A 57671-nucleotide genomic window follows, 5' to 3' on the forward strand; every position below is an offset into this window, starting at 1 on the left:
TGAGGAGGCTCAGCGCCAGCCCCGCGGAAAGCGAAGCGCCTGGAACGGAAATCAACGGACTATTTTCCAAGCAGTCTCAAAAATAAAGAGGGTGCCCAAAAGTTTATACTTTTGGGACACCCTCTTTCTTCTACCCTCTATTTAGTCGCCTTGCTGACTCTGAGCTTCTTTCCTTTGATCGTTGCATTCTCCATTGCCTGAATGACAAGTGAGCCTTTTCCATTCAGGATATCGACATAGGACATGGTATCGTGGATGGTGATGATGCCGATATCGTCTGCCTTTACTCCAGGGATTTTCGCGATTGTACCGACGAAGTCGACGGCACGAAGCTTCTTCTTTTTGCCGCCGCTAAAATGAAGCTTCATGATATCCTGGTTGATGCGGGCTGTTTTGTTGTTTTTCACGACACGGCGCCCGCTGATTTTTTCATTGAAAGCAGACTGGTTTCTTGCAACGTCCTGCTTGCTCGGAGCTTCTGTGACAGGAATCTCAAAGCCAATGTATCGTTCGATTGCCCTGATGAATTTTCCTTCATAAGGGGTAGCAAGCGTAATCGCTTTTCCTTTGTTTCCCGCGCGCCCTGTTCGGCCTGTCCGGTGCACATAGCCCTCTTTTTCCATAGGAACGTCATAGTTTATGACAAGCGAAACATTATCGACGTCAATGCCGCGCGAAGCAACATCGGTAGCCACTAGATAACGGAAATTTCCCATCTTGAAGCCATCCATTACCGCGAAGCGATCTTCCTGCTCTAATCCGCCATGAAGTCTTTCACAGGAATAATTGGCATCCTCAAGCTCGGCAAACACGGTATCGACATTTTCCTTCGTCCTGCAAAAAATGATGCAGCTGTCAGGGTTTTCAACAACGGAAATGTCCTTCAGAAGCGAAATTTTATCTTCTTCCTTTACATCAATCAATGAATGTTTAATGGTACTCGTTGTCACACCGGTAGAAGCAATTTCAATATTAACTGGTTCCTTCATATACTTATGGCAGAGATTTTCAACATCCTTAGGTAAAGTCGCAGAAAAAACCATCGTTACCCTGTCTTGTGGAAGTTCTTCGATGATCCATTCAACAGCTTCAATGAACCCCATGTTCAGCATTTCATCTGCTTCATCGATGATCAGATATTTTACTTTGTCTAAAACGAGTGTTTCTCTTTCAATATGGTCGATCACACGGCCAGGGGTTCCGACGACGACATGAGTTTTTTGCTTCAATTCCTCTTTCTGTTTCGAGAAAGGCTCCTTGCCATAAACGGCCATAGCCTTGATCCTTTTGAACCGCCCGATATTCGTGATATCTTCACGAACCTGAACAGCCAGCTCCCTGGTTGGAGTGAGAATCAACGCTTGTGGATTTTTTTCCTCCCACTCAACCATATCGCAAATGGGAATTCCGAATGAAGCCGTCTTTCCGCTTCCTGTCTGGGATTTAACAACAAGATCTTGCTTTTCCATTGCTAACGGAATGACTTCTTCCTGGACCTCTGTTGGCGATTCATATTTCAACACTGTCAGGGCGCGTTTAATTTCGTCGCTTAAGTTGTAATCGTCAAAACTTCTTCTACTCATATAAAAACCTCTTTTTATTTTATTATCCCACTTATTTATATATAGGATTCTCGCAACGAATCGTCATATACATAAACTGAATAGTATTCATTATACTTCAAACGCCTGACTAATCGACTTTTATTTAATAAAGGAAAGCCTGGGAACAAACAGCGTTCTCAGGCTGCTGATGAAATATGCTGAAGAAAATAAATTTGAGGCTGCGTGTAAAAGGCTGAGTCCTAATAAAAGTTTCACAAATTATCAATAAATCCATTGATACCCAAAGGGGTTATCGATATATAATAATGATAAGAAAGAAAGCGATTTCATTTCAAGGAAGGGTGTTGGACATGAACTATCAAGAAGTCAAATCTCAATTAGAAGCATTGCAAATGCAGCTGGCGAATAAGATGCAGCATCCAGACCTGTCTATTGAAGAAAAAAACGAACTTCAGAGAGCGATTGCCAACTATGATTACATTATAGAATTGACCTGCATGAATCATTTTGAGCGCGGCACAGCCATTCATTAACAGCCAGAGCCTGGAGATTCTCCAGGCTCTTTTTATGTGTTTGCCGATAATGACACACTCTTCTTATAAGACTCCGCCCAAAGGCTTCTGGCTGAAATAATCCAATGCGTAATTGACCTGGTGGATGTCATAAATATTTCTTTCAATGCAAAATTGAATGACAAGGTCGGAGGTTTCGCTGTCCGATAAAGAGTAGCCGGCAGAGCTTAACAGCTTGTCGGTTTCTTTTTTGTCCAATTCCAGTCCCAGCGCAAGGGCGATCACTGTATTCTTGCCCGGTCTGTAGTCACGGTTCGAACGGATTTTTGAAAAAAGTCTTCTGTCAATGCCCGCCTTTTTATAAACCTCAGCGTCGGTGACCCCTTTTTTATCAATCAAGCCAAACAGTACCTTGTGCAATGTCGGCTTCCGTTTTTGCTCGATGAAACTTTCAATTTCCATCGGGGAAATGCTTTCGAGCACGTAATCCTCGATTGGGGCCATTGACTTTTCACATACAACATAAATCATATTGCGCTCAATATACTGCTGCAGTTCTTCCATTATCCTGTGATCCAGCATGTGGCCAGCCTCCTTAAAATGTCGCTTAACAGGCGACCAATATATGGATGAATCTAGATATGATTATATCAGATTCAGCTTAGGAGGATGATAGACATGAACAAGAATTTAACAGAAATCATTTTTTTGCTCGATCGCAGCGGTTCGATGGCAGGGCTTGAGAGCGACACGGTAGGCGGCTTCAATGCTTTTGTGAAAAAACAGTCGGAGCTTGCAGGCGAAACGGTCCTGACAACCGTACTCTTTGATGATGAATATGAGGTCCTTTGGAATGGAATCGATGCCAGGCATGCAAAGCTGACAGAAGACGAGTATTTTGTCCGCGGTACCACTGCACTGCTGGATGCCGTCGGGAAAACCATCCTGGATGTCGGCTGCCGGCTGGCAAAGACCTCGGAAGACCGCAAGCCTGGCAAAATCATCTTCGTCATCACCACGGATGGAATGGAGAATGCGAGCCGGGAGTTCACATATGGAAAAGTGAAGGAACTGATCCAGCACCAGCAGGAAAAGTACAGCTGGGAGTTCATCTTCATGGGCGCCAATATCGATGTTGCCAATGAAGCTGAAAATCTCGGAATCAACCTTGATAACTCTTTTAACTTCGAAGCCTCTGAAAAAGGCATCGAAATGATGTATGAGATGGTTTCAGAATCAATCATTGAAAAAAGAATGAAATAAAATCAGGAGGCAGACCATGATGGACAATAAATTGGGGAACTGCAAGACGTGCGGAAAGGAAATCGCCAAAGGTGTGAAAAAATGCCCTCATTGCGGCAAAGACCAGCGCAGTTTTTTTGGAAGGCATAAAATTTTGAGTTTCATAGGCATATTGATTTTGTTTGGAATCGTCGGTTCAGCACTTGGTGGCGGGGAGGAGGAAGTGGGTAAGGCAGACGGTACTTCAGCAACAACAGCGGCAGCCCCGGCAAAAGAAGAAAAAGTATATAAGTTGGGAGAAGCTGTTCAGACCGACAAAGTGGAAATCACCGTCACTGAATTTGAAGAAAAAGACCAGGTAGGCAATGAGTTCGTCAACAAGGCAGTATCCGAAGGGGGCACCTTCGTAGCGATCCAATATAAAATCAAGAACACTTCAAAAAAACCGGTTGGAATGTTCGACTACCCTGCTGTCAGCCTTGTCGATGAAGAAGGAACAGAGTATGACGCTGACATTGATGCATCTTCCAATTACGCGATTGAAACCAATGTTGATAACGCCAAGATTGCGAGCGACCTGAACCCTGGAATCACTGTCACTGACACGAAAGTATTTGAAGTATCAAAGGAAAGCTTTGCTGCAGGTAAATGGTTCATCGAGGTAGGAGACGAGAAAGTGCAGCTGAAGTAAAGTCAAAACCCGGGGGGTGCCGGTTTTTTTGTCTCTGATATCTTCCGGACATGAAAGAAACTCTAAATAGCAAAACAGGCAGGCTGAAACTCGCTATTCCAGATCACTGTCAACTTGCCTGAAATTTTTAATTCTTTTTTTCTCCTGACATTTTCCTGACATATTCACTCTGTAAATTATAAGTATAAGGTCCATGTCCATCCCGGATCTGAAAAAAAGATTGTTTATAGGAGGATGTCAGAAATGAAAAAGAAATCAGTCATAGGATTCACCATCGCGGGTGCATTATTGCTGGGAGGCTATGCTACCACATCATTAGCGAATGATGATAGCTCCACCAGCACAGCCGCAAGCACAGTTAAAAGCTTGTTTGGAAAAGGGTTTGGCCATAAAGGATATATGGGAGGCAATTCCGAAACATTGATTGAAAAGGCTAAAGAGCTTGGAATCAGCACTTCAGGCAAAACAGCCGAAACATTGATGAGTGAGATCCGGGAAGCAACCATTAAAAATGAAGCCAAAGATCTGGGAATCAAGACAGACGGCAAGGATATAACAGCACTTGCCGAGGAAGTACAGTTGGCCAATCTGAAGGCAAAAGCGAAGGACCTGGGCATTTCTGCAGATGGGAAGGATGCAGACGCGCTTCGCGATGCCATCCGCTTAGAAAACATGAAGGATAAAGCAAAGGAACTTGGGGTGTCTACCGACAACAAGGATGTTCAGACTTTAATGGAAGATATCCGTACAGCGAACTTGAATAAAAAAGCGAAAGAGCTGGGCGTTTCTGCGGAAGGCAAAGACCTGCAGACGCTTCAGCAGGAAGTCCATACTGCCTATATCAATCAACAGGCGAAAAATTATGGAATTACAGTAGACGACAAGGATATCCGCGAAATTACGCAAGAAGTCCAGACTGCAAAAGTAAAAGCAGATGCAAAGGAACTGAACATTACTATCGATGGCAAGACGATTGGGGAAATTGCCCAGGAAGTACAGGAAAAGAAAGTCGTGAACCTTGCGAAGGAACTGGGTATTTCCACTGCGGATAAGGATTCACAGGAACTGATCCAGGAGATTAGGGACAAGGATGCTGACAAGATTGATGAGCTGTTTGAAGATGGAATGGGCCGCTTTGGTATGAAAGGCATGGGCGGCGGCTTTGGACACGGCGAGGGATTCGGCGGCGGCCATGGTGGAATGGGACAAAACGGCAGATTCGGCGGCGGCCAAGGCGAAATCGGACAAAACGGCGGGTTCGGCGGTAAAGGCGGCCGTGGCGGCATGCACAATAAAGGTGCCGGTCAGGGCTTTTAATAACCTGCTGCCTTTAAAAGCCCCTTTTTAAAAAATATTGTCAAAGTCCCCCGGTAAAAACGGGGGATTTTCTTGTAAGATGATAATATAGATATTCAGTTCGAGTAGTTCCAGCTTCAGCGATTGCCGGGACGTTTAGGCAGTGTGGCTTTTAAGAATAACAGGAGGAGCGGCAATGAAGACGATCTTGATAGTAGAAGACGAAGAAACGATTTCGAGAGTGCTGGCGGTTTACTTGAAGCATGAAGGCTATGAGGTGGTACAGGCCTATGCTGGCGGCGAAGGACTGGCATTGTTTGCCCAGCGTAAGCCGGATCTTGTGCTGCTGGATGTCATGCTGCCGGGAATGGACGGCTGGGCTATTTTAAAGGAAATCCGTAAAACCAGTGCCTGTCCGGTCATCATGCTGACAGCCCTCGGAGATATTGATTATCGTCTAAAAGGTTTGAATCAGGGCGCGGACGACTATATATCCAAGCCATTCGTCGGCGAAGAAGTGGTTGCCAGAGTCAACGCGGTGTTGCGCCGTTCCTCCAATGTCCTCGATACTGAAAATGAGAAACAATTTGGCAGCCTGAAAATCAATATGGATTCACATGTTGTCACTGTCAATGGTGAAAAAGTGGTGCTGACGCCAAAGGACCTCAGTCTGCTGACATTCCTGGCTGAGAGGCCAAACCGGACCTTTACGAGGGAAGATTTAATTGAAAGTGTCTGGGGAATGGATTATGACGGGAGCGACCGGGCGGTGGACCTGTCCGTCAAACGCATACGCCAATCATTGGCGGCTTGGCCTGCAGCACAGGGTGAAATCAGGACATTAAGAGGATTGGGGTATCAATTCAGTGTTTACGACAAATAACAAACCAACAACTCTTCTGAGATATTGGACAACCAGGTATCTTTTTACCCTTGTTGTCGGACTGCTGTTGCTAGGGGCCGGGTCAATGTGGTGGATCAGGCAAACCACGCTGGAGAACCGGTTGAATTTAATGGAGTATCTGGCGGTCGAAACAGCGGATCGATTCGGGCAATCCACGGCAAATAATGATTATGGACGCCTTGACCGCAGGCTGCAGGACAGAGCCAGAATCCTTCAAATGGAAAATCAGCCTCAGCTTTTCATTACTGATTTGGAAGGCAATATCCTTAATTCGGGGCCGATGAAGGGCGGAGGAGGTCCTCATCACACATCGGGAGAAGTTCCTGCCTCCGTGTTTAAAAATGAAGATACAATTAACAAGCAGAGTATAAATGGTCAGCAAATCTATGCCGTTAAATCTCCTATCTTAATGAATGAACTTCAAACCGGCTGGGTAGTTGTGATGCAGAGTGCGGACGAATTGGCCGATGTCAATCAGGAATACCGTTTGTTGATCGTTTTATTGCTTGGATTGGGTTTGCTTGGCTGGGTCGTCATTTATCTTCTTACAAAAAGAATCCTCAAGCCCATCCAGGATGTCGCACAGGCTGCGGCACAGGTACGGGAAGGAGATTATGACATCAAACTGGATTCTAATCCAAAAGAACTTGAGATACATCAACTTGTAACTTCCTTTAAAGAAATGACCAATCGTCTTACACAGCTGGAGCAAATGCGTGCCGAGCTGCTGGCTGGTGTGACGCATGATCTGAAAACGCCTGTTACTTCGATCAGCGGCCTTGTCCAGGCAGTTCGGGATGGAATCGTCACAGGGGAGGAGCGCCAGGAATTCCTGGATATCACGCTGAAAGAAATCCAAAGATTGCAGAGCATGATTTCCGATTTGCTCGACTACAATTCCCTGGCTGCCGGCGCCATTACCATTCGGCCGGAAAATTGCGATCTGAACAAGCTGGTTGATGACATTGGCCGACAATGGCAGCTGACACAAACTGAACCAGTTGACCTCAGGGTGATCACACCGGAATCATCGGTATACAGAATGACTGATCCGCTCCGGCTGCAGCAAATCCTCATCAACCTGTTGAATAACTCCCATCAGGCTATAGGCGATTCAGGCTCAATCTCCATCATCCTGTCTGAGGAAAGAATAGATGTAAAAGATACGGGTTCAGGCATACCAGAGGAAGAGCAGACGCTAGTATTTGAACGGTTCTTCCGTGGTGAGACGAAAAAACTAAAGGTCAGGGGACTTGGACTGGGGCTTCCTTTCAGTAAAATGCTTGCCCGGTCGCTCGGGGCAGACTTGATTTTAAAGGAGAGCAATTCAAGCGGCACGACCTTTTCATTACTGTGGCCAAAAGAAACATAAGAAAAGGGCTGCATCTATCTTTGCAGCCCACTTAAGCGTTTAGTAATTGATTAATAGATACATCCAGTTTTTCAGATTCACTGCCATCCAGCCATTCTTCTGGAATGGTAATGAATCTGGCGTTGCCCCCATTTAAATAACTATAGATGATTTGAGCTTCATCAAGTTCCTCCTTGCCGATGATGACAGATTTCCTTTTCTTACTCTGCTGGAAGAAATAAAAGATGTTGTCCCTGATCTCCACTGCTAGCTGCCTGAACTTCTCTGAATGGTATTCCTTGCTAAAAATGACTTTATGCCCTTTGATCAGGAAAACCTTCAGTGTGCGGTCATTGATCCTTTCAACCACAACAATGTTTTTATTTCCTCCAGTGAATTGGATCATATTTTCTTTATACAAAAGGATGGAGAGTGATTTCATGTAATTCCTGTATTTTGCTGCTTCTTCAAATTGGTATTCTTCGGAGGCCTGATTCATTTTCTGCTCTAATTCGTCCAAGATCTCTTCATTAGATCCCTGAAGGAAAGTAATGAACCTTTCCACGATCCTATTGTATTGCTCAACCTCTGTTCCTCCTAAACACAGACCATTACACTTCCCCAGGGTATAGTTCAGGCAAGGGGAACCCTTGAGTGGCTGAAGACAATTTATTTTAAAATACTCCTTCAAGTTCTCAATTGCTTTTTTCACATAAATCATGCTGGTATAGGGTCCAAAATAAATCGTGCCGCCACCATCGGATTTTTCAGAAGTAATTGAAATTTTCCGGAAAGGCCCGTCCATTTTAATTGCAATATAAGAGTAAGGAAGGTGGCTCTTCATTTTCTTGTTAAAAAGAGGCTGTAATTCTTTGATGAGCTTGCACTCAAGCAAGAATGCCTCGAATTCCGTATCAGTATGCAGAACATGAAAATCATTTATGTTAGCAACCATCTTTTTAATTTTTTGCGGATGGGCTGCAGAGTTTTGAAAATAAGTTTGGACCCGTTTCTTGAGGCTTTTCGCTTTCCCGACATAAATCACTGTGCCCTTTTGATCTTTCATAAGGTAAACCCCAGGAGTCAAAGGAAGGTTTTTGACCTTTTCTTTTAAATTCATGTCCGCCCCCTCAATTATCTCTAATTTTTTGAATCCTTATATATCTTCATATTTTAGCATAATAGGTGATTAAGACTCTTTATAAGCAAATAAAGGTGTAATTCTTTAGAATGTTCCCGCTTTCATTCACTATCTCGGCCATATGCTCGCGAATCACCTCGTATCCCTTGAAACTTATCCTCAGGATGTTACCATAAGTAACGTTGATAAAGGCTGTTTTCGTAAAGATTGTTGTTAAAATCCTAAAGCCGATTTTAACGTGATAAGAAGCCATTTTGAAGTTCGGAATGAAGTGAGCAGGCTCTTTTCTCATAATTAGCATAAATCTTGTGAAGAAACATAGGTCATTCAATCCAATTTTGTAGCCAAAAGCAACAAAGTTTGAGAAAAAAGCCTTGATAAAAAGCGAACGGAAATAAAAGTGATGAGGTGAATGCGGTTGTTAAAACATAAAAAAGTAGCGTTTTTAGGTGCAGGATCAATGGCGGAAGCGATGATTTCTGGTGTGGTCAAGTCAGGGAAAATGCGTGCAGAACAAGTTTATGTTACGAACAAAAGCAATGCAGCCAGACTGGAACGACTGGAATCCAGATATGGAATCATTGCGATGCCTCAGGCTGAATTGCCATATGAAGAAATAGATCTATTTATTTTAGCGATGAAGCCAAAAGGAGCAGCGGATGCGCTTGCGGATTTGAAAGGCAAAGTAGTGCCTGGCCAGGTGGTTGTTTCGGTTCTGGCGGGTATATCAACTGGGTTTATGGAAGAAAATCTAAACCGTGGCCAGCAGGTGATCCGCGTCATGCCGAACACATCAAGCATGATCCAGGAATCTGCCACTGCGATGTCTCCAGGCAGACATACAACGAACGAAAATATAGAGGATGCAAAAGAACTGTTAAGCAGCATGGGCAAGGTGTTCCTGATTGAAGAGGAACAGATGGATATCTTCACTGGATTGGCCGGCAGCGGCCCTGCTTATTTTTATTATTTGATGGAGCACATGGAGCGAGTCGGCAAAGAAAACGGCCTGGACGAAAAAATGGCCCGTGAAATCATTGCCCAGACCATCCTCGGTGCAGCGAAAATGATCATCGAAAAGGATGAAACACCAGAGGTCCTAAGGAAAAATGTCACCTCTCCGAATGGAACGACAGCCTCCGGACTGAACGCCTTGAGAAAATATAACGGCGGTACGGCAATTTCCCAGGCAGTCAGCCATGCGGCAAACCGGTCGAAAGAAATCAATAAAGAACTCGAAGGCGTCCTCGTTCCATCTTAATATAGAGAAAGCTCCCGGAAGTTTACTCCGGGAGCTTTCTTTCTACATATACACGCGATAACCGCGCCACTTTTCAAAAAGATACTGGAACCCATACAGTAAGTATGCTTTGTAATGCAAATAGAAAAAGAACTGTATATGGCTCAATTTGTTCAGCCTGATGATTTTAAGCCTCTTTAGCACATCAATCAAGAAGAACGCAAATGCGCCGTCGGCAATCGCATTGAGTGTGATGAATTTTTTGAAGTTCCCCTCTGAAATCTTCAGAAGCCACATCGACAGCGGCATATAAGGTCCAATGCTGAAAGGGAGTTCATCCCGCATAAATGACTTTCGTTTATTGTAAAACTTCCACCAGTCCGCTTGTGGCCATACATATGGTTAAAAATTTCAAAAACAATGATAAAAATGCCTGCAAAAGAGTAGCGTTTGAAGCTTCTTTTGCCGATGAACAGTAACGACAACCATGGAACAATAATCAATACAAGATTAAAAACGAAATGCCTCTTCGTAATCTTCAGATGTCTTCACCTCAAATCCATTTAATCCTTCTATAAACTAGCCATAAATTAGAAACTTTAATCAGGTATAAAAATAAGAAATTCATTCGGTTTATTTTTCATAATTATTGAAAAAGTGGCACTGCTTGACATATAATCACTTGAAGATATTAAAGGAGAACAAGTTATGATACGACGATTTTTTACCTATTACCGGCCGCATCGCAGGCTTTTCGTTATTGATTTCAGTAGTGCCGTCATCGTTGCCCTGCTGGAGCTGGCATTCCCTCTCGCGGTCCAATGGTTCATTGATACCTTGCTCCCAGGCGGCAACTGGAACATGATCGTCAGTGTGAGCATCGGATTGCTGCTGTTATACATCATCAGCACCTTGCTCCAGTTCATCGTCAATTATTGGGGCCACAAGCTTGGCATTAATATTGAGACGGACATGAGGCAGCAGCTGTTCCAGCACGTACAAAAGCAGTCCTTCCGCTTTTTCGATAATACGAAAACCGGGCACATCATGAGCCGGATCACCAATGACCTGTTTGATCTGGGGGAACTCGCACACCACGGCCCTGAGGATTTATTCATTGCCGTGATGACATTTGTTGGCGCGTTTTGGATCATGCTGACGATCAATGTGAAGCTGGCACTGATCACGATGATCATCGTACCATTCCTAATTTGGCTGATTACGTATTCAAATTTGAAAATGAACGCTGCCTGGAAAAACATGTACACAGATATTGCCGACGTCAATGCCAGGGTCGAAGATAGCGTTTCAGGAATTCGGGTGGTTCAGTCTTTTACAAATGAAGATTATGAGATTGAGAGATTCACAAAGAACAACCGAAAGTTCCGCCGTGCCAAGTTGACGGCCTATAAGGTGATGTCGTTCAGTTCGTCCGGTATTTATATGCTGACAAGGCTGATTGTCCTTGTTGTCCTGGTTTATGGTGCATGGCTGAGTTTTCAAGGCAGCCTGAGCTTTGGAGAACTTGTCGGGTTTGTCCTGTATGTGAATGTCCTGTTTAAACCAATTGATAAAATCAGTGCGATTCTTGAATTGTATCCGAAAGGAATGGCAGGCTTTAAGCGGTTTACCGAGCTGATGGACCAGAATCCGGACGTCGTCGATCGTGAGGACGCGATTGTGGTCCCGCATTTGAAAGGGGATATCGAATTCAGGAATGTCACCTTCAGCTATGAGCAGAACAAACCCGTTTTGGAAGGAATTGATTTGGAAATCAACCATGGCGAGACAGTTGCGTTCGTTGGTCCGTCGGGGGCAGGGAAGACGACGATTTGCTCGTTGATCCCCCGTTTTTACGATGTGAACAGTGGCACCATCACAATCGATGGCATCGACCTTCGCGACATGACAAAAAAATCATTGCGCTCGCAAATCGGGATCGTCCAGCAGGATGTGTTCCTTTTTACCGGGACGCTGCGAGAGAATATTGCATATGGTTCATTGGGGGCCACACATGAGGATATTGTCAGATCCGCAAAACAGGCACATCTTGAGGACTTTATCGCTGCATTGCCAGATGGCTATGAAACACAAATTGGGGAACGGGGCTTAAAATTGTCAGGCGGGCAAAAGCAAAGAATTGCCATCGCTAGGATGTTCTTGAAAAATCCGCCAATCCTGATTCTCGATGAAGCGACATCAGCGCTTGATACCGAGACGGAAAGGATCATTCAAAAAGCACTCGCAGAACTATCAAAGAACCGGACAACGCTGGTCATTGCGCACAGACTGGCAACGATCAGAAGTGCCGATCGAATCGTCGTTGTCACCGAGGATGGAATCGCCGAACAGGGTACTCATGATGAACTGATCGAGCAAGGCGGCATTTTTGCCAAGCTTCACAAGGTCCAATTCGAAACTTCTATTTAGGGTTGGTTTATTTTACCTATTTTGCTATGATGAAAATAAAATCATGATAGTTTGGAGTGACGTTCCATGACCGGAACCATAACGATTATAATGGTGTTTTCGATTCCGCTCGTCGCAATCTTAACAAGCCATTATCAAAGAGTTGCCAAAATCAAACACAACATGATTAAAGACGAAATTGAACTTGAACGGCTCAAGCATGAAAACTACCTGCTGGAAACAGAAAAAATGAAGCTGGAACTATCAAAGCTGGAAAGCCCGCTGGATAAGACGCATGTATTATAGCAGCTGCCCTCTCGTGTAATGCGAGGGGGTTTTTTTATGGAGAGAAATCCCCTTAATTTAAAAATTTTTATAAAATTGGTTAAATATCCCTTGAGTAATTGCATAATATATTATATAGTACATTACAACAGTAATGCACTATGTGACCTGTTAGAGGAGGTGCGGGGTTGATACTTAATTCAGATAGCATGAAACCGATTTATGTCCAGATTGCTGAGTGGCTGGAAACGGAAATTCTCAGCGAAAGCATCAAGAAGGATGAGAAGGTTCATTCACAATATCAGCTTGCGGAAATGCTGAATATCAATCCGGCGACAGCGGCAAAAGGGTTGAATATTTTAGCGGATGAAAACATTCTTTATAAAAAACGCGGTCTCGGCATGTTTGTATCGGAGGATGCGAAAAAGATTATCACAGCGAAACGGAGGAACCAGACATTGAAGTCATTGGTGCTAGAGTTGGTGCGGGAGGCGGAGCATCTCCACGTGACTGAGGAGGAATTGATCGCGATGATCCAGGAAGCCAAGCGGGACTTGAAGGGGGATACATGATGAGTGTGCTGGAATTCGAAAATGTAACAAAGACCTATGGAAGGAAAAAAGCACTGGATGAGCTGACGTTTTCAATCGGGGAGAATAAAATCACAGGCTTGATTGGCAGGAACGGAGCCGGCAAGACGACGATGCTGAAAATCGCCGCTGGTTTCATGCGTGAGAGTTCAGGTGTAGTAAGGGTATTTGGGGAAAACCCGTTCAATAACCTGTCTGTGTCAGCGAACATGATCATGGTCGATAACGATATGAATCTGCCAGCCGCGCTGAATCTTGATGAACTTTTGGAAACGGCAGCGAGTTTTTATGATAACTGGGACATGAAATTTGCCAGGAACCTAGTTGAATATTTCCATCTTGACCTGAAACAGCACCATACCGGGCTGTCGAAGGGAATGAAGAATACCTTCAATGCGATTTTGGGGCTGGCTTCCCGCTGTCCGCTGACAATCTTTGATGAGCCGACAAACGGGATGGATGCTGGCGTCAGAAAAGACTTTTACCGGGCGCTGCTAAAAGACTATATTGCCAACCCACGGACAATCATCATTTCAAGCCATCATCTCAATGAGGTCGAGGACATCCTTGAAGACATCCTGCTCCTAAAGGATGGAAAGCAATTTTTGCATATGACGGTTGAGGACCTGCGGGAGTATGCGGTCGTTGTCAGCGGGAAAGAAGAAATGCTGAACGACTGGCTTAGCGGACATGAGATATTCCATCGTAGCAGTGCCGGTTTTGGCAGGAGCTATGCGGTCATCCGCAACGACTTGTCTGATGATCAGGTTACAGCAGCAATGAAAAACGACCTGGAGTTCTCGACGATTTCAAACGAAGATCTCTGTCTATACTTGACGAGCCAGGAGAAAGGCGGGATTGATGATGTCTTTAACAAAGATTAACCTCTGGGATATTGTAAAAAAGCAATTCCGATTCAAACTGAAATCCTACCGGGGGATGTTCACTTCACTGATGATCCTGCAAATCATCGGAATTCTGTTTTCGCTTGCCGGAGAAGGAGGCGGCGGTGGTAGTACTGAAAATTTCAGTTATGATATGAAAAATTATTCCGGGAATATCGTCATTGCCTTCATGATGATCTGGGCTTTCATTTCGGCGATTGTCGTTACGACCCAGGCGTATCGGTTTGATGATTATGCGTTTGTGGCCAACAGAATGAGCAGCCATATTGCGAATATCCTGTTCCTCGCCTGGGCAAGTGTCATTGGCGGAGTGACCTTCCTGCTGGCGAGCCAGTCGCTGAAGCTATCTGTCTTGTTCCTGCAGGAGCGGGAGTTCATCGAAAGCCAGCGATTATCAACGCTGCAGATGGCAGAAGGCCTTGCCGGAACCATCCTGTATCTGTTCCTTTTCACGGCACTTGGCTACCTGGTCGGGATGCTCGTCCAAAGAAACAGAATTTTCATTATCATTCTTCCTGCATTGTTTTTCGGAAGCATATTTATCAATGTGTTTGTGGGCAGCGAATCGACCCTGGTGATTGATATTGGACAAATTTTTGTGAAGGAAACCTCCCTTCTGCTGTTCCTGTTAAAGGTTCTATTTACATCGGCCATTGCATTTGGATCGGCTATATTGATTTCGGACAGTCTGGAGGTGAGGAAATGAGTTTTATTTTATTGATCTTTATTATCATATTGGCCATGATTAGTTACGGAAGTTTCTCCAATAAGTTCATAAGTCCGAGGTTCATGAACGGGAGCCGCACCACAAAGGTATTTACAGGCTACCTGGTTGTCTTGCTTTGCACTGGAATCATTTCCTTCATTCTTCCAAAGGGTGAATCCTATCAGGGAGATTATCTGACCGACGAAGAAATTCAGCAAAATGAACGAATAAACGGTGATGTTTATTCGATTGTCGAGTCTGGAAAAATTGAGGAAGCAGAAGGGCTTACAAAAATGAAATCATGGGAATTCCCGCTGGAAGGAAAATCTTTGAATATTAATGCGTTGAGCATCAATGCCACGGTATTCATCGAGAAGGTAAAATCTCTCGAGAATCAGGTCGAAGTGACTCATTACTCCACTTTTTCATATATAGATAATATCGATATCACGGATCGTTTCACTTCACCGGAAATCCAACTTAGCGAGACAACTCTGAAAGTATTCCCTCAAGAGCCTGTGAACGTCAAACTTGTAAAATACACGAATGCCTTTCCTTTTAACCAGTTCGCTGAAAATGGAGAGCAGTTCAACGGCGGTTACGGAATGATGCAGGGACTGAATTTCATCTATATCAAGGTTCCAATGAATACTGAAGTCTCCGGGAATGGATATGTGATCAACGAATAGGAGACTCCTCCTTGAGGGGTTTTCTTTTTTTTTGGTGTTTTCGTATATCAGGATCCATACGTTATAATAGTGCGGTATACGTTTTTAAAAAATGAGGAATGAGAAAATGGCTTTATTGAAAAAATTCAACTTTGTTGGGGGCAGGGTCCTTAAAACGGGAATTGCTGTCTTCATTACTGCACTGATTTGTGACCTGCTTGGCTGGCCGCCAATGTTCGCAGTCATCACGGCAATTGTGACAATCGAACCAACAGCGGCTGATTCAATAAGAAAAGCATATGTCCGATTCCCGGCATCAGCGATCGGCGCAGGGTTTTCCGTCGTGTTCAATTTTGCATTTGGGCACAGTCCACTTACCTATATGCTCGTTGCTGTCGCGACAATCATTGCTTGTCACCGGCTGAAGCTGCACGACGGGGCATTGGTGGCGGTGCTGACAGGAGTGGCGATGGTTTCAACCGTCAATGACCACTATCTGTCGAGCTTTTTCATCCGCCTTGGGACGACGTTGACAGGGCTGACGGTCTCGACGCTTGTGAACCTTCTGGTGATCCGGCCGGATTACTCAAGGTCCATCAAGAGTAAAATTCAGCAACTGATCCACGAGACAGGGAACCTGATTGCCAGCAGAGGAACAGAAATCACGAGGCATCAGCCTCTGCACCGGGAAACGAGATCAGACTTCCAAAGGATCCTCAAAGACATGGAAAGTATTGAAACATTATGCAAATACCAAAAGAAAGAATGGAAGCTGCATCAATTTGACCGGAAGAACATGCGGAATATCCATTATGAATTAAAGAAGCTGACGATTTTGAGACAAATCCATTACCATGTCGGAAATCTTTTTTCGCTGCCTTCGATTCATTTATCGGAGACTAAGGCAGGTGTAGTAGAAGCGATGGTGAAATCGATCAAAACCGCACTCCATCATCCCGACTTCTTGCTGGACGAGGATCATGATGCCGTTGTCAATGAATTGCTCGGCTTATTAAGACATGAGGTAGATGAGCGTGAAGCAGACGCCAATCGGTTCTCCGAAGAAACGATTATCTATTATGAACTGGTATCGATCCATGACCTGCTCGAAGAATTGAACCACATCCACCAATTCGAACTCAGGCATCAAAAATTGCTTGAGAAATCATTGGATATTAGCTCCTGATTAGGGGCTTTTTTTCGTTTCAAGCCACGGGTTATGATCAACTGGCAAAATGAACAGGACTGGAAAAATTTGGATAAGCACCCTGACCACATCGCCGGACACAAAAAACAATATCAGCCAGCCAAAGCCAGACTATATCCTCGAATCCTCGCAGGGGGTTTATGAAATGATTTAAGTGACTCAATTTAGAGTCTCTTTTTCAATTGGAAAAAATCTGCGTTTTTTTCCAAATCGCTATAAAAATGAAAAACTAGCTATAAAAATGGAAAAGTCGCTATATAAATAGAAAACTCGCTATATAAAAAGAAAAGTCGCTATAAAAAACAAAAAGTCGCTATATAAATTAAAATTTCGCTATAAAGCGTTCGTTAGCACCGATTTTATGAAAAATCGGCTTGTCAAAGAGAGACCTTTTACATGGAACTCTGTAATTTTTAACAAAAGCCGCAATAATTTTAGTTTACAGATTCCTCCTTTAAGGAAAACGCATAGAAAAGCGTTTTCACCAGGGGGATGTTGTTTTTGTAATAAATTCGTCAATGTCTTGGTTAGGAAATGATCATTTGTCGTGCTATTCTATGTTGTGTAGATTTTCACAAACGGATTTAATTTGGAGGAATCAACTGTGGACGGCATGAAGGGTTTGCTTGAGGAACCGTTAATTTTATTATTTGTCATACTATTTCTTGGCTCGGCGCTGGGTGAAATCAAAATACGAGGATTAAGCCTGGGGACGTCGGGAGTATTATTGGCGGCAATGGTGTTCGGCCATTTCGGCTACCAGGTGTCACCGGTCATCCAGCAGCTGGGACTTGGTTTATTTATTGTTGCAGTAGGTCTATCAGCCGGTCCGCGCTTTTTCCGGATGATGAAAACGAGCGGAATCGTGTTTGGCGTCATCAGCTTACTGATTGTCCTGGTTGCTTCCATTACGACGATTATCGTGTCCAAACTGTTCCATCTGTCCCCGGCATTGAGCATCGGCATCATGACGGGCGCACTGACGAGTACGCCCGGTCTTGCTGCCGCCCTCCAGGCCACTGGAGATCCGCTTGCCTCTGTCGGATACGGGATTGCCTATCCTTTCGGCGTCCTAGCAGTTGTGCTGTTCGTGCAGCTGTTGCCGCGCGTGCTGAAGGTAGATCTGGCGGAGGATCTGAAAAAGAAATCAGGGCCTGTCCGCAATGATGAGTCGCCTGAAGTAATAACCATAGAGGTCACTAGCCCTTCCATTAATAAACGGACACTAAAAGAGCTCAAATTCAACCGAAACAATTCTGTCGTCATCAGCCGGGTTATCCGCGGCGACCGAAATATCATCGCTCTCAATGATACAGTTATTCTGTTGGGGGACAGGCTTGTCGCTGTCGGATTGCCAAACGATTTGAAAAAGCTTTGCGGGGATATCGGCCGTGAAGTGGAGACGAACACCGTAAACCATGACAATGTGGAGCTTCGCAAAGTCACGGTCGATGCGCTTGAATTGATTGGAAAAACGATCAAGGAACTTGAACTGAGGCGAACATACGGTGTCACCGTTACAAGAATTGAGCGCGGCGGTTTCGAATTCAACCAGAATCCAAAGTGGCGCCTTGAACGCGGCGATGTCCTGACGCTAGTCAGCAGCAAGGACCGATTGGATGACGTCGAAAAGTTATTCAGCAGAAAAAAACTGACCGTAACCAATATTCACATCCTGTCGCTCAGTCTCGTGCTGCTGCTCGGCGTCCTTGCCGGGATGGTGCCGATTCACTTCCCGAAACTCGGGACGATTACATTCGGCGTCGCCGGCGGGCCTTTGTTCATTGCCCTGATCATCGGCCACTTCGGAAGACTTGGACCGATCCACGCGCGCTATTACCAGCCGTCGAACCAGGTCATCCGTGATATCGGTCTAGTCCTTTTCCTTGCCGGTGCCGGTACGACCGCCGGAAAAGGCATCGTCCAGGTCATCCAGCAGGAAGGTTTCAATCTTGTCATCGGCGGAGCAATCATAACCATTTTGCCTGTAGTCGCCGGCTTTTTCATCGCAAGAAAGCTTTTTAGGCTCAGCATCATCCACTCATTAGGTGCATTATGCGGCGGAATGACAAGCACCCCCGGACTTGGTGCAGCCAACCAGCTGATGGACTCCGAAGATCCATCCATCGCTTATGCCGCGGCCTATCCATTTGCGCTTATCTCAGTCGCGATTGCATCACAGGTTTTGGTTTTCTTTTTATAAAATATAAAAAACGACACAGACGAAATTTGCCTGTGTCGTTTTTCAATTTCTGCCTTAACTTTCGCAGCCCCCATCTACAATTTCATACCGGTACGGCTTTTGAATCTCCGAAGCAAAATATGGCTTTCGACTCTTGTGATCCCTTCCAGGCTATACAGTTCTTCGTTAATAAAATTCTCCAGCCTGATAAAGTCCTCTACTAAAACATGCATGTGCAGGGTGCTTGGCCCTGTCATCTGATAACAGCTTGCGACACTTGGATTGTTGGCGAGCGCTTCTGCTACTTTTACGAGAGAAGAGGGTTCACAATCAACCTCAAAAAAGGCAGATACAGCTTTTCCTACTTTTTCCGAATTGATTACGACGGAAAACTTTTCTATGACACCATCCTCTATTAATTGATTGACTCTCTCCCGGATTGATACCCTGGATAGATTCAACTCCTTACCGATATCTACATAGGACATTCGTCCATTTTCAGATAAAAGTTGCAAGATCATACGGTCCGTTTCATCAATATTCATCCAAACACCACTTTTCCATTAGCATTAGTAGATTTATCTTAGCTTACAAATGAGAGGATTATCAATAAAAATTGGAAAAAGATTCAAATAATTATAGTAGAAAAAAATCTTAATATTTTCTGAATATTATATAGATTTTTTAAATTCCCTGTATTATAATAATACGAAATTCGAAATGAAATTAAAAGTAGTAAAACGCTTTCATAAAGTAGGTGATTGTAACTTTTTGCCTGCTTATGTTAAGGAAGTTGTTTTGCGAAAAAAGGGGGATAAGCAAAAGTGAGTAAAAAGGTAAAAGTATTTGCAGCAGTATTTATGAGTTTTTTATTGTTTCTGACTGGATGCAGCAATAGTAATTCTTCCAGTACAGGAACAGAAAAATCAACAACTGCCAGCGCTCCGGCGAAAACGGACAAATCAGAATTGGTGGTTGGATTGGATGATGATCCGCCGCAATTGGATCCTCACTTTTCTACAGCTGCTGTTGACCGACAAGTCTTCCACAGTATCTATGACAAGCTAGTTGATGTTGATGAAGAGCTTAATTTTGTGCCAATGCTTGCTGAAAAATGGGACATCTCCGAAGACGGTAAGACATACACCTTTACCTTGCAAAAGGACGTAAAGTTCCATGATGGAACTCCGTTTAATGCAGAAGCGGTTAAATTCAACTTTGAACGCATGATGGATCCTAATACTGGTTCACCGCGTGCATCTGAATTATCTTCTATTGAAAAGATTGAAGTAGTCGACGACACAACATTGAAGGTTGTGCTTTCCGAGCCTTACAGCCCATTCCTTGCGGCGTTATCTGACCGTGCAGGGATGATGGTTTCACCAACAGCAGTAAAGGAAAAGGGCAAAGACTTCGCTAATTCACCTGTAGGTACTGGCCCATTCAAGTTTGTGTCTCGTGTTAAGCAAGACAAAATCGTAGTAGAAAAGAATGCAGACTATTGGGGTGGAGCACCAAAGTTTGAAAAGATTGTTTATCGTCCCTATGCTGATGAAAACGTCAGACTGACAAACCTTACATCAGGTGATGTTGACATCATCAGCAAGGTTCCGCCAAAGGATGTCGAGAAGCTTAAGAAAGATTCCAACCTTACGTTATCTGAGACGGGAGCTCTTGGATTCCAGGGTCTGTATTTGAACCATAAGAGTGAACCATTCAATAACAAAGCACTTCGCCAGGCACTTGACTTAGTCATCGACCGTGAAGCGATTATCAAGGTTGCCCTTCGCGATACAGCAGTAGCTTCAGCGGGAGCAATCCCTCCTGGAACATGGGCATATGATGAAAGTATCAAGCCGAAGAAGAAGGATATTGAAAAAGCGAAGAAAATTATGGCTGACGCAGGTTATCCGGATGGATTCGAGTTCACGCTGCAGTTGTCTCCAAAGCCGGTCGAGGAACAAATCTCGCAAATGATCCAATCCATGGCTAAAGAAGCAGGGATAAAGGTGAATCTTGAAATGGTTGAGTTTGGAACCATGCTTGATAATATGGATAACTTCAAATTTGATGCTGTCCGTTTGGGCTGGAGCGGAAGAACCGATCCAGATGGAAATATCTACGCGCTATTCAATACTGAAGGTTCAATCAACTATGGTTATTCCAATCCAAAAATGGACGAGCTATTAGAACAGGCCCGTGTGGAGACGGATCAAAAGGAAAGAAAGAAGATTTACTCAGAAGCTACAAAGCTTGGCCAGGAAGAAGTTCCGTTCATCTTCATTTATCATGAGAAGGATTACAAAGCATATAAGAACAACCTGCAAGGCTATAAACACATAGCGGATCAAATGATGCGCTTCCATGACGTTTCATTTAAATAAGCAATTTACTTGATTCGGCTTGGAGACCCGTCTCCAGGCCGAAATACTTTTGAACCTTAAAAAAAAGGAGGGAGCAGCGTGGTAAAGTTTTTGCTTCGTCGATTAGGACTTATGGTCGTTATCTTATTTTTAGTAAGCATAATCGTTTTTTCACTCGTTCATCTCACACCAGGCGACCCTGCAAGGATGATTCTCGGGCAGGAGGCCACTGAAGAAGCGCTGCAGGCATTGAGGGAGCAGATGGGCCTGAATGATCCTCTTTATGTCCAGTATTTTAACTGGGTAACAAATGTCCTTCAGGGAGATCTAGGGAATTCATTGAAAGATAATACTCCGGTTCTTACCGTGCTGCTTCAGAAGCTGCCGGTAACAATCCAGCTATCCATCATGTCATTTATCATTGCTATGCTGATTGCCATTCCAGCCGGTATTATTTCAGCTACAAGAAAAGGGACTTTCTGGGATTACTTTGGAACAACATTTGCATTGTCAGGGGTTTCAGTTCCACCGTTTTTCCTGGGAATTTTACTGATTTTCATCTTTTCGATTTCATTGGGATGGCTGGCACCTTCAGGGTATGTGGAGCCATGGACGAATTTTAAACAAAGCATGCTTTTAATGATTATGCCAGCCCTAGCAGTAGGGGTCAGATTGAGTGCAGAAATCACAAGAATGCTGCGTTCAAGCATGCTTGAAGTACTGGAGGCTGATTACATTAGGACCGCCTATGCGAAAGGTGTTCTCGAAAGAGGAGTCGTAATTGGCCATGCTTTGAAGAATGCACTTATTCCTGTCGTGACAGTTAGCGGATTGCAATTAGCCACCTTCCTTGGAGGTGCGGTGATCACCGAAACGATTTTTGCAATTCCGGGACTCGGAAGGCTTGTCATCGATGCCATCATGACAAGGGATTTTCCGGTTGTGCAGGGTGCCGTGCTGTTCATGGCTATCGCTGTTGTAGTGGTTAACTTCTTTATTGATGTTCTTTATTCGATTCTAGATCCGAGAATTAAGCTAACAGGGGGCCAGTGACCATGGAAGCACAGTTGAATCAAAAAATGCCAGTTGCTGAGAGCCCGAAAAAGCGCAGAATGAAAGAGATGAGTTCCCGCTTTTTTCAAAATAAATTGGCTGTAGCTGGTGGTATTTTTACTTTGCTGCTGATCCTTATGGCAGTTTTTGCTCCGGTGGCCGCCCCTTATAATCCTGGTGAGCAAGATTATGCAAAATTCCTCCAAAGCCCGAATTCAGAGAATCTTCTTGGGACAGATGAGCTTGGCCGTGATATTTTCAGCAGGATCATTTATGGGGCGAGAGTGTCAATCCAGGCCGGGATAATTTCGGTAGGCATCGCATTATTGATTGGAATCCCGATCGGTCTTTTTTCAGGATATTATCGCGGCGTTTTAGATGAATTTGTTGTCATGCGTTTTACGGATGCCCTGCTTTCATTCCCGCCGCTGGTACTGGCGCTTTCTCTTGCAGCTGTATTGGGAGCTGGATTGCAAAATGCCATGATTGCGATTGGAATCATTTTTACCCCTAACTTTATCCGTCTGGTCAGGGGAGAGGTATTGAGCCAGAGAGAGCGGGAATATGTTACGGCTGCTAAAGCATCCGGGATCAGTGATTTTAAAATCATTTTCAAGCATATCCTGCCGAACTGCATGCCGCCCATTCTGGTCCAGGCTACTCTATCGATTGCCGCGGCAATCATTTCTGAAGCTTCATTAAGCTATTTGGGGCTTGGTACTCAGCCTCCAACACCAAGCTGGGGTGCCATGCTTTCAATGGGACAAGGGTATCTTGGTGACGCGCCATGGATTTCTTTGTTTCCTGGACTGTTTATCTTTTTAACGGTTTTATCAATCAACTTATTTGGTGATGGACTGCGTGATGCATTAGATCCGAAGCTGAAGTGAGGTTATTAGAATGACATTTTCGATAACTGCTAGATGTGAGAAAACAGGAATGCTGGGCGTCGCGGTATCAACTGCAAGACCAGCAGTCGGCTCACTAGTCCCTTATGTGAAAACCGGTATAGGAGCAATAGCAACCCAAGCAACTGTTAATCCGTTTTATGGCCTTGACGGAATCAAGCTTTTAGCTGAAGGAAAATTACCAGCTGAAGTGCTGGAGCAATTACTGGCTTCAGACCCGGATCCGGAGAGAAGGCAATGTGCCATCGTTGATAAGTATGGGAATGCTACTGGTTTTACAGGTAAAGACACTGTTCCATGGCAAGGACATAAAATCGGATTTCAGTTCGTTGTCGCTGGCAATATGCTGACAGGACCCGAAACGATCGATGCCATGTTTGAAACGTATCAGGCACTGAAAAACGAAAGTTTGCCAGAAAGACTATTAGCGGCTCTTGCCAGCGGACAGGAAGCAGGAGGAGACAAACGTGGAAGGCAGTCAGCTGCTCTTTATGTTGTTGACCAAGAAGAGTATCCTCTGGTTGATGTCAGAGCGGATGAACATCATGAGCCTGTCCAAGAACTAATTAGAATCTATAAACAATGCCAAGAAGATCTATTTCCATACACTGCTAATCTAGTAAAACGAAGGGAGGAGGCAATCGAATGACACAGCCTTTATTGGAAGTAAAGAATCTTAAGGTCAGCTTTGCTGGGAAAAAGAAGACGACAAATATTGTAGCCGGATTATCCTTTAATGTGGAAAAAGGGAAAACCCTTTGTATTGTTGGGGAATCAGGCTGTGGAAAAAGTATGACCTCCCTTTCGGTCATGGGCCTGCTTCCTAAGACAGGGGAAATTGAAGGAGAAATTCTTTTAAAGGGTGACAACCTTACGGAGAAGTCAATGAAGCAGATGAGTAAAATCAGGGGCAATCAGATTTCGATGATATTCCAGGAACCTATGACTTCTCTCAATCCTGTACAGACAGTGGGAAAGCAGATTGCTGAGACCATTATTCTCCACCAGAAGGTAAGCAAAAAAGAAGCGCGCCAGAAGGCGGTTGAAATGCTTCAGCTAGTAGGAATCCCTTCACCGGACAAACGAATCGATGCCTATCCTCATGAACTGAGCGGTGGAATGAGGCAAAGGGTCATGATCGCGATTGCGCTTAGCTGCAACCCGGAACTGCTAATTGCAGATGAGCCGACCACAGCGCTTGATGTGACGATTCAGGCTCAGATTCTTGATCTCATGAAGAATCTGCAAAAAGATTTGGATATGGGAATTATTATGATTACCCACGACTTGGCGGTTGTATCTGAAATGGCAGATACAGTACTGGTTATGTATGCCGGTAAAGCGGTGGAATATGGTTCGAGAACATCCATTTTCAACAATCCGCTGCATCCATATACACAAGGTCTGATGAAGTGCATCCCTGATGTAGACGCTGAGGAAGATGTGGAAGAACTTTTTGTGATAAAAGGATCTGTGCCATCTCCGGATGCAATGCCAGCAGGCTGCAGATTTGCGGACCGATGCCCGTATGTACAGGATATCTGCAGGGCACAATCCCCAGATCTTGAGCAAGTCGATTCACACCACACAGTCAGTTGCTGGAAATACACAAATTTATGGGAGGAAGGTGAGAAAAATGGGCCAGCCATTAGCGAAGTTGCCGTCGGAAAATCTTCTTGATGTACAGGACTTGAAGAAACACTTTCCTGTCGGTGATCAAGGGTTCTTTGGAGAAAAACAGGTGGTAAAGGCATTGGATGGTATCACCTTTGCTCTTAAAAGAGGGGAAACGCTGGGAATTGTAGGCGAATCTGGGTGCGGTAAATCTACGATGGGCCGAGCCATCCTCAGACTTCATGAACCAAGCTCTGGAACAATCGTTTATGACGGAGTGGATATTACCAGGGTTTCCAAGCGTCAGATGCGCGATAATCGGAAAGATATGCAGATTATTTTCCAGGATCCTTACGGTTCACTCAATCCGCGAATGACTGTTGGATCCATGTTGTCAGAAATCGTGGAAACTCACAAAATTGTACCGAAGAAAGAGCTATATGATTATGTCTGCAATCTGCTTGTCGAAGTTGGCCTTTCAGAACAGCATTATTATCGATTCCCGCACGAATTTTCAGGAGGACAGCGGCAGCGTGTGAGCATTGCTCGTGCACTTTGCACAAACCCGAAATTAATTGTGTGCGATGAGGCGGTCTCTGCATTGGATGTATCCGTCCAGTCCCAAATCCTTAATCTGCTGCAGCGTTTGAAAAAGGAACATCAGCTGACATATTTATTTATTTCCCACGATCTTAGTGTTGTGAAGCATGTGAGCGACCGAGTCGCGGTTATGTATTTAGGGAAAATGGTCGAGCTGGCTGATAAGAGAGAACTTTACGATAATCCGCTCCACCCTTATACAAAGGCATTGCTTTCTGCCATTCCTTCAACCAAAGAAGATAAGAAGAGAGAAAGGGTTATCTTAAAAGGTGATGTCCCGAGTCCGATCAATGTTCCGAGCGGCTGTCGTTTCCATACAAGGTGCCCGCTGGCTACGGATCGATGCAGGGCAGAGGAGCCGGCTTTTCGAGAGGTAAGCGAGAATCATTTTGCTGCTTGCCATTATGCATAATGTGCAAGGTCCTTACCAGGGAGGTAAGGACGTTTCTTTCGATATGAAAATGAAATGCTGTTTTATAAAAAGAGAATAATTCATTTGTAAAGCTAATAAGGTAAATTAACTTACAAATGAAAGTAAGAGGGAGGAAAATCATGAACTTAGATTATTTAAATTATCCATACCATTCACAAAGAACGGTAACCTTTGCCAAGAAAGGCATGGTTGCTACTTCTCAGCCGCTGGCGGCACAGGCGGGACTGGATATTTTGAAAAAGGGCGGAAATGCCATTGATGCTGCCATTGCAACAGCAGCATGCTTAACCGTAGTTGAGCCAACTTCCAATGGCATTGGAGGGGATGCATTCGCATTAGTCTGGGTAAAAGGTGAGCTCCACGGTCTTAACGCCAGCGGTCCTGCTCCAAAAAACATCTCAATCGATGCAGTTAAGGAAAAAGGGCATGAAAAAATGCCGACCTTTGGCCTGGTTCCTGTTACAGTTCCCGGTGTACCGGCAGCATGGGCGGAGCTGTCAATACGCTTTGGCAAGCTGCCGCTGACCGAAGTTTTGCAGCCGGCGATTGAATATGCTGAAAAGGGATATCCTTTATCGCCAGTCCTCGGCAAGTATTGGAATATTGCCTTTGAAAAATTCAAAGAAATCTTTAAAGGTGACGAATACAAAGGCTGGTTTGATACATTTGCTCCAAATGGGCAGGCGCCGAAAATAGGCGAAGTGTGGAAATCTGAAGGCCACGCAAGCACTTTGCGTGAAATTGCCGAAACCAATGCGGAAAGTTTTTATCGCGGGGGACTGGCTGAAAGAATAGATGAATTTTCAAAGCAGCATGGCGGCTTTATTTCAAAAGAGGATTTAGCCTCATATAAGCCTGAATGGGTACAGCCGATCAAAGTCAATTACAGAGGCTATGATGTATGGGAAATCCCGCCGAATGGCCAGGGAATTGTTGCTTTAATGGCGCTGAACATGCTGAAGGGCTATGAACTGAATGAAAAAGAGTCTGTGGATACATACCACAAGCAAATCGAAGCAATGAAGCTTGCATTTGCGGATGCAAAGAAATATGTTACCGACCCTGAGAAAATGACAGTATCCTCTGAACAGCTATTATCGGACGAATATGCCGAAACAAGAAGAAGCTTGATCGGTGAATCCGCAAGACTGCCAGAGCCTGGCACACCTCCAAAGGGCGGAACCGTTTATCTCGCTGCAGCGGATGAGGAAGGAAACATGATTTCATTCATCCAGAGTAATTATATGGGCTTCGGATCGGGAATCGTCGTACCAGGAACAGGAATCGCGCTGCAAAACCGAGGTGCCGATTTTTCATTAGATCCATCTCATGATAACTGCCTTGAACCTGGCAAGAAGACATACCATACCATCATTCCGGGGTTCTTGACAAAGGATAATGATGCAGTCGGTCCGTTCGGAGTCATGGGAGGATACATGCAGCCACAGGGGCACGCCCAGGTCATCATGAACACAATCGACTTCAACCTCAATCCACAGGCTGCGCTTGATTCCCCTCGCTGGCAATGGATGGAGGGCAATAAGGTAGTTGTAGAGAATACCTTCCCTGCCCACATTGCCCAGGCACTTGCCAGGAAAGGGCACGAAATCCAATTCGCATTGGATGGAGGAGGATTTGGAAGGGGCCAAATTATCTGGAGAGACCCTGTCACAGGAGTGCTTTCCGGTGGAACAGAGTCGAGGACTGACGGTGCAATCGCAGCTTGGTAATCTCAAAAAAGGTGTTGAATGAAAATGAAGCAGCTTGATCTATTCCTGGCATTCTTCCGAGTGGGAATGCTGGGGTATGGCGGCGGCCCATCATCCATCCCGCTCGTTCATAAAGAGGTTGTCGAAAAATATAAATGGATGAATGATGATGAATTCGCTGATGTATTAGCTTTAGGTAATACCCTTCCAGGCCCGATCGCTACAAAGATGGCTGGATATATCGGCTACCGTGTGGCTGGTTTTACAGGAATGGTGAACGCCACAGCAGCAACAATCGTTCCGACAATCTTGTTGATGATTATATTATTAACCTCCCTATCTTCGTTTAAAGATTTACCCTGGGTTGACGGGATGACAAAAGCTGTGGTACCGGTGGTTGGTGTAATGCTGGCAACCATGACATGGGACTTTTTCAAGAAATCAAATGAAACTCTGGGAAAAGTGAATGCAGGTTTGATGATTGTTGGAGGACTAATACTGATGGAAGTACTTAACATCCATCCTGCTATCCTTATTCTTGTATTGTTAATTCTTGCAATAGCTAAAAAGGATAAGGCTCCTGGGGTGGAGAATAAGAGTGAAAGAGGGGTAGGCTAATGATTTATTGGCATATATTCCTCGCCTTTTTCATTCCGGGAATACTGGGTTATGGAGGAGGACCGGCATCGATTCCTCTGGTAGAAAATGAGGTGGTCGACCGCTATGGCTGGATGACAGTACCGGAATTCAGCGAAGTTCTCGCAATCGGAAACGCCCTGCCAGGACCAATCGCCACTAAACTGGCAGGATATATTGGATATGAACAGGGAGGGATATTAGGAGCTGCAGTCGGCATATTCGCAACAGTCGCCCCTTCACTGATCTTAATGATTTTTCTCCTTGGAGTCTTGTACCGTTATAAAGATTCCCCAAAGGTTAAAAGAATGACGAATTATATCAGACCAATCATTACCGTATTGCTGGGTGTCATGACTTTTAACTTTTTCTTTAGCTCTTATGTAGACAGTGGAATGATACAAACAGTCCTCTTAATTGCTGTCAGCTACTTGCTATTGGAAAAATGGAAAGTTCATCCCGCATATGTCATTACAGCATCGTTAGCCTATGGCGGTTTATTCCTATAACTGTGGCAGCCCATCCAATAAAAAGGATGGGCTTTTTAGTTGGTGAAAATTTCTTGATATGCTTGCGGCTCATCCTAGGTCGATGGAAGCAAGATCATCATCATGGGACACAGTGAAGGATGCTTGATCAATGCTGCCCTGAACACAATCAGGCCGCAGCAGGAATGGTCCTTCTTTCCGGAGGCGGTGAAAATAAAGTCCCATTACCATAGTGGTAACGGGACTTCTTCGTGTTTTATGGGAAATACACTACATTCCGAACTTGTTCTTTACTCAACAAACGGCCTGATTTTCGGAAATAACTTAAGTGCCGTATTGTAAAATACATCCTCATGATGCTCCGGCGGAATCAAAGCCTTGATAAACTCGATGTATGGTCCGATTGGAATCAACGGCCAATCTGTGCCGAACAGCAGTTTATCATAGGAATCGGCGAATTCCAGTGCATGGCGCAGGTGATCAAGGAAACGTCCCTTGCTGCGTTTATCCAAGTCTTCCTTTGTGCCGACAATCAACCCTGACAAATCAGCAAAAACATTTGGATTCTTATAAATGATTTCCGCTCCGGTCAGGGTCCATGGATCTCCAAAATGGGCCATCAAGAAATTAACATCACGATGATTGACCGCGACCTCGTCAATCGCCATCGGATGGGAATATTTCAGGTATCCGCGTTCGGAATAAGTATCGCCTGTATGGAACACGACCGGGAGCTGGTATTTTGCAGCAAGCTTGTAGACTGGTTCATACACATCGTCATAGGCATAAAAAGGATAGTATCCAAGATAAATCTTGATTCCGACTGTCTTTGGATGTTGAAGTTCATCCTCAAGCCGGTTGAGTGCTGCCTCATCTAGGTCGTATGGATTTACCCCGGCACACCAGAAGATATTAGCTGGCACTTCAGACTCCAAATCCAGTCCCATCGGAGTCCGGGCTTCATAATCCGGAAACCCCATCTTGTCGGTTTCGGTCAACCCCATGCCAATCCCGAGAACCACATTGGCATCCTTGAATTCCTGCTGGATGCCGGCAGCGGAATAGTCGACAAACGACAGCTTCTCGGCCGTTTCATAAAAGGATTTTATATTTGATAGATGGATATGGGCATCGATGATTTTCATGTTTTCTCCTTTTAAAATTGAACTCTTCTCAGTTTTTTCAACAGATCTGCTGCCAATTTACGATCATCAAACAACAGGAACAGCGGGGCGCTTTTTTCAAAATTGCCCTGATGTTTGGAAGCAAGCTGGAGCACCTCTTTATTCGTATAAGCCTCGGTAGGTCCCGCGTCGTTGTTTGGAACAAAATAAAGCTTATCCTGAGAATGAACCGACTCGATATGGGAGTCGCCATCAAGCAGAAGCGGAATCTCCTCACTGCCAGCATGGTAGGAACGCATAGTTTTACCCTCATTAACAGAAATCCTGAAATCCGCCAGATTATCGGCTCCGGCAAAGATGTCTGTCATCCACACTTCCCTGGAAATATTTTTGCCGCCATCATTCACAACCTCGGCAAAAGAAGCGACTACCGGCACGCCTGGAAGCAATAAATAATATTGGACATATTGAACGCCTTTCCAGTCTTTATGCTCCTTGAACTCGGTAGTGATCGCAAGGCCAATCCACTTGTTGCCCTCATTGTCCTTCCGTTCGACCACGGAAGCGGTGCTGTTTTCTTTTAACAATGAGAAGGTGTTAATTCCGTTTGGAGCTGTTTTCATGCCGCCTGCCCATGGATTCCACCAGCTTTTCGCTGTCGGTTCTGGGTAAGAATGGGCGAGCCATTCCTGGCCGTTCAACTGGAGGGAGAATACTCCTGGATAAAAATCAGGGTCTGCCTTCATCTTAATGACACCATTATCAACAGTGAAACCTCCGCCCTCAATGCCAGAAGAAACTGTGCCAGCAGGAGACAGCAGCAATTCTGAGAATCTTGCCTCAGTCCCGTTTCCTCCATAAAAAGCTTCAACGATGGAAATGGGATTCCATTGCAGTTGGGAGGTAACAGAATGAGACGTCTTCTCCAAATCAGAGTTGATAGCATGACTTTCATTTCCAACGGTAAGCGTGCCATCCAGGTAACTGTTCCTGAACGTTTTCAACTTAAAAGATGGCTCGGCATCAGGACGGACGACCAGCTGTTCTGCCTGGAATCCAAATTCGCCCGTCGTCTCCGGCTTATTAGAAACTGGAGACTGCTTTACATAGGCAATGAATTCCTCGAAGTTCTGGAATGCTCCAAGTGACAGCGTGATTGTTTCTGAAAAAGCCCTCGCACCAGGTTCCATTTTGCCGAATTGGTCTTCAATGACAAACTGCCAGCCCTCAGGAGCTGCGTTGCTTTTTTCAGACCAGCTCAGCCCGATTGGACCTGAAGAACCCTCGGAAAAATACCAGTTTCCTGTGATCATCTTGGAATCCAGATCCCCGAACTCGATGATGCGATTTCCAGAAAAATGGACAACCTGATTGTCGAGCGGGAAATAAGCCTGCTCGATCTCCTGATAGACAGGCTGGCTGAACGCAACGTTCTCGTGGACCACTGTTCCCCGGTTTTCTATTTCGGCCCACGTATGGATCAGTCCATCTCCAAATAATCGGTAGGTCTGAGTTAAAATAAGGCCAACCATTTCGCCTGATTCCAGTTTTATTTTCAGATCGATGAAAGAATCATTTGCCTCCCAGGTGACTGCTTCCGGGCTTTTTTTCGTGAACTCTAGTGAATATGGTTTCCCGAGTTTGGGTGTCAGGAATGCAAATGGCTGCTGCCTTTTGCTATTTTTGGCAGCGGTCGTCAACAGGTCCCGCTTGCGGACATTGATTTGCCCGGGACCATTGAAGATATGCCAGAAATCCTTCGAATCCCCGCCAAATTTCTCGCCCAGGCCTTTGAAAGCAACAGAAATATCCTGTTCGAATGTAAGCTGTTCACCGTTTTCTTTTGTGGCGGTAATCTTCAGGTCAGGATTATAAAAACCATGTTCTTTTACCGTTAAAGGAACTGTGATGGTATTCCGACCTTTCGCAGGGACATTTACACGGTAAGTATCATTCTCTAAAACTACCTGTTCCGTATCAGGGAATTGTAAAAGGAACTCCGCGTCATCCTGGAGATTATTTTTCACTTCTACTTGAATAGTAGTTTCTTTGTTTAGAAAACTGAGATTGCCATTGTAACTGGCTTCGATTTTTGCCGGATCGATTGGGAAGATTCCCAGTTTCAGCTCGCATTCAAGCCCGTTTACCAAGACCGTAGCATTAACGCTTGGGTGGGTCCGCCAGTTGCTCGGTTCCTCACCTTTTTTAACGGTAAAAGCTGCCGAAATAGTAGATTCATCAAGTACTACTTTTTCGGAGTCGAATTGGTAAGAGACACGGCCTTCGGAGGCGCCGCTTGCTTTGAATCTGAGTGGCTCGCCGCTCTTGTTGACAATCCTGATTTCAAATTTTCGTTCTTCCTCCTGGATGACTTCATGGTCGGCCATCTTCATTTCGATAAGGAAGTCATCTGTTTCAACCAGCGACATGCCACGGCTCGTTCTCTCGAATTGAACCCGGGCATTCGTGTTTCCGTTCTGCCATCTATATTCATAGAAGATAAAACCATTTTTCCTGATTCCGTCCGGCTTCACTTCTATCATTCTCGTACTATCCTCATACCAATTCAGCACTTCGAACACTGGCTGTAACAGCGGCGTGTTCAGCACTTGCGGAATGAAATTCATCAAATGGGTTGAATCATCCCTATCTTCCCAGAAAAAACCGCATTTCTTATAAAGCGGAACGGCCTTCGTGTTACCGGCCCATGTATAAAGATCAAGACGCGGCCAGCCAAGCTCAACGGTTTTTTTCAGCGCCTCTAGCACCAGCTTCTTGCCGATCTTGTGGCCTTGATAATCCGGGCGTACATTGAGCAGGGGAATATACAGCGAACCTGTATCCTCCTTGTACTCCGACAGACCGCAGTAACCGACGACTTCTTCTCCGTCCAGCGCCAGGTACAGCTCGATATTGTCCGAGTTCGCTTCCTTCTTCTTGACCTGCTCCTCCGTCATGACTCGCGTATCGCCGCCCCAGCCATCCCGGCTCAGGTTCCACATCTTCGCGACTCCTGCCGCCAATCCTTCGTGGTATTTCTCAATTTGAATCACCTTGTTCAATTGTGTCACGTCCATTCTCCTCTCTTAACTACGGGCCATCTTCCTTTTTAGATAAAATAAGCTGCTTTTTTGCATTGTCCATGTTTATAACCTCCTTTGTTTTAATGGGAGTGTACTAAGCACTCCATCTTCATCGTAAAGGGAAAATTTGCTAGTGTAAAGAAAATTCAATCTATTTAGTTTGCAAGATTTTTCGATATAATAAAGAAAAAAGAGGAGTGAGGCTACATGGAACAAATAATTCATTGGGGGATTATTGAGTTTGAGCATGGCCCAATCTATATTGCAGCAACGCCTCAAGGCTTATGCTATGTTGGTTCGCCTGAGGAAGACTTCGAACATATGGTAAAACGGTTCCCGGCCGCGGATTTCGCAGAGAATTCAGAAGCAATGGAACCATACGCAAACGAATTGAAGGAATATCTGGAGGGAGGACGCACTGATTTTTCCCTGCCAGTGGATGTAAAAGGAACCCCATTCCAGGAAGCCGTTTGGACAGCATTGAGAGAAATCCCTTATGGTGCGACATATACATACTCCGAAATTGCCGCAAAAATCGGGAAGCCTGCCGCAGTAAGAGCAGTCGGAACCGCTATCGGCGCAAACCCGGTCCTGATTACAGTTCCCTGTCACCGAGTCATCGGGAAAAATGGGGCGATCACAGGGTATCGTGGCGGAATTGAGATGAAGCAGCATTTGTTGGAGCTGGAGAAAGAGTATTGCAGGAGTTAATTTGCCCGAAGTTGGAGGGTTATAAGGATATTGGTAGTAGAATAGTAAAGCCTCCGCCCGAAAAGGTAGGATACGGTCGGAGAAAACGAGAAGCTCCGCCCGAAAAAGAAGGAAGCTCAAGGTTACGGTCGGAGAAAGAGAGAAGCTCCGCCCGAAAAAGAAGGGTGCTCAAAGTTACGGTCGGAGAAATGGAGAAGCTCCGCCCGAAAAAGAAGGAATCTCGAAGATACGGTCGGAGAAAGAGAGAAGCTGCGCCCGAAAAAGAAGGGTGCTCAAAGTCACGGTCGGAGAAATGGAGAAGCTGCCCTGCGAAAACAGAGAGATTAAGGTTACCGTGGTGAGAAGACCAAATCTTTTTCACTAAGTGAAGTATTCCTGATGTATTGGAATGAATTTGTAAGAAATCTGCCATACATCTCTCACACTTTTTCTGCACCTTAAAGCTATAATGAACCCAAATGGACGATTGCAGAATACCAGAGAGTGATGGGGGCGATCTAATGAAGAGTTTGATTGTTTACTGCTCAACACATGGTACGACAGCAAAGGCGGCGCATCTTTTGCGAAAGCGGATTGAGGGGGATGTGATTGCCATCAATCTTGATAAAACGCGGCTCCATTCAGATTTGGAACTGTTTGATTCGGTGATGATTGGCGGTTCCATCCACGGCGGTAGCATCCAGGGGAAGGTCAAGAAATTCATGAGGGAGCATGAGGATGTTCTCCAGAGGAAGAATCTCGGATTATTTCTATGCTGTATGAGGGAAGGGAAGGAAGCACGCGAACAGTTTGAAGCTGTGTTCCCGAAAAAACTCAGAGAAGCTGCAATAGCGAAAGGGCTGTTCGGCGGCGAGTTCATTTTTTCAAAAATGAATTTCTTTGAAAAAATCATCGCGAAAAGTGTGAATGGTGAGACGGAAGATCTATCAAGGTTCGATGTGGAAGCGATTCATGAGTTCGCCGATGCATTCAATCACAATCATAAATATGTACCTGTTTAGGAACGGAGGCTTTAATTAAAGCCTTCGTTTTTTGTTTTTCGACAGGGAAAATATTGTATAATCATATTAATTTGTCATGGGGAGTGTGTGCATCACTATATGAATATTGAACTTTTCAAAATGGTCAATGACCTAGGAAAGGAATTCGCGTTTTTGAATCCTGTCATGGTCCTGATTGCAAAAAATACGATTTATCTTCTGACGGCAGCAGTGATAATTTACCTGTTCAGCCGGAAGCATGAAAACCGATTGATGATTATGAGCGGCTTGGCAGCACTGACTTTAGCGGAAATCACCGGGAAGATAGCTGGCATGTTCCATTCGAACAACCAGCCATTTGTTGAGCTGGCCGATGTAAATAAATTGATCGATATGGAAGTGAACAATTCATTTCCGAGTGACCATACGATTATCTTTTTCACAATGGCGGTTACGTTCTGGCTGTTTAAAAGAAAGCATACATACTTATGGATATTACTTGCTCTGGTCGTTGGTTTTTCACGAATATGGGTCGGTGTGCATTACCCTGCCGACATCCTTGTCGGGGCGATTCTTGGATCAGCATTTGCTTATCTGGGCTACCGCTTGATTCCAACGATTAAGTTGACGAATAAGAATAAATTGACAGGCGAAGAAATGAAGAATCTCTGATTATGAAACCTTTGTGCCGGGTAAACCGTACATAGGTGAGGCTGAGGTAGAGTTATTTGATTTATTTGTGCCAGACAAGTAAAATATATTCTGACAAATTTTTTTTCGGAGAGTGAATTTTTTTGGAAGTTCCCATAGGTTTAGTCATTTTATTAGGTGTTTTAATTCTTTTGTCTGCCTTCTTTTCATCGGCAGAAACCGCTTTTTCCAGTGTCAATAGAATCAGGCTGAGAAACTATGAGTCTGAGGGCCGCGCTGGAAGCAAGAATGCTCTGTATATTGCTGAGAATTTCGATGACGCGCTGTCTACTATTCTAGTAGGTAATAATATCGTCAATATTGCGGCGGCGAGTATTTCATCAAAGGTTGCTGTTGATATCTTTGGAGCAAGCACGGGTCTTATCATCAGTACTTTTGGTATGACAATCTTGATCCTGATTTTTGGTGAAATCCTGCCGAAGTCGATCGCAAAGGAACATGCAGAAACTTATTCGTTAAAAATATCTGGTATTCTGCTGTTGCTGATCAAAATCCTGACGCCAATTAATTTCCTGTTCAGTAAACTAAAGGCATTTGTATCGAAGGTCTTTTCGAAGGATGGGGAAGTCCAGCCATCTGTTACAGAAGAGGAAATCAAGGTGATGGTCGACATCAGTGAAGAAGAGGGCGTCATCAACAATGAGGAGAGGGAGCTTGTACACCGTTCCCTGGAATTCAACGATGTTCTTGTCGGCGAAATTTTAACACATCGAATGGATATGATTACAATCGAAGTAAGCCAGCCACTTGAGGAAATCAAGCAAATATTCCTTGAGGAACGTTTTTCAAGGGTGCCGGTTTACGAAGACAATATAGATAATATCATCGGATTCTTATCCGAACGTGAATTTTTTGCAGAACTGATCCAGAATAAAGAAGTCAATGTCCGTGAGATGCTGCGCCAGCCGATGTTTGTGGTGAAGTCGATGAAAATCGCTACACTGCTGCCTGAACTGCAGAGGACGAAGAGCCATATGGCCATTGTCGTTGATGAGTTTGGCGGCACGAGCGGCTTGATCACCCTCGAAGACATCCTTGAAGAGCTGGTCGGCGAGATTTGGGATGAGCATGATGAGAAAGTCAACATCATGACGAAGATCGATGAAAACACATATGAATTCGATGCGGCATATGATCTTGATGATTTTGCCGAATTGTTCAAGGTGCCGATGCCAGAAACGTCTTATCATAACCTCGGCGGCTGGATTTTTGAAACATTGGAAAGCATACCGGTAAACGGTGATTCATTTGATTATGAAAACCTCAGAATCATCGTCAAGGAAGTAGAAAATCACCGCATTCGTAAAATAAAAGTGGATATCCTGCCCATTTTAGAGGTGGAAGAGTAAAAAAGAAGGTGGAATCAGGCGTTTTAGATGCCTGGTTCCACCTTTTTTGTTTACTGCTCTTGATGATAATTGAGATTTGCACGGATACTGCCTGTAATTGCACTGTAAAGCAGGGAAGTGCACGCACAATGATGGGAATTGCACGGTGAAAATCGCTAATTGCACAGTCTTCCCTTTACTGTGAAAACCTAGCAGCAAGCTGTTTCCCCGCCGCAGCAAGCTTCAGCTTTATCTTCTGTTTCCTGGACTTCCTTGATTTCCACGCCGCAGCAATCAGACTTTGAGTTGCTGCCCATCAAGATTTTAATAAAGTTAGACATTGATTTTCACCTCCTTTCATCAAGAAAAATTGATTTATTAAACAAAATAGAATACAAAACCAGATATGGTGGACATTGTGATCACGGATGCAATGAAGGCAATCACAAGCTGCTTTTTAAAGATTGATTTTAGCAGGATGACTTCCGGCAAGCTAGCACCAGCTGAACTGATCATCATCGCCATCACCGGGCCAAGGGCCATTCCTTTTAAAATCAGCATTTGTGAGATAGGGATCATGCTTGATAAACGGATGTACAATGGGATGCCTGCGATAGCGGCAACCGGAATCAACCACCATGCATCGTGCCCAAACCACTTTGTGATGAACTCTGTCGGAACCAAACCGTGAATGACAGCACCAATCGCAGCACCTATCAGCAAGTATGGATACACGCTTTTCATCAGCGACCAGGTTTCATTTACAGCGAACCGCCAATTGAATTTTTGGTTGCTTTCTTCATATCCAGACATGATGACGTTTTTTACATAGCGCTGGAAGCCGAGTTTATCAAGGGTGAAACCTATGATGACAGAAAAAATACTTGTTATGACCGTATACAAAATCGTCACCTTCCAGCCCATCACGACCCCCATGATCGTTAAGATTGTTGGGTCAAGCACAGGAGAAGCGAAGAGGAAAACCATGACGATTGAAAACGGGATTTTCTTTTTCAGCATATTAACAACTACGGGTATCGTCGAGCAGGAACAAAAAGGTGTGATAAAGGCGAACAGGATGGCGGCAAAGCTTGCGAGCAACTTGTTGCGGCCGGTTAATTTTTTCTCGATTTTTTCGTAAGGGATATAGCCCTGGAGGAGGCTGATCAAAAAGGAAATCCCAATGAAAAGCAAGGTTAATTCAACCGCAATCCATATAAAACTTTTTAGAAATTCAATCATTTTCTTCTCCCTTCTTCCTTTAGCAATTGGCGGGTACTGGACAGCATGTTGGCTGTTGTTCTTGTTTTGGGGAAACCCAATATAATCTTTTCATTTCAGGCTGTTCAAAGAACTTCCATGCGTCTCTAGCCCTCCTTTCCACTTCCCGCTGTTTTAACTGGGCCATTGTTTGATAATCTTGATAAAACATGTATATCCTCTCCTTAATCAAAATATGTTGATTTATTTATCAAAAAAAATTGATTAAATATTTGAAAAGTAAACCTAACAACAGTTGCTAGGTCTGAAAAGGCAGCAAAGCTCTGGAGATAGCAGGTGGTTGATTTCTTTCGTGTTCACGGCGTAGTAGCTCCAGGTTCCTTTTGTTTCCTTGTGGATCAGATCGGCATCAAGCAAAATCTTGAGGTGATAGCTTAGCTTTGATTGCGGCATGTCAATCAGTTCACTAAGATCGCAAACGCAGCTGGAGTCTTGCTGGCATAGGAGGTTAAGAATATGCAGGCGTTTTTGGTCGGCAAGGGCTTTGAACTTCTTTTCATATTTTTCAAAGGTGCTTTGTAGCGGCAGTTCCTTAGCGGTTTGGTTGGCAGTAGTCAGGTCTGTTAAAGGAATGAATTTTTCCACTTTCAGCTCTCCTTAATCAAAATCTCTTGATGTATTGTATTATATTTCCTATAAAACCAGTTTGCAACTGTTAAATCAAAAATTTTTGATTTATTTTTGGTAAAGGATTCATAAATAAGTATTGAACATATAAGCAAATCATTATATGATGATACGGTAATTGGAGGTGGAGAGTAATTGATTAAGCAAAGTATTGAAATGGATCAGGCTGCTGCTTTGCTGAAGCTGCTTGGTGATAAGACTCGTCTGACGATGATGAGGATTCTGGCTGATCAGGATTGCTGCGTGTGTGAGTTTGTGGCAATATTCGAGGCGAGCCAGCCGGCGATCAGCCAGCATATCCGTAAGCTGAAAGACGCAGGTCTGGTAAAAGAAAGCAGGAGGGGCCAGTGGATATTTTACTCACTGAACCGGCAATTTGAGCATTTCGATTTTGTTCAATTGCTCTTGGATGCACTGCCAAGCCAGGATGAAAAATTAATAGAACTAGAAAAGCAGGGAAAACGGATTTCCTGTGAATAACGGAGGGTATGAAAATTGTCGACAGCAATCATTGCTTCACTGATCTTTCTCGTGACGCTGACATTGGTCATTTGGCAGCCAAAAGGGCTTAGCATTGGCTGGTCTGCCATCGGTGGGGCGCTAATCGCTTTATTATTTGGTGTTGTTACTTTCCAGGACGTAATCGACGTTACAGGAATCGTCTGGAATGCAACCCTTACATTTATTGCACTGATTATTATCTCACTTATACTCGATGAAATCGGATTTTTCGAATGGGCGGCTTTACATATGGCGCGTGCTGCAAAAGGAAACGGAGTCAGGATGTTTGTCTACGTTACCCTGCTGGGTGCAGGCGTAGCGGCATTGTTCGCAAACGACGGTGCAGCATTGATTTTGACGCCAATTGTACTGGCGATGGTGCGGAACCTGAAATTCGAAGAAAAAATGGTGTTTCCATTCATCATGGCGAGCGGGTTCATTGCCGATACGACATCATTGCCGCTTATCGTCAGCAACCTGGTGAACATTGTTTCTGCTGACTACTTTAATATTGGATTCGTCGAATATGCATCACGCATGATCGTGCCGAACTTCTTCTCGCTGGGTGCAAGTATTCTGGTCTTGTATTTATTTTTCCGAAAGAGCATTCCGAAAAATTACGAGATGTCAGATTTGAAAAAGCCCGCTGAGGCAATCAAGGATATGAAGATGTTCCGCTTATCATGGATTGTGTTGGCCGTCCTGCTTGCCGGCTATTTCGGCAGTGAATTCCTGAACATCCCTGTTTCCTTCATTGCCGGGGTTGTTGCGATTTTCTTCTTGATGATGGCGAGAAGAAGTCCGGCTGTCCATACCTCCACTGTCGTAAAAGGCGCGCCATGGGCGATTGTATTCTTCTCAATTGGCATGTATGTAGTCGTTTACGGACTGCGTAACGCAGGATTGACAAACATCCTTGCTGATGTCATCCAGGCAGCGGCTGACCAGGGCTTGTTTGTTGCTACAATCGGTATGGGCTTCATCGCTGCGATCCTTTCTTCAATCATGAACAATATGCCAACTGTCATGATTGATGCGCTGGCAATTGCGGATACTAACACAACAGGTGTCATCCGCGAAGCGTTGATATATGCGAATGTCATAGGCTCTGATCTAGGACCGAAAATCACGCCGATTGGATCACTGGCAACACTATTGTGGCTGCATGTCCTTTCATTGAAAGGCGTCAAAATTTCTTGGGGCACTTATTTTAAAACAGGAATTATCTTAACCATTCCTACTTTGTTCATCACATTGGTAGGTCTATATATTTGGTTGCTAATTATCTAACAAGGGAGCGAATCTGCTATGGCTAAAAAAACAATCTACTTCCTATGTACGGGAAACTCTTGCAGAAGCCAGATGGCTGAAGGCTGGGCAAAAAAATACTTGGGTGACGAGTGGGAAGTTAAGAGTGCCGGTCTTGAGGCGCACGGCTTGAATCCCAATGCCATCAATGCTATGCACGAAATCGGCATCGATATTAAAGGCCACACTTCCGATGTTATTGATTCTGAAATCCTGAACAACTCTGACCTTGTTGTTACACTTTGCGGCCATGCGGACGAGCATTGCCCAACAACACCACCGCATGTTAGACGTGAACACTGGGGCTTTGATGACCCGGCGAAGGCTGAGGGAACCGATGAAGAAAAGTGGGCCGTGTTCCAGCGAGTGCGTGATCAAATCGGTGACCGTATCAAGACATTTGCTGAGACAGGGAAATAATTATCGTAGCCAGGGGGAAACTCCTGGCTTTTAAAAAAGGAGGAATAGTGAATGAGCAAGAACTATCAGGCGTTAATTCCAGGCAGGATTTTTATCGGGGGCGAAAACGCAATCCCCGAATTACTTGAAAATGAAAAAATCGATATGGTGTATGATCTGCGTGCGGAAAATAAAGAAGGGGAGTATGAATATCCACGCACCCACCTGCCAATGTTTGATAATGACTCACAGCAGGATGAGTCGGTCAAAAAGGCTATGGATGAGGTGGCAACTGCTTACGAGTCCGGAAAAAATATTTACTTCCACTGCTCCACGGGCAGAACGAGAACAGGCACGCTGGCCGCAGGTACTTTGCTAAAGCTGAATCGAGTAGACAGCATCGAGGAAGCGAAGTCGAAGGCAAGAGAAGTCCGCGAAGTACTGAATTTGGATTCACAATTGATTACATCCCTTGAAAGAATCTTCCCTGAGAAAAAATGAAGATAACGGACAACGCACGCGAGCAACTAATGAAGGAACAGATTCCATGCATCCGACTTTACTTCGCTGGCATCAGCTGAAGGAGCTCCAGAATTGGACTGGCTCTGGATGAGCCGGACGAAGATGACGAGATCATGCTTGTCGATGGAATCAAGGTCGCAGTGGATCCTTCAATAGAATATGAAGCAAAAACCGTGACAATTGACTTTGTAAAAGGTGATTTTGTACTGATAAATAAGAATTTCTGCTGACAGCCACTAATGAAGTGGCTGTTTTCATTTTAAGTATTGAAAATGGCTATGTATGCAAATGAAAAGTAGAAATTAGAATTCGCAGAGCTGCGGAAGACTGCCGAATCATGTAATATCCTTTGCGTTTTTGTCATGAAACCTTCATACCGCCTTTACAGTGCCATGCTACGATTATGGCAGAAAAGGAGGTATTCAATCAGTGAAAAAGATATTAATGAAATTGCTCATCGGTTCTTTTCTTGTTGCCATTTTGCCTGTATCCACTATAGCGAATGGCAGCTTACTGAATGCTGCAGGGACTAAGGATGGCGGCATCGGAAACAGCACAAATTTCTTGGATTCTGCACCGAACATCGCAATTGATCCAAAAGTAAACGAAATCATTTACCCTCTTTTTGCAACACCGGCAATCAAACAGAAGGGCCAAACCCTGACTGTGAAAGTAGACAGCAAAGGCGCCGTTGCAGGTGGCTGGAATGTAAAATTAAAACAAACGAATCATTCTGCTTTGACCACAGAATACAATCTTCCGGTACAAAAGGCTGTTGAAAGCAATTCTTACTGGAAAAAGAGCAGCACTATTTATGATGTGACAGTACAAATCCCTGACAATGTCCCGGAAAAATTATACGATCTGGAGGTCTCTTTTACAGGGAACGGCAAGCGTATAACGGATAAACAGCCACACTCCGTTAAGGTTGTTGACCAATTTAAAAAGGATTTCACTTTTTTACATCTGACAGATACACATGTGGGTTCTCCCCGTAATCTAGGTGATCCCGATGATCCTTCCGGAGTGGATCCAGCTATCGCTAAAGAAGCTGGCATGTGGGATCCGGATGAAAGTAAACGCTGGTTATATCTCCAGAAGGCGATTAAAGAAGTAAATCTTTCGAATCCAGATTTTGTTGTCGTGACTGGCGACATGATGTATGGACAGATGAACCCGCAGGAATATATTTATGAGTATGAAGAGACATTTCGTGTTCTGCAAAAACTGAATGTCCCTGTTTACATCGTCCCTGGCAATCATGACTATTATGCCCAGGATGCAACACTTGCAGATGGTGCAAAGTATTGGGAACAATACTTTGGCCCGCAGTATTTCTCATTTGATTATGGCCCATATGCCCATTATATTGGCTACAACTCCTTTGATTGGCACAAATTTGACCGCAGCGGCACAGGAACTGTTTCCGTTCCGACATGGGGCGGGCAAATCAGGGAAGAACAGCTGAACTGGATTAAGGGAGACCTGGCTGCCAATGCAAAGACAGCGAAACCTGGCCAGATTAAAGGGTTGTTCTCACACCACAATCCACTATGGCGTGACCGTGATATTTGGCCGCAAAGCGACCCAGAGGTACAGAGCTACTGGAAGCAGTATGACGCCAAGCATAATCCGCGGTCATTGACGACTTTATTGCTCGGGGAAAAGCTTGGAATCAAGTATGACCAGCAATGGCACGGTGAAAATGCCCAGGAACTGACAGACGTTATGAAACAATTCAATGTAAATCTTAGTCTGCATGGACATACCCACACTGATGATGTTACAGAGAAGGACGGAATCCTGTATACAACCACAACTGCGATTGAGCTGACAGGAAAACCGTGGGTGGGATTCAGGAATTTCAAAGTGAAGAACGGCGAGGTCACATCCCATAAATATGATGACCAGGGACACTCCACGCCAGTCTACCAAAATGGAGATACAAAAAGCGGAGTCATGTCATTCGAAGCGAGCTACAGCCTGCCTAATAATGGACAAGCCTCCAGCCAGGAAGCAACCGTGACAAACAGGCTGGAAAAGCCGATTACTGTAACTATTCCATTTTACATGGCTGCGGGAAGTTACCAAGCTTCATCAGGAACTGTAAAACAAAATTACAGTGATGGAGAAAAGCAATATCTTGAAATAGAATTTACGGTTCCTGCGAACAGCGAGGAAACGATCAAAATAGGTAAATAGTTGAACGAAGGCTGTCCTTTATGATGGAGGACAGCCTTTGTCTATGTATTATGTATGAATTAAGCTGGTGAGACTGTTGAAAAAGGGGAATCATCTGCCATGTAGTTAATTATCTCATTGAAAAAAACTAAACTTTCAAACTGCCAATTTAATTTATTGGCGAATTTTTAAATATATCGACCACAATTTTGATTTTATCGGCGGATTTTTAAATATATCGACCACATTTTGAATTATTTCGATCACATTTCCAATTATATCGACCAAGTCGGTCATTCCACTAGAAAAGCCCGAGCACGCAGCCCAGGCTTCCACATTTCTACTACCACAAATTCGGCTTCACGACCATGAACCAAAGCATCGACATCAATAAGATGATGTAGGTCCAGATGGTGCGCTTCAGTTTTGCGGAGAGTTCAATTTTGTTCGCGCCTTCTTCGGCAAATTTCCGAAGTGTTGGCGAGAATGCCCTTGCCAGGAAAAACAGGGAGGCGAACAGCAGCGCCAGTGTGCCGATGATCCACGGCGTTTTCCATGTCCACGGGCCGAGGATGACGAGCAGCACTCCCGATCCAATCAGTACGTGGCCGGCGTGCTTGGACATACGCACGACTGATTTCAGCAAAGCCAAGTGGGCTTCCAGTTCTCTTCCCACAGCATCAGGCAGTTTTTTTACAATCGGCATCAAGATGAAGAAAGGTCCGATTGACGCAATCACGCTTGCGACGTGAAGATAAATGATGATTCGGTACAATAAATCCATTTTTTATTCTTCGACAGGGCTGAATTCATGCACCCAAACGCGCATTTGCGGAAGCCATGGCATTCCCGGGTGATAAGCTAGGATCGACTGCTTGTACTCCTCGACTGTTTCAAAGCCTTCGCGCTGTGCATCGGCATCTGTCAATTCGCCAAGTGATTGTGAGTAGACATTGTCCACGACGAATTTCTTTCCTTTTAACTCCATGATTTCGCCTACATCGGCATAACGGCCGTTACGGCGAGTCGCTGTTTTCTTGCCTTCCAGCACTAAATTAATATCGTCTTCCATTGTAATCAGACGCTCGATCTCACATGTTTTTGGCGGCAAAGCATTGTTTTGTTCTGTCATTGAAAAAACTCCCTTCCTTATGTTCCTATCTAATGTACCATATTTTTAAAAAAGAAAGCCAAGCCATACAACGTGAAAATAACGTTTTTTAAAGTTTTTCCCAAAACAAAGGAAATAGAGTGTAACATTCTACATAGTTCATCGTTTTAGTAGCGGGATTTTTAAATTAAGGGGCAATTGTATGGACGACAGCAGAAGGAATGAACTCGAAAATTTGTATAGGAAGTACACGAAGCCCCTGTATTATTTTTTGCTGAAGCTTTCAGGGTCGACGCAGCTGGCCGAGGATTTGACGCAGGAAACATTTGTCCGGGCAACGATTTCGCTTTCTTTTTATGAGAATGAGGATGTCAGGGCCTGGCTGTTCAAGGTGGCGCGCAATGCTTACCTGGATGAATGGCGCAAGAGGCAGCGAAGGAAATGGGTGCCATTTGCCGATTATTTGTTTGCGAAGGATGAAATGGCGAGTCCATACGGTCTTCCGGAGGACGAGGCCATTCAGGCGGAGACTTCCGATGACCTGCAGCAGCTGATGACTTTTTTGCCGGAGCAGTATCGGTCGATCCTCTATTTGCGCGAGGTCGAAATGTTCAGTTATCAGGAAATACAGGAAGCGCTTGACCTGTCAGAGAACCAGGTGAAGGTGACACTGCATCGGGCACGGAAAAAGCTCGCGCAAATGGCGGAAAAACAGGGATGGAAGGACGATGAACATGGAATGGAATAAAGACAAGGAAAAGAAAATCCTCTTAAAATATCGATTCACATTGACGGTGAAGGTGATCAGAGTCATCCTGGCCACGCTGTTCCTTTTCTGGGTGTATATGATGGTTGTCTCGATCAGCTATGATGCGCTTGGCCTGGAGAAAAAGCATCTATTTTACAGCCGGCTGGCGATGGACTGGACGCAGCCGAATATGCAGGAGGAGTTTGGCAGCATCGAATCAGCGGAAATCACACCTTTATTTACGCAAAAGATTTCCTATCCAGTCTTCAAGATGGTGGGAAAAGAGCCAGAACTTGTTGGTACGAAGCAGTTGGCCAAACGGCTGATTCCTATGTATTCAACTAATACAACAGAATACCTAAAACCAAAAACGGAAAGTGAGTATCGTTTTTACCTTCCAGAGCATCCGAAGACCGGAAAGAAGCTTGAGGGGAATGAGGACCCTTCGGTATGGACGAAGCTTGAGAAGGTCCATGAAGGCACGGTTGCCGAGCTTTCTTTTTCAACAAAAGAGTATATGACACCTGAAGAAATGCTGGAGTTTTTGAAGCCCTATGATCTTGATGTATTATGGGTGCCTTTGTATACCGGGGAGTTGAAGGAGTATGAAGAAGGCTCGTGGGGAAGCAATGATTTTATGTCAGTCGCACCTTTTGGTTTTACAGGCGGACGTGAAACAGGGGATGACTATAATTCGCAGAGTAAGTATTCTCTTGATGAGAAATTCACTGAGCTAAATAAGAAATTGATGTTACAACAAATGAAAGACCTCCTGGATAACGAATCAACCAGCTACCGTGAAAATTTCCTAGGCCTTTCCCATCTAGAGGAGCGGTACAATTACTTAATGAAGGAAGGCTTCCAGGTTTACGGCGCTGTCGTGACCGGACCTGTAAAAGAACTGCTCAAGCTGAAAGAAAATGAGCAAATCCAGGGTGCCAACCTTGGGGATATGACGTACTGGAACTGGACGGAGGAATAAGATAAATTTAAAAAGAAGTAGGAGTCTTTTCTAGGACTTTTGCTTCTTCTTTTGCAGTTGGAAATATACTAAAATAGTGTTCTCTAGTACAATAGAAGTAGAGGTGGACAACTGTTTCCCGCTGTAATCTTCGTATAAGACATCCATTTATTTCAAATTCATAATAAATTATTTTCGAAGGAAAGCTTGGCAGAGCGTGCTGGATTGTTACCGATGTCTGGCGGCTGGGGAGATGAGAAAGATGTTTAATAAATTTGATAGTATTGACGAATTGAAACGAAGCGTCTACATGTGGATGCTGCCGATCATCACGGTTGCCCTTGTCATCAATAGCTTACTGAATAAGCAGAGCCAAGTTGATATGATCATAAACTCTACACTTATTTTTTGGTTTTCTGTTAGCTGGGTCCTGGCATTTATCAATCGGGGAATCCGGTTTGGAGAGTATTCCAACTTATTATTAGTCAGTATATATCATGTCTTTACCTTGTTTGACGTTGTCCACAACGATTTGGCGACAACCGGGGGTTCTCTCGGTGATTTCATCGTCTGGATGCCGCTGATCATCATGTTTTTCTTTCTTGTGCTCGGAACAAAAAGAGGATTGTATTTCTCAATCTTCATCTTCCTGATCACCTTAACCATAGCGGTGATCCACAGCGGACAATTGACATCAGAACCGATCGATTCCCTGACTCAATTTCATGCAGCGAACATCGTCTATATTCTCGTGCTTTTTTACGCGCAAAATATGTTCCGTGCTTTTACAGAAAGAGATTTCTTTAAAAAGCACGCTTATATCGATTCCCTTACACGCGTTGCCAATCGCCATCAGATTGACGCCTGGCTAGAGGTAAAGCTCGCAGCTGCAGAAGATGATAAGAAGCCATTTTCGATCATCTTTTTCGATATTGACCATTTTAAAAAAGTGAATGATGAGTTCGGCCATAAAATCGGTGACTGTGTGCTCAAGGAATTGTCTGCCATCATCGCTGGCAATCTAACAGACGGAGACCATTTCGGCCGCTGGGGCGGAGAGGAATTCATGCTGATCATCAATGATACCGGCGGACAAGCGTATGAAAAAGCAGAGCATTTCCGCAAAATCGTTGAGAAACATTGCTTTAAAGGAGCAGGCAGTCTGACCGCAAGCTTCGGGGTGACGGAATTCCAGCCTGGCGATAATATTGACTCATTGCTGAACCGTGCTGATGAAGCATTGTATGCATCGAAAAACGGCGGCAGAAATAAAGTCAGCGTGAAGGAACCATCCTGATTGTTCTGGGATGGTTTTTTAAATTTCCAACAATAAATGATTAAACTATATAGATAATGTGGTAAGATAACTATGGCTAGGATTATTTAAAAATAATAGTATATGAAATCGCTTTCAATAGATTTGTAAAAGGAGCAGTGCACCATGAAATATCGTTCTGCATTTGATATTATAGGTCCGGTGATGATCGGGCCATCGAGTTCGCATACAGCCGGCGCTGCAAGGATTGGCCGCGTGGCGCGCACATTGTTCGAAAAACAGCCGACAAAGGCCGTCATCTCCCTGTACGGCTCTTTTGCTAAAACCTATAAAGGACATGGAACAGATTTGGCACTTGTTGCCGGAATCATGGACTTTGATACATTTGATGAACGAATTCCAGATGCTTTGAAAATCGCGGAGCAATCCGGGCTCGAAGTGGAATTCATTACCGAGGATGCTGTCACAGAGCATCCGAATACGGTAAAAATAAATCTATACGATGGACAGGGCAAGGAGCTTGAAATCGTCGGGATTTCCATCGGCGGTGGTACGATTGAGATCACCGAAATCAATTCGTTCAAGCTGAAGCTGTCCGGCGCCAACCCGGCGATCCTTGTTGTCCATCATGACAGGTTCGGGCTGATCTCGGCCGTGACATCTGTTTTATCAAAATATCAAATTAACATTGGCCATATGGAAGTTTCCCGCAAAGACAAGGGAGACATCGCCGTCATGGTCATCGAAATGGACCACAAACTCGAAGACGGAGTTTATGCGGAGTTAACTGCCCTTGATGGCGTTGACCAGGTCATCCGTCTCGTTGACTAAATATGAGTTACATCAGGAGGGCTAGCCATGTTTCGTAATGTTGCGGAGCTTGTTGAATTAGCTGAAAAAAATAACGTTAAGATCGCCGAAATCATGATTCGGCAGGAAATAGAAGTTTCAGGCCGTTCCCGCGAAGAAATCATTGCCCAGATGGACAATAACCTGCAGGTCATGGAACGCGCTGTGGAAAGAGGTTTGGCTGGCGTTAAATCACAGACCGGCCTGACCGGCGGAGACGCGGTCTTGCTGCAAAACTATATCGCCAGCGGAAAATCCTTGGGTGGCAATCTATTATTGGATGCCGTCAGCAAGGCGGTCGCAACGAATGAAGTGAACGCGGCAATGGGCATCATCTGCGCGACACCGACTGCAGGATCTGCAGGCGTCGTCCCGGGAACACTTTTTGCCGTAAAAGAGAAATTGAACCCAACACGCATGGAAATGATCGAGTATCTGTTCACAACAGCTGCATTCGGTTTTGTCGTTGCCAACAATGCGTCGATTTCCGGAGCAGCAGGCGGATGCCAGGCAGAAGTAGGCTCAGCTGCAAGTATGGCCGCGGCGGCAATCGTCGAAATGGCCGGCGGAACACCGCAGCAGTCATCTGAAGCCTTTGCGATCACGATGAAAAATATGCTTGGTTTGGTCTGCGACCCTGTTGCAGGTCTGGTCGAAGTTCCATGTGTAAAAAGAAACGCGATGGGTGCTTCGAACGCCATCACTGCGGCCGACATGGCACTTGCCGGCATCACAAGCCGAATCCCATGCGACGAAGTCATCGGTGCGATGTACGCCATCGGCCAGACAATGCCATCCGCACTGAGGGAAACGGCAGAAGGCGGCCTCGCGGCAACACCAACAGGCCGTCGCCTGGAGCAAGAAATCTTTGGGAAGCCAAAGGAAAAACTCGTAGATTATTTGATTCAGAAGTAATGTAAGCCACTCTCTATCGAGGGTGGTTTTTTTACTTTTACCTGAACCTAAAAGTCGACAGATTTAGCACCTTCACTACTATATACTGGATGAAAGAATACATAGAATCAGTCAAGCAGACTTGAAAAACGGAGGAAAAGGGTGTTTAAACGAAGTGTATTTCTCGCAGTGACGATTGGACTGGCTGGCACGAGTTCAGCCTATGCTGAAGCAACGGAGGATCTGCCCGAAATCCGTCAGAAACGTTTTGACCTGAAACAGGATTTCACTGAGAAAGAAAAGCAAATTAAATCAATGGATGCGGCGGAGCAAAAATATCTTTCTGAACTGAAGGCACTGGATGACGAGGTGTCGAGGATTAATCAGGAAATCCGTGATCTGCAAAGCATAATGGTTGAGGCGGAGATAATTGCAGCAGATATGAAAATTGAAATCGATAAGCTGGCTCACAACATAAAGCATCGAGAGCAATTAATCAAAAAGCGTCTGCAGACCATGCAGAATCAGGACGGATTAGGCTTGTATGTGGATCTGATTTTTGATTCGAAAAATCTATCCCAGTTGTTTGATGCGGCAACCGCTGTCAGCACCTTCATTAAAGCAGATAAAGATTTACTTGCAAAGCATCAGGCAGACCTGGAGTTGAAAAAAAAGCAGGGATCAGAGTTGGAGCGAAAAATTGTTTTGCTGGAAAAAGACCAGCTTGAATTGGATTCACTGGAGGCTGAATTGCAAAAGAGGGTCAAAGAGAAACAGCGTTTGCTTGATTCGGTTCAGAAGCAGAAACAGGAGAACGAATCCGAGCTGATGGATATGTATGAAGTCTATGTCAACCTGGCATCCCAGGAGATTGCGATTTTGAAAGAAAAACAGAGAGTGGAGTTTAGTAGCACTCAACCAGAAGAGGGATTCATCATGCCAGCCAGAGGCGATTTGACATCCAGGTACGGGCCAAGGTGGGGCAGGCTGCATGCTGGAATCGACATTGCCGATGAATCTCCAGACTCGGCCGTTGTCGCCGCAGCATCCGGAACCGTCATCCGATCCTATTATTCTGCGACATACGGAAACTGCGTCCTGATCACCCACAAGATTAAAGGCAAGACCTTCACCACACTATACGCCCATCTGGAAAAAAGCACAGTGATAACCGGACAGAGCATTAATAAAGGGGAAATGCTTGGCTACATGGGCAATACCGGAGACAGCCGCGGCAAGCATCTCCACTTCGAAATCCACGAAGGCCAGTGGAACTATGAAAAATCAAACAGCGTCGACCCGCTGCAATATGTGAAAAAATAAGCCAGGTTTCCTTGGGAAATCTGGCTTGCTCTTTACGTTAACGTCAATGGTATAATTAATTTACTGATTATTCTGTTAAAAGTAGAGGTTTTGCTTATGTATTCGATTTCTGATTTGGCTGAAGAATTTGGCGTCACAACTCGGACCATCCGGTATTATGAGGAACTTGGTCTTTTGAATCCATCACGTTCCGAAGGCGGCCGCCGTCTATACTCCAGCAAAGACCTGGCAAGGCTTAAGCTAATCCTTCGAGGGAAAAGGTTTGGCTTTTCACTCGAGGAGATCAGGGAAATGGTGCTGTTATTTGACGAGGACAGGACAGGTGAAAAACAGCTGAAGCGGACGATTGAGTACGGGGAGGAGAAACTGGCAGAAGTGAATGAAAGAATATGTGAACTGGTTGAAATCAGGGAAGAAATCGAAAAGCTGATGACTGATTTTAAAGGGAGGCTAAGTGAATGAATTTTTACGAGGAAGAAACGCAGTTTAGGGCATTGCTGAAGGAATTATTGGATGAGGACTTTTTTGAGTACGCAGATAGGGAGCTGCTAGCATTCGGAGAAAAATGCGCAAACGAAATCGACCAGCGCGCCAGGTTCACCGACCGCGAAGGCCAGCCGAAGCTGATAAAATTCGATGCCTATGGCGACGATATCTCGGAAGTTTGGGTGAACGATGGCTACCGGAAAACGGTTGAAGATTCCTATAACACCGGGATTGTCGGCTATGTCCATAAAGAAATTCCCGAGCTCGGGCGTCGCGGGAATTATATATATTCCTATGCCCAGGGCTATCTTCTGTCCCAAACGGAGCCCGGCTTTTACTGTCCAGTGACACTGACTATGGCAACAGCTTATTTATTGGACCAGTACGCATTCCCCGAGTTAAAAGAAAAGTTCTTGCCACATGTGTTATCAACAGGAGAAACAACACTATACGAAGGCGCGACATTCCTGACCGAACGCCAGGGAGGATCCGACGTCGGCGCAAACGTGGTGAAGGCAATCCAGTCTGCAGATAGCTACAAGCTCTACGGTGAAAAATACTTCGCATCAAACGCAGGAATGTGCGGAGTTGCGATGGTTCTAGCAAGAAAAGAAGGTGCACCAACCGGCACAAAAGGACTGACTTTGTTCGCCGTGCCGTGGCGCAAAGATGACGGCAAGCTGAACGGTATCAAAATCCGCAGGCTAAAGGATAAACTTGGTGTTCGCGCAGTCCCATCCGGCGAAGTCGAATTTGAAGGTGCAGAAGCTTATGTAGTTGGCGATCCTACAAAAGGCTTTTATTACATGATGGAAGCACTCAATCTTTCTCGAGTCTGCAATACCGTCGCCTCACTCGGCATCATGCGCCGCGCATATCGCGAAGCGCGGGAGTACGCACTAAAGAGGGACGCTTTCGGCAAAAAGCTCGCCGACTTCCCAATGATCAAAGACTCCCTAGTTAAAATGGCCGTAAAACTCGAAGTCGAAACCAGAACCGTCTTCAAGTACCTGCCACTATTTGAAAAAGTTATGAGGAATGAGCCAGGAGTATCAGAAAAAGACATCGTTTTGAATCGACTCTACATAGCACTTTTGAAAAAAGAAACCGCAGAACAGGCCGTCCACTTTGCACATGAAGCCATTGAAATGTACGGCGGGAATGGGTATATTGAAGACTTTGTTACACCAAGGTTGTTAAGAGATGCGCAAGTGTTGACCGTATGGGAAGGTACGGCGAATATTCTCGGACTTGAGGTATTGAGATTGATGGAGAAGTTTAATGCCGGGGGTTTGTTTTTGGAGGAGATGAAGGTGCGAATTGCTGGAATGAACGGAGAGCATGTCGACCAAGTACGTGGTGGAATAGAGCAGCTCGAGAAACTGCTGGTGTCTCTCCAGACCGCATCATATGACCATAAGACATTTCACTCCAAGCGTGTTGCTGAATTGATGGTGAAGATCTTTGAGAGTGTGAATGCGCTGGAGTATGGTGCAGGTGGAGATGAACGGGCAGTGAACGTAAAGGAAGTTTATATAGAAGAAACTTGGAATTCAGGATATGAATTTAGTGAACAATTAAAACCAGTGGATTATTTTCATGAGATAGTTAGCGAATCCTTACCTCAAGACAAATCCTTGGTAAAATAGCCATGCAAAAGCGTCTCCTTATTCAGGAGGCGCTTTTTCTGTACAATTATTGTTCTTTATATATAACGAATTGTCCTTTTTAAATTACAAATATTAAGAATATGGAAGATAATAAGAGATAACGAACGATTTTTGTACGTTATTAAGAAAAAATGGCTGGATTTCGGGTTTTTCAAAACTAGTTTGTTGCCATATACTCACAATATAAAGTTCGTTAAAGAGAACAACCGAACGAACGGTTACTGACTGGAGGTGGTCCCTATAAGGTACGGTAGACTAAGAAAGTTTAGAAAGAAAAATAGTTATCATTTTCTTTTCATAAAATTTTTGGCTGTATGGTACTTACTCATAGGGATATCTTCCACAATAACAGGTCAAACGGGTGCCTATTTCAGTGACTCAAATTCAGTAAGTGGCACTATAAAAGCTGGAATATGGGAGACGCAGGACAAGAGTGGGTGTTCAGATGGTAAGAAACATGGAGATTGGGATTGTAGTTCATTGAAGTTTACTAACAGTAAATTTGATGGACAATTTATAATCGCTACTATTAAGAACACGGGATCTGATATGAAGACTGGTGGGAGATACGAAGTTTATTTTAGTGAAAATATAAATCCAAAAAAAGATCAGAAACTTTCTGAAACTATTTCTTTTAAAGCTCTGAAAAAAGACGAAGAATTTACGTTAACATTTACACCTGAATTAAGTGGTAAATATATGTTTAAAGCATACCAACATAAAGACCATCCTGGTGGAGGAGAGCTATGGAGTGATGAGATTATCGTCAGTATGAATAAGGTTTCTCAACCTGCCAATGATGAAAAGAAAGACGAGAATGGAGATCAGATAGAGCAAGGAAAAACAAAGGTTGAAGAGGGTAGTAGAAGCGATGATGCGGTCAAAGATACTGACAAAGAAAAATCCAGTGTAGAGAAAATTGAGGAGCAACCTGCGCAGGAACAGAACGAGGGAGCAGACGGCAAGACCCAAGAAGATAAAAAGCAAGATGAAAATGTAAAAACATCAGATCAGCCTGCTAATCAAGAAGAAGTTATTACTGAAAATATTGATAGTACTGAAAGCCATGAACAGAGTTCTAAGGAGGGTAACTAGTTTGAAAAAAGCAATAAAAATATTTAGCAATCTTATAACTGCTGTCTTATTTATCAATCTAATACTTATGGCTTTTCTGGTTGTTTCCTCTAAAGCATCCGGTGGAGAGCCTCAGGCATTTGGTTACCAGTTAAAGACTGTCCTCTCGGGTTCCATGGAACCTACTTTTAAAACAGGATCAATTATTGCAGTCAAGCCAGTTGATTCAAAGGAAAGAGAAACCCTAAAAGAAGGTGATGTCATCACCTTCCAAGCAAGTGAAGATAAACTTGTTACCCACCGAATCATTGGCGTAAAAACAAGTGGAAAAAATGTGATGTACGAGACAAAAGGTGATAACAACAAAACTGCTGACATGGAGCCAGTACTTTCAGCAAATGTAAAAGCATTGTATTCAGGTTTTACTATTCCTTATGTAGGTTATTTCATAGATTTTGCTCAATCAAAAGAGGGAAGCGCATTATTATTAATCGGACCTGGACTACTGCTTCTTGGTTACGCAGGTTTCTCTATATTCCAAGCACTTAGAGAGATAGACCCAAAACAGAAAAAAAATGATCCAGAAGGAAAAACTGCTTAACATGGTTGCACTCTTTGTTTCAAACAAGGGTCAATATATAAAATTATACATACCCAAATGGGGTAAGAGGAGGAAATTGTAATGAGTTTGAAAAAGAAATTAGGTATGGGTATTGCATCTGCAGCAATGGGGATTTCATTAATTGGTGGCGGAACATTTGCTTACTTCAGCGATTCAGCAGAAGCAACAGCGAAGTTTGCAGCAGGTACTTTGGATCTTAGTGTTAATCCAACAACAATCATTGATGTTAACAATATTAAGCCTGGTGATACTATGCTCCGTTCATTCCAGTTGGTAAATGGAGGTTCGCTTGATATTGCTACTATTGACTTATTTACGGATTATACTATTAACGATGCGAATGGAAATAACAATGAAGATTTAGGAAAACATATTCGAGTTAACTTCTTAATCAATGCTGATAAGTTAGACGCTCCAATCTGGTCTACAACATTGTATGATTTGAAAAATATGAGCCCAGATGTAATTGAAGGTAACTTATGGAGCGGTTGGTTTGCTGAGAATGGTGGAAACCTTGCTGCAGGAACTACAGATACTCTTTATGTTCAGTATGAATTTGTAGATAATGGTCAAGATCAAAACCGCTTCCAAGGTGATTCTTTGGAACTTAAATGGACATTTGATGGCAAGCAAGGTGCTGGCGTAGCAAGATAATTACTAGCAGAAAAAGGTGGGAAAGCAATTTCCCACCTTTTCTTAAATCATAAGAGTTGAGGTAAAATTATGAAATTACTCTTGAAGAAAGCTTCAATAATAATACTCTCTATTCTTCTAATAATATTCTTCAACTTAACTACTGTGCAGGCAGAAGAGAATATCGATATTAATACTTTACAGCATGGATATTCATTTGAGGTCAGTAATCTAAAGCCTGGTGATTGGATTCCAAGAGATATCACAGTTACAAATGATGGGCAGTTTGATTTTAAGTATACGGTCAGACTGGGGGAAACAAAGTCGAAAAAAGGATTGTTAGATGAGTTGGAATTTTTGATTTCCCAAGGATCAGTTGTTCTTTATGAGGGTAAGGTAAAAGGTTTTAAAGGTTTATCTCCCAGGGAACTGGCTGCTGGGTCTAAAGAAGATTTATTTTTCCAAGTGACTATGCCTTATGAGTTAGGCAATGAATTTCAAGGATCATCTGCAGAGTTAGAGATAATCTTTCTCGCGGAAGGAAAAGAAGATAATACTGAAATCCATCCTGATCCAGACAAAGGAAATCCCGATACAGATGCAGTTGTAAATCCTGAAATAGTAAACAAGCTGCCAAATACAGCAACAAACAACTATAACCTTTTGTTCGTTGGGGGCTTGTTGATTTGCTTGGGTGGGACAATGAGCTACCTTCTTTTCCGAAGAAAACGATACGACCTTTAAAAACAGGTCGAAGGCAATCAGTCTTTGGCCTGTTTTAATATTAAGTATGTAATGACCAGTTTTTTGTGCATACCATAAAGTGGAAACAAGGATGAAACATTCGATACCTGTGAACTAACATGGAGGTCCTACCAAATGGTATACCTATTATTTTATTTAACAACCTTAAATTTGTGTGATACCCTATTGACCTGGTTTGGTCTTAAGTATGCCTTCATATCCGAACTGAATCCGCTGATGCTTACTTTCAACGAAATTAGCCCTTTAATATTCATCATCACAAAGGTATCTCTTTCTATTCTCCTTCTATTATTCATCCTATTTGAGAAAGTCCCTCGTTCAACATACAGTGGTTTTCTGCTTGCATGCCTTCTGGCTGATCCAGTTTGTTTGACTTTAAAGGCCTCCTTTTTACCCCACTTCTAAAAAGTTCACTTCTTTTTACTATTTTCATATTCAATAACCATTTTAACAGGCGTATAATTTTTCTTATAAATGTATAAGAAAGAAGGCGTATCGTAAATGTTTCAGACGCTCAAGCGTGAGCTCTTGGCCGGGATTACGGTTTCGGTTGTTGCGCTGCCGCTGGCATTGGCTTTTGGGATGCAGGCGACGGGTAATTCTGATGGTGCTATCATTGGTTTGTATGGCGCTATCATCACTGGTTTCTTTGCGGCTTTGTTTGGCGGGACGAAGAGCCAGGTTACGGGTCCGACTGGGCCGATTACGATTATTTTTACAGGGATTGTTGCGACTCAAGGTTTGGAGTATGCGTTCATTGCCGCATTCATGGGCGGGTTATTTCAAATTGTCTTTGGGGTGCTGAAGGCCGGGAATTATTTAAAATTCATTCCGTTACCGGTGGTTAGCGGCTTTATGAACGGGATTGCCATCATTATTATTATGGGGCAGCTGCAGTATGTGACAGGCAGCTTTTTGGTTGTGCTGTTAACGATTGTCTTTATGCTTGTTGCGATGAAATGGATCAAGGTTATCCCGCCAAGTCTGATGGCACTGATCTTAGGCACACTAGCAGTGATTCTTCTGGAAAAAGTGGTTCCTGCCGTACATTTTACGCTGCCATTTATCAATGATTTCATATTCTTTGATAGTGTAGATAGGATTGGGGAAATTCCAAAAGGGCTCCCTCAGATCCATCTGCCAATTGCAGACTTAGGCACGATCATTCAATTGATCCCGGCAGCATTAAGTATTGCAGTCCTGGGTTCTATAGACTCTCTTTTAACTTCTATCGTCATGGATAACATGACCGGTACAAAGCACAAAAGCAATAAGGAACTAATCGGCCAGGGGATAGGCAACACGCTTGCCGGTTTGTTCGGCGCGATGCCTGGTGCGGGAGCTACCGTCCGTTCAGTTGTGAATTTACGCAGCGGTGGCCAGACTGCTCTGTCCGCTATGGTCCACAGTGTTGCCTTGCTACTATTCATGCTCGTGTTCGGTCCGCTAGCTGAGGAGATTCCGCTTGCCGTGCTTGCCGGGATTTTAATCATGACGGGGATTACGATGTTTGATTATGACAGCTTAAAAATCCTTAAGGATGAGCCGAAGACCGATGCTGCGGTAATGTTAGTCACTATGATTTTAACTGTTGCCATTGATCTGATGGTTGCGGTCGGAGTAGGCATTGTGATGAGCGCGCTTATTTTCATGAAGCGGATGAGTGAGGAAGGCTTTAAAATTCAAAGTAAAACGGAAAATGGTTTAAAGGTATATAGCCTGGAAGGACCACTGTACTTTGGAGCCACAGAGCTAATAACCAAGACTATAAGTTCGGATATCAATCCTGATATAGTTATAGATAT

60 protein-coding genes (1 of these 60 running past the window's edge) are annotated in these 57671 nt (G+C 44.2%); 47 read left to right on the forward strand and 13 right to left on the reverse strand.

Annotated features, from left to right (window positions below):
* Positions 1-137 precede the first annotated feature (137 nt).
* Positions 138-1583, reverse strand: a complete 1446-nt coding sequence (locus M3593_RS14835) for a DEAD/DEAH box helicase (RefSeq protein WP_251544725.1) — start codon at positions 1581-1583, stop codon at positions 138-140.
* 332 nt (positions 1584-1915) lie between these two features.
* Between M3593_RS14835 and M3593_RS14840 the strand changes: the two genes are divergently transcribed.
* On the forward strand, positions 1916-2098 hold the full coding sequence (locus tag M3593_RS14840; protein ID WP_144475301.1) for a DUF3896 family protein: 183 nt from the start codon (positions 1916-1918) through the stop codon (positions 2096-2098).
* Positions 2099-2161: 63 nt separating this feature from the next.
* On the opposite strand, the gene M3593_RS14845 is transcribed toward M3593_RS14840, so the two are convergent.
* Positions 2162-2659, reverse strand: coding sequence for a hypothetical protein (locus tag M3593_RS14845; RefSeq protein ID WP_144475300.1), 498 nt, complete (start codon positions 2657-2659; stop codon positions 2162-2164).
* Positions 2660-2755: 96 nt separating this feature from the next.
* On the opposite strand from M3593_RS14845, the gene M3593_RS14850 reads away from it, so the two are divergent.
* The 5 genes from M3593_RS14850 (at position 2756) to M3593_RS14870 (ending at position 7582) form a co-directional block, all read left to right on the forward strand.
* Positions 2756-3340, forward strand: a complete 585-nt coding sequence (locus M3593_RS14850) for a vWA domain-containing protein (RefSeq protein ID WP_251544724.1) — start codon at positions 2756-2758, stop codon at positions 3338-3340.
* Between the two features lie 19 nt (positions 3341-3359).
* Entirely contained in the window at positions 3360-4010 is a 651-nt protein-coding gene (locus M3593_RS14855) for a DUF4352 domain-containing protein (RefSeq protein ID WP_251544728.1), read from the forward strand.
* Between the two features lie 243 nt (positions 4011-4253).
* Entirely contained in the window at positions 4254-5327 is a 1074-nt protein-coding gene (locus M3593_RS14860; RefSeq protein WP_251544723.1) for a hypothetical protein, read from the forward strand.
* Positions 5328-5502: 175 nt separating this feature from the next.
* Entirely contained in the window at positions 5503-6189 is a 687-nt protein-coding gene (locus tag M3593_RS14865; protein WP_251544722.1) for a response regulator transcription factor, read from the forward strand.
* Positions 6173-7582 (forward strand): HAMP domain-containing sensor histidine kinase, encoded by a 1410-nt coding sequence (locus M3593_RS14870; RefSeq protein WP_251544721.1) that lies wholly within the window; start codon positions 6173-6175, stop codon positions 7580-7582. Before M3593_RS14865 ends, M3593_RS14870 begins: the two co-directional genes overlap by 17 nt.
* A gap of 31 nt (positions 7583-7613) precedes the next feature.
* On the opposite strand, the gene M3593_RS14875 is transcribed toward M3593_RS14870, so the two are convergent.
* Complete coding sequence (locus M3593_RS14875; protein ID WP_251544720.1) at positions 7614-8681, reverse strand: GIY-YIG nuclease family protein; 1068 nt, start codon at positions 8679-8681, stop codon at positions 7614-7616.
* 433 nt (positions 8682-9114) lie between these two features.
* Here M3593_RS14875 and proC point away from each other — a divergent pair, with 433 nt between their 5' ends.
* Positions 9115-9963, forward strand: a complete 849-nt coding sequence (gene proC, locus M3593_RS14880; protein WP_251544719.1) for a pyrroline-5-carboxylate reductase — start codon at positions 9115-9117, stop codon at positions 9961-9963.
* Positions 9964-10005: 42 nt separating this feature from the next.
* Here proC and M3593_RS24275 read toward each other — a convergent pair whose 3' ends face one another.
* Positions 10006-10287, reverse strand: coding sequence for a hypothetical protein (locus tag M3593_RS24275; RefSeq protein ID WP_353056099.1), 282 nt, complete (start codon positions 10285-10287; stop codon positions 10006-10008).
* 363 nt (positions 10288-10650) lie between these two features.
* Here M3593_RS24275 and M3593_RS14890 point away from each other — a divergent pair, with 363 nt between their 5' ends.
* From M3593_RS14890 to M3593_RS14925, 8 genes are all read left to right on the forward strand, one after another.
* On the forward strand, positions 10651-12372 hold the full coding sequence (locus tag M3593_RS14890) for an ABC transporter ATP-binding protein (protein ID WP_251544718.1): 1722 nt from the start codon (positions 10651-10653) through the stop codon (positions 12370-12372).
* Between the two features lie 66 nt (positions 12373-12438).
* On the forward strand, positions 12439-12657 hold the full coding sequence (locus tag M3593_RS14895) for a hypothetical protein (protein ID WP_251544717.1): 219 nt from the start codon (positions 12439-12441) through the stop codon (positions 12655-12657).
* A gap of 167 nt (positions 12658-12824) precedes the next feature.
* Positions 12825-13208, forward strand: coding sequence for a GntR family transcriptional regulator (locus M3593_RS14900; protein ID WP_251544716.1), 384 nt, complete (start codon positions 12825-12827; stop codon positions 13206-13208).
* Positions 13205-14110 (forward strand): ABC transporter ATP-binding protein, encoded by a 906-nt coding sequence (locus M3593_RS14905; RefSeq protein ID WP_313959702.1) that lies wholly within the window; start codon positions 13205-13207, stop codon positions 14108-14110. Before M3593_RS14900 ends, M3593_RS14905 begins: the two co-directional genes overlap by 4 nt.
* On the forward strand, positions 14088-14837 hold the full coding sequence (locus M3593_RS14910) for a hypothetical protein (RefSeq protein WP_251544715.1): 750 nt from the start codon (positions 14088-14090) through the stop codon (positions 14835-14837). The genes M3593_RS14905 and M3593_RS14910 overlap by 23 nt, the downstream gene beginning before the upstream one ends.
* Positions 14834-15526, forward strand: a complete 693-nt coding sequence (locus tag M3593_RS14915) for a hypothetical protein (protein WP_144475288.1) — start codon at positions 14834-14836, stop codon at positions 15524-15526. Before M3593_RS14910 ends, M3593_RS14915 begins: the two co-directional genes overlap by 4 nt.
* 106 nt (positions 15527-15632) lie before the next feature.
* Entirely contained in the window at positions 15633-16691 is a 1059-nt protein-coding gene (locus tag M3593_RS14920) for an aromatic acid exporter family protein (protein WP_251544714.1), read from the forward strand.
* A 634-nt stretch (positions 16692-17325) separates the two neighbouring features.
* Positions 17326-18915, forward strand: a complete 1590-nt coding sequence (locus tag M3593_RS14925; protein ID WP_251544727.1) for an aspartate:alanine exchanger family transporter — start codon at positions 17326-17328, stop codon at positions 18913-18915.
* 74 nt (positions 18916-18989) lie between these two features.
* Here the strand turns inward: M3593_RS14925 and M3593_RS14930 are convergent, their stop codons facing one another.
* The gene (locus M3593_RS14930) at positions 18990-19439 is read right to left on the reverse strand and encodes an Lrp/AsnC family transcriptional regulator (RefSeq protein ID WP_144475286.1); all 450 of its coding nucleotides are present in this window, start codon (positions 19437-19439) and stop codon (positions 18990-18992) included.
* A 279-nt stretch (positions 19440-19718) separates the two neighbouring features.
* Here M3593_RS14930 and M3593_RS14935 point away from each other — a divergent pair, with 279 nt between their 5' ends.
* The 9 genes from M3593_RS14935 to M3593_RS14975 all read left to right on the forward strand — a co-directional run bounded on the left by M3593_RS14935 (position 19719) and on the right by M3593_RS14975 (position 28719).
* Entirely contained in the window at positions 19719-21278 is a 1560-nt protein-coding gene (locus M3593_RS14935; RefSeq protein ID WP_251544713.1) for an ABC transporter substrate-binding protein, read from the forward strand.
* A gap of 78 nt (positions 21279-21356) precedes the next feature.
* Positions 21357-22310, forward strand: a complete 954-nt coding sequence (nikB, locus tag M3593_RS14940; protein WP_186326669.1) for a nickel ABC transporter permease — start codon at positions 21357-21359, stop codon at positions 22308-22310.
* Positions 22311-22369: 59 nt separating this feature from the next.
* Positions 22370-23200, forward strand: a complete 831-nt coding sequence (locus M3593_RS14945) for an ABC transporter permease (protein WP_144475547.1) — start codon at positions 22370-22372, stop codon at positions 23198-23200.
* Between the two features lie 10 nt (positions 23201-23210).
* A complete protein-coding gene (locus tag M3593_RS14950; RefSeq protein WP_144475285.1) occupies positions 23211-23867 on the forward strand; it encodes a DUF1028 domain-containing protein in 657 nt (218 codons plus the stop codon).
* Positions 23864-24898, forward strand: coding sequence for an ABC transporter ATP-binding protein (locus tag M3593_RS14955; RefSeq protein ID WP_251544711.1), 1035 nt, complete (start codon positions 23864-23866; stop codon positions 24896-24898). The genes M3593_RS14950 and M3593_RS14955 overlap by 4 nt, the downstream gene beginning before the upstream one ends.
* Positions 24855-25844: an ABC transporter ATP-binding protein gene (locus M3593_RS14960; protein WP_251544710.1), complete on the forward strand. Its 990-nt coding sequence runs from the start codon at positions 24855-24857 to the stop codon at positions 25842-25844. Before M3593_RS14955 ends, M3593_RS14960 begins: the two co-directional genes overlap by 44 nt.
* Before the next feature lie 140 nt (positions 25845-25984).
* Entirely contained in the window at positions 25985-27595 is a 1611-nt protein-coding gene (locus tag M3593_RS14965; RefSeq protein WP_251544709.1) for a gamma-glutamyltransferase family protein, read from the forward strand.
* Between the two features lie 24 nt (positions 27596-27619).
* Positions 27620-28192: a chromate transporter gene (locus M3593_RS14970; protein WP_144475282.1), complete on the forward strand. Its 573-nt coding sequence runs from the start codon at positions 27620-27622 to the stop codon at positions 28190-28192.
* On the forward strand, positions 28192-28719 hold the full coding sequence (locus tag M3593_RS14975; protein WP_251544708.1) for a chromate transporter: 528 nt from the start codon (positions 28192-28194) through the stop codon (positions 28717-28719). The genes M3593_RS14970 and M3593_RS14975 overlap by 1 nt, the downstream gene beginning before the upstream one ends.
* Before the next feature lie 269 nt (positions 28720-28988).
* Here M3593_RS14975 and M3593_RS14980 read toward each other — a convergent pair whose 3' ends face one another.
* Both M3593_RS14980 and M3593_RS14985 read right to left on the reverse strand, forming a co-directional pair.
* Positions 28989-29843: an amidohydrolase family protein gene (locus M3593_RS14980; protein ID WP_251544707.1), complete on the reverse strand. Its 855-nt coding sequence runs from the start codon at positions 29841-29843 to the stop codon at positions 28989-28991.
* A gap of 11 nt (positions 29844-29854) precedes the next feature.
* Positions 29855-32893 carry a GNAT family N-acetyltransferase gene (locus M3593_RS14985; RefSeq protein ID WP_251544706.1) on the reverse strand — a complete coding sequence of 1013 codons (3039 nt, stop codon included), beginning with the start codon at positions 32891-32893 and terminating at the stop codon, positions 29855-29857.
* Positions 32894-33112: 219 nt separating this feature from the next.
* On the opposite strand from M3593_RS14985, the gene M3593_RS14990 reads away from it, so the two are divergent.
* From M3593_RS14990 to M3593_RS15005, 4 genes are all read left to right on the forward strand, one after another.
* Positions 33113-33616, forward strand: a complete 504-nt coding sequence (locus M3593_RS14990) for a methylated-DNA--[protein]-cysteine S-methyltransferase (RefSeq protein ID WP_251544705.1) — start codon at positions 33113-33115, stop codon at positions 33614-33616.
* Between the two features lie 500 nt (positions 33617-34116).
* Positions 34117-34617 (forward strand): flavodoxin domain-containing protein, encoded by a 501-nt coding sequence (locus tag M3593_RS14995; RefSeq protein WP_251544704.1) that lies wholly within the window; start codon positions 34117-34119, stop codon positions 34615-34617.
* 99 nt (positions 34618-34716) lie between these two features.
* The gene (locus tag M3593_RS15000; RefSeq protein WP_251544703.1) at positions 34717-35268 is read left to right on the forward strand and encodes an undecaprenyl-diphosphatase; all 552 of its coding nucleotides are present in this window, start codon (positions 34717-34719) and stop codon (positions 35266-35268) included.
* A 122-nt stretch (positions 35269-35390) separates the two neighbouring features.
* On the forward strand, positions 35391-36656 hold the full coding sequence (locus M3593_RS15005) for a hemolysin family protein (protein ID WP_251544702.1): 1266 nt from the start codon (positions 35391-35393) through the stop codon (positions 36654-36656).
* 188 nt (positions 36657-36844) lie between these two features.
* Here M3593_RS15005 and M3593_RS24050 read toward each other — a convergent pair whose 3' ends face one another.
* From M3593_RS24050 to M3593_RS15020, 4 genes are all read right to left on the reverse strand, one after another.
* The gene (locus M3593_RS24050) at positions 36845-36976 is read right to left on the reverse strand and encodes a hypothetical protein (RefSeq protein ID WP_260983524.1); all 132 of its coding nucleotides are present in this window, start codon (positions 36974-36976) and stop codon (positions 36845-36847) included.
* 37 nt (positions 36977-37013) lie between these two features.
* Complete coding sequence (locus M3593_RS15010; RefSeq protein ID WP_251544701.1) at positions 37014-37877, reverse strand: permease; 864 nt, start codon at positions 37875-37877, stop codon at positions 37014-37016.
* Positions 37878-37896: 19 nt separating this feature from the next.
* Positions 37897-38067 carry a hypothetical protein gene (locus tag M3593_RS15015; RefSeq protein ID WP_251544700.1) on the reverse strand — a complete coding sequence of 57 codons (171 nt, stop codon included), beginning with the start codon at positions 38065-38067 and terminating at the stop codon, positions 37897-37899.
* Between the two features lie 74 nt (positions 38068-38141).
* Positions 38142-38444 carry an ArsR/SmtB family transcription factor gene (locus tag M3593_RS15020; RefSeq protein WP_251544726.1) on the reverse strand — a complete coding sequence of 101 codons (303 nt, stop codon included), beginning with the start codon at positions 38442-38444 and terminating at the stop codon, positions 38142-38144.
* 255 nt (positions 38445-38699) lie between these two features.
* Here M3593_RS15020 and M3593_RS15025 point away from each other — a divergent pair, with 255 nt between their 5' ends.
* From M3593_RS15025 to M3593_RS15045, 5 genes are all read left to right on the forward strand, one after another.
* Positions 38700-39023 (forward strand): ArsR/SmtB family transcription factor, encoded by a 324-nt coding sequence (locus M3593_RS15025; RefSeq protein WP_144475544.1) that lies wholly within the window; start codon positions 38700-38702, stop codon positions 39021-39023.
* Positions 39024-39038: 15 nt separating this feature from the next.
* A complete protein-coding gene (locus M3593_RS15030) occupies positions 39039-40334 on the forward strand; it encodes an arsenic transporter (protein ID WP_144475273.1) in 1296 nt (431 codons plus the stop codon).
* Between the two features lie 18 nt (positions 40335-40352).
* The gene (gene arsC / locus M3593_RS15035; protein WP_144475272.1) at positions 40353-40772 is read left to right on the forward strand and encodes an arsenate reductase (thioredoxin); all 420 of its coding nucleotides are present in this window, start codon (positions 40353-40355) and stop codon (positions 40770-40772) included.
* Positions 40773-40823: 51 nt separating this feature from the next.
* On the forward strand, positions 40824-41252 hold the full coding sequence (locus tag M3593_RS15040; RefSeq protein ID WP_251544699.1) for a protein-tyrosine phosphatase family protein: 429 nt from the start codon (positions 40824-40826) through the stop codon (positions 41250-41252).
* Positions 41253-41702: 450 nt separating this feature from the next.
* A complete protein-coding gene (locus M3593_RS15045) occupies positions 41703-43475 on the forward strand; it encodes a metallophosphoesterase family protein (protein WP_251544698.1) in 1773 nt (590 codons plus the stop codon).
* A gap of 322 nt (positions 43476-43797) precedes the next feature.
* Here M3593_RS15045 and M3593_RS15050 read toward each other — a convergent pair whose 3' ends face one another.
* Positions 43798-44238, reverse strand: coding sequence for a hypothetical protein (locus tag M3593_RS15050; protein WP_251544697.1), 441 nt, complete (start codon positions 44236-44238; stop codon positions 43798-43800).
* A gap of 3 nt (positions 44239-44241) precedes the next feature.
* Positions 44242-44586: an ASCH domain-containing protein gene (locus M3593_RS15055; protein ID WP_144475268.1), complete on the reverse strand. Its 345-nt coding sequence runs from the start codon at positions 44584-44586 to the stop codon at positions 44242-44244.
* 181 nt (positions 44587-44767) lie between these two features.
* Between M3593_RS15055 and M3593_RS15060 the strand changes: the two genes are divergently transcribed.
* From M3593_RS15060 to M3593_RS15120, 14 genes are all read left to right on the forward strand, one after another.
* On the forward strand, positions 44768-45313 hold the full coding sequence (locus tag M3593_RS15060) for a sigma-70 family RNA polymerase sigma factor (protein WP_251544696.1): 546 nt from the start codon (positions 44768-44770) through the stop codon (positions 45311-45313).
* Complete coding sequence (locus M3593_RS15065; protein WP_251544695.1) at positions 45294-46295, forward strand: anti-sigma factor; 1002 nt, start codon at positions 45294-45296, stop codon at positions 46293-46295. The genes M3593_RS15060 and M3593_RS15065 overlap by 20 nt, the downstream gene beginning before the upstream one ends.
* Positions 46296-46536: 241 nt before the next feature.
* Positions 46537-47571, forward strand: a complete 1035-nt coding sequence (locus M3593_RS15070) for a GGDEF domain-containing protein (RefSeq protein ID WP_251544694.1) — start codon at positions 46537-46539, stop codon at positions 47569-47571.
* Between the two features lie 144 nt (positions 47572-47715).
* Positions 47716-48381 (forward strand): L-serine ammonia-lyase, iron-sulfur-dependent subunit beta, encoded by a 666-nt coding sequence (sdaAB, locus tag M3593_RS15075; protein WP_144475264.1) that lies wholly within the window; start codon positions 47716-47718, stop codon positions 48379-48381.
* A gap of 27 nt (positions 48382-48408) precedes the next feature.
* Positions 48409-49314 (forward strand): L-serine ammonia-lyase, iron-sulfur-dependent, subunit alpha, encoded by a 906-nt coding sequence (sdaAA, locus tag M3593_RS15080; protein ID WP_144475263.1) that lies wholly within the window; start codon positions 48409-48411, stop codon positions 49312-49314.
* Between the two features lie 141 nt (positions 49315-49455).
* A complete protein-coding gene (locus tag M3593_RS24280) occupies positions 49456-50616 on the forward strand; it encodes a murein hydrolase activator EnvC family protein (RefSeq protein WP_251544693.1) in 1161 nt (386 codons plus the stop codon).
* A gap of 96 nt (positions 50617-50712) precedes the next feature.
* Complete coding sequence (locus tag M3593_RS15090; protein WP_251544692.1) at positions 50713-51078, forward strand: MerR family transcriptional regulator; 366 nt, start codon at positions 50713-50715, stop codon at positions 51076-51078.
* The gene (locus tag M3593_RS15095; RefSeq protein WP_251544691.1) at positions 51075-52751 is read left to right on the forward strand and encodes an acyl-CoA dehydrogenase family protein; all 1677 of its coding nucleotides are present in this window, start codon (positions 51075-51077) and stop codon (positions 52749-52751) included. Before M3593_RS15090 ends, M3593_RS15095 begins: the two co-directional genes overlap by 4 nt.
* A gap of 252 nt (positions 52752-53003) precedes the next feature.
* Positions 53004-53867: an amyloid fiber anchoring/assembly protein TapA gene (gene tapA, locus M3593_RS15100; protein WP_186326663.1), complete on the forward strand. Its 864-nt coding sequence runs from the start codon at positions 53004-53006 to the stop codon at positions 53865-53867.
* Position 53868: 1 nt separating this feature from the next.
* Positions 53869-54447, forward strand: a complete 579-nt coding sequence (gene sipW / locus M3593_RS15105) for a signal peptidase I SipW (protein ID WP_251544690.1) — start codon at positions 53869-53871, stop codon at positions 54445-54447.
* 81 nt (positions 54448-54528) lie between these two features.
* Positions 54529-55122 (forward strand): CalY family protein, encoded by a 594-nt coding sequence (locus M3593_RS15110; RefSeq protein ID WP_144475258.1) that lies wholly within the window; start codon positions 54529-54531, stop codon positions 55120-55122.
* Positions 55123-55191: 69 nt separating this feature from the next.
* Positions 55192-55845 carry an LPXTG cell wall anchor domain-containing protein gene (locus tag M3593_RS15115; protein ID WP_251544689.1) on the forward strand — a complete coding sequence of 218 codons (654 nt, stop codon included), beginning with the start codon at positions 55192-55194 and terminating at the stop codon, positions 55843-55845.
* A gap of 135 nt (positions 55846-55980) precedes the next feature.
* Entirely contained in the window at positions 55981-56271 is a 291-nt protein-coding gene (locus M3593_RS24285) for a DUF5658 family protein (RefSeq protein WP_353056100.1), read from the forward strand.
* A gap of 96 nt (positions 56272-56367) precedes the next feature.
* Positions 56368-57671: the 5' portion of a SulP family inorganic anion transporter gene (locus M3593_RS15120; RefSeq protein ID WP_251544688.1), read on the forward strand. The gene runs 223 nt beyond the window's last position; 1304 of the gene's 1527 nt are visible here — the first part of the coding sequence; it begins with the start codon at positions 56368-56370; its stop codon lies off the right edge, out of view.

Source organism: Mesobacillus sp. MER 48, assembly GCF_023714225.1.
GTDB classification, from domain to species: Bacteria; Bacillota; Bacilli; order Bacillales; family Cytobacillaceae; genus Mesobacillus; species Mesobacillus oceanisediminis_A.

What these genes read in the sequence shown, in the direction of transcription:
- M3593_RS14905 (WP_313959702.1), top strand. Translation starts at nt 13,205, where the DNA reads ATGATGAGTGTGCTGGAATTCGAAAATGTAACAAAGACCTATGGAAGG.
- M3593_RS14835 (WP_251544725.1), bottom strand. Translation starts at nt 1,583, where the DNA reads ATGAGTAGAAGAAGTTTTGACGATTACAACTTAAGCGACGAAATTAAA.
- M3593_RS14995 (WP_251544704.1), top strand. Translation starts at nt 34,117, where the DNA reads ATGAAGAGTTTGATTGTTTACTGCTCAACACATGGTACGACAGCAAAG.
- M3593_RS14970 (WP_144475282.1), top strand. Translation starts at nt 27,620, where the DNA reads ATGAAGCAGCTTGATCTATTCCTGGCATTCTTCCGAGTGGGAATGCTG.
- M3593_RS15095 (WP_251544691.1), top strand. Translation starts at nt 51,075, where the DNA reads ATGAATTTTTACGAGGAAGAAACGCAGTTTAGGGCATTGCTGAAGGAA.
- arsC (WP_144475272.1), top strand. Translation starts at nt 40,353, where the DNA reads ATGGCTAAAAAAACAATCTACTTCCTATGTACGGGAAACTCTTGCAGA.
- M3593_RS15050 (WP_251544697.1), bottom strand. Translation starts at nt 44,238, where the DNA reads ATGGATTTATTGTACCGAATCATCATTTATCTTCACGTCGCAAGCGTG.
- M3593_RS15110 (WP_144475258.1), top strand. Translation starts at nt 54,529, where the DNA reads ATGAGTTTGAAAAAGAAATTAGGTATGGGTATTGCATCTGCAGCAATG.
- M3593_RS24275 (WP_353056099.1), bottom strand. Translation starts at nt 10,287, where the DNA reads ATGCGGGATGAACTCCCTTTCAGCATTGGACCTTATATGCCGCTGTCG.
- M3593_RS14965 (WP_251544709.1), top strand. Translation starts at nt 25,985, where the DNA reads ATGAACTTAGATTATTTAAATTATCCATACCATTCACAAAGAACGGTA.
- M3593_RS24050 (WP_260983524.1), bottom strand. Translation starts at nt 36,976, where the DNA reads ATGTCTAACTTTATTAAAATCTTGATGGGCAGCAACTCAAAGTCTGAT.
- sdaAA (WP_144475263.1), top strand. Translation starts at nt 48,409, where the DNA reads ATGTTTCGTAATGTTGCGGAGCTTGTTGAATTAGCTGAAAAAAATAAC.
- M3593_RS15040 (WP_251544699.1), top strand. Translation starts at nt 40,824, where the DNA reads ATGAGCAAGAACTATCAGGCGTTAATTCCAGGCAGGATTTTTATCGGG.
- M3593_RS14925 (WP_251544727.1), top strand. Translation starts at nt 17,326, where the DNA reads ATGAAGGGTTTGCTTGAGGAACCGTTAATTTTATTATTTGTCATACTA.
- M3593_RS15010 (WP_251544701.1), bottom strand. Translation starts at nt 37,877, where the DNA reads ATGATTGAATTTCTAAAAAGTTTTATATGGATTGCGGTTGAATTAACC.
- M3593_RS14990 (WP_251544705.1), top strand. Translation starts at nt 33,113, where the DNA reads ATGGAACAAATAATTCATTGGGGGATTATTGAGTTTGAGCATGGCCCA.
- M3593_RS14910 (WP_251544715.1), top strand. Translation starts at nt 14,088, where the DNA reads ATGATGTCTTTAACAAAGATTAACCTCTGGGATATTGTAAAAAAGCAA.
- M3593_RS14875 (WP_251544720.1), bottom strand. Translation starts at nt 8,681, where the DNA reads ATGAATTTAAAAGAAAAGGTCAAAAACCTTCCTTTGACTCCTGGGGTT.
- M3593_RS14950 (WP_144475285.1), top strand. Translation starts at nt 23,211, where the DNA reads ATGACATTTTCGATAACTGCTAGATGTGAGAAAACAGGAATGCTGGGC.
- M3593_RS15025 (WP_144475544.1), top strand. Translation starts at nt 38,700, where the DNA reads ATGGATCAGGCTGCTGCTTTGCTGAAGCTGCTTGGTGATAAGACTCGT.
- M3593_RS14890 (WP_251544718.1), top strand. Translation starts at nt 10,651, where the DNA reads ATGATACGACGATTTTTTACCTATTACCGGCCGCATCGCAGGCTTTTC.
- M3593_RS14865 (WP_251544722.1), top strand. Translation starts at nt 5,503, where the DNA reads ATGAAGACGATCTTGATAGTAGAAGACGAAGAAACGATTTCGAGAGTG.
- M3593_RS15000 (WP_251544703.1), top strand. Translation starts at nt 34,717, where the DNA reads ATGAATATTGAACTTTTCAAAATGGTCAATGACCTAGGAAAGGAATTC.
- M3593_RS14975 (WP_251544708.1), top strand. Translation starts at nt 28,192, where the DNA reads ATGATTTATTGGCATATATTCCTCGCCTTTTTCATTCCGGGAATACTG.
- M3593_RS15060 (WP_251544696.1), top strand. Translation starts at nt 44,768, where the DNA reads ATGGACGACAGCAGAAGGAATGAACTCGAAAATTTGTATAGGAAGTAC.
- M3593_RS14955 (WP_251544711.1), top strand. Translation starts at nt 23,864, where the DNA reads ATGACACAGCCTTTATTGGAAGTAAAGAATCTTAAGGTCAGCTTTGCT.
- M3593_RS24285 (WP_353056100.1), top strand. Translation starts at nt 55,981, where the DNA reads ATGGTATACCTATTATTTTATTTAACAACCTTAAATTTGTGTGATACC.
- M3593_RS14850 (WP_251544724.1), top strand. Translation starts at nt 2,756, where the DNA reads ATGAACAAGAATTTAACAGAAATCATTTTTTTGCTCGATCGCAGCGGT.
- sdaAB (WP_144475264.1), top strand. Translation starts at nt 47,716, where the DNA reads ATGAAATATCGTTCTGCATTTGATATTATAGGTCCGGTGATGATCGGG.
- M3593_RS14960 (WP_251544710.1), top strand. Translation starts at nt 24,855, where the DNA reads ATGGGCCAGCCATTAGCGAAGTTGCCGTCGGAAAATCTTCTTGATGTA.
- M3593_RS14930 (WP_144475286.1), bottom strand. Translation starts at nt 19,439, where the DNA reads ATGAATATTGATGAAACGGACCGTATGATCTTGCAACTTTTATCTGAA.
- M3593_RS15070 (WP_251544694.1), top strand. Translation starts at nt 46,537, where the DNA reads ATGTTTAATAAATTTGATAGTATTGACGAATTGAAACGAAGCGTCTAC.
- M3593_RS14855 (WP_251544728.1), top strand. Translation starts at nt 3,360, where the DNA reads ATGGACAATAAATTGGGGAACTGCAAGACGTGCGGAAAGGAAATCGCC.
- M3593_RS14840 (WP_144475301.1), top strand. Translation starts at nt 1,916, where the DNA reads ATGAACTATCAAGAAGTCAAATCTCAATTAGAAGCATTGCAAATGCAG.
- M3593_RS15065 (WP_251544695.1), top strand. Translation starts at nt 45,294, where the DNA reads ATGAACATGGAATGGAATAAAGACAAGGAAAAGAAAATCCTCTTAAAA.
- M3593_RS14845 (WP_144475300.1), bottom strand. Translation starts at nt 2,659, where the DNA reads ATGCTGGATCACAGGATAATGGAAGAACTGCAGCAGTATATTGAGCGC.
- M3593_RS14945 (WP_144475547.1), top strand. Translation starts at nt 22,370, where the DNA reads ATGAAAGAGATGAGTTCCCGCTTTTTTCAAAATAAATTGGCTGTAGCT.
- M3593_RS14860 (WP_251544723.1), top strand. Translation starts at nt 4,254, where the DNA reads ATGAAAAAGAAATCAGTCATAGGATTCACCATCGCGGGTGCATTATTG.
- proC (WP_251544719.1), top strand. Translation starts at nt 9,115, where the DNA reads ATGCGGTTGTTAAAACATAAAAAAGTAGCGTTTTTAGGTGCAGGATCA.
- M3593_RS14895 (WP_251544717.1), top strand. Translation starts at nt 12,439, where the DNA reads ATGACCGGAACCATAACGATTATAATGGTGTTTTCGATTCCGCTCGTC.
- M3593_RS14980 (WP_251544707.1), bottom strand. Translation starts at nt 29,843, where the DNA reads ATGAAAATCATCGATGCCCATATCCATCTATCAAATATAAAATCCTTT.
- M3593_RS14920 (WP_251544714.1), top strand. Translation starts at nt 15,633, where the DNA reads ATGGCTTTATTGAAAAAATTCAACTTTGTTGGGGGCAGGGTCCTTAAA.
- M3593_RS14915 (WP_144475288.1), top strand. Translation starts at nt 14,834, where the DNA reads ATGAGTTTTATTTTATTGATCTTTATTATCATATTGGCCATGATTAGT.
- M3593_RS15015 (WP_251544700.1), bottom strand. Translation starts at nt 38,067, where the DNA reads ATGTTTTATCAAGATTATCAAACAATGGCCCAGTTAAAACAGCGGGAA.
- M3593_RS15090 (WP_251544692.1), top strand. Translation starts at nt 50,713, where the DNA reads ATGTATTCGATTTCTGATTTGGCTGAAGAATTTGGCGTCACAACTCGG.
- M3593_RS15055 (WP_144475268.1), bottom strand. Translation starts at nt 44,586, where the DNA reads ATGACAGAACAAAACAATGCTTTGCCGCCAAAAACATGTGAGATCGAG.
- M3593_RS15115 (WP_251544689.1), top strand. Translation starts at nt 55,192, where the DNA reads ATGAAATTACTCTTGAAGAAAGCTTCAATAATAATACTCTCTATTCTT.